Origin of the sequence: Methanobrevibacter millerae (assembly GCF_900103415.1) — an archaeon.
Classification (GTDB): Archaea; Methanobacteriota; Methanobacteria; order Methanobacteriales; family Methanobacteriaceae; genus Methanocatella; species Methanocatella millerae.
In genome coordinates, this window is the sequence record NZ_FMXB01000009.1 from 57,672 (window position 1) to 112,462 (window position 54,791).

The 54,791-nt window shown below is 36.5% G+C and carries 55 protein-coding genes and 1 riboswitch (1 of these 56 only partly in view); of the genes, 28 read left to right on the forward strand and 27 right to left on the reverse strand.

Annotation, left to right across the window (positions count from 1 at the left end; translation table 11 throughout):
• Nucleotides 1-291 carry the beginning of a C1 family peptidase gene (locus F3G70_RS06395; RefSeq protein WP_149731872.1) on the reverse strand. It extends 3,924 nt beyond the left edge of the window, so the window shows 291 of its 4,215 coding nt (coding positions 1-291); the start codon lies at nt 289-291; its stop codon lies beyond the left edge, outside the window.
• Between the two features lie 192 nt (nt 292-483).
• Between F3G70_RS06395 and F3G70_RS06400 the strand changes: the two genes are divergently transcribed.
• Both F3G70_RS06400 and F3G70_RS06405 read left to right on the forward strand, forming a co-directional pair.
• Nucleotides 484-1,464, forward strand: coding sequence for a putative glycoside hydrolase (locus F3G70_RS06400; protein WP_149731873.1), 981 nt, complete (start codon nt 484-486; stop codon nt 1,462-1,464).
• Between the two features lie 11 nt (nt 1,465-1,475).
• Nucleotides 1,476-2,978: a DUF2142 domain-containing protein gene (locus F3G70_RS06405; RefSeq protein ID WP_223166025.1), complete on the forward strand. Its 1,503-nt coding sequence runs from the start codon at nt 1,476-1,478 to the stop codon at nt 2,976-2,978.
• Here the strand turns inward: F3G70_RS06405 and F3G70_RS06410 are convergent.
• Nucleotides 2,975-4,504 (reverse strand): DUF2142 domain-containing protein, encoded by a 1,530-nt coding sequence (locus tag F3G70_RS06410; protein ID WP_149731875.1) that lies wholly within the window; start codon nt 4,502-4,504, stop codon nt 2,975-2,977. The genes F3G70_RS06405 and F3G70_RS06410 overlap by 4 nt on opposite strands.
• Nucleotides 4,505-4,623: 119 nt before the next feature.
• On the opposite strand from F3G70_RS06410, the gene F3G70_RS06415 reads away from it, so the two are divergent.
• The gene (locus F3G70_RS06415) at nt 4,624-5,529 is read left to right on the forward strand and encodes a glycosyltransferase family 2 protein (protein WP_149731876.1); all 906 of its coding nucleotides are present in this window, start codon (nt 4,624-4,626) and stop codon (nt 5,527-5,529) included.
• A 2-nt stretch (nt 5,530-5,531) separates the two neighbouring features.
• Here the strand turns inward: F3G70_RS06415 and F3G70_RS06420 are convergent, their stop codons facing one another.
• Entirely contained in the window at nt 5,532-6,455 is a 924-nt protein-coding gene (locus F3G70_RS06420; protein ID WP_149731877.1) for a glycosyltransferase family 2 protein, read from the reverse strand.
• A 99-nt stretch (nt 6,456-6,554) separates the two neighbouring features.
• On the opposite strand from F3G70_RS06420, the gene F3G70_RS06425 reads away from it, so the two are divergent.
• From F3G70_RS06425 to F3G70_RS06445, 5 genes are all read left to right on the forward strand, one after another.
• Nucleotides 6,555-8,060, forward strand: coding sequence for a DUF2142 domain-containing protein (locus F3G70_RS06425; protein ID WP_149731878.1), 1,506 nt, complete (start codon nt 6,555-6,557; stop codon nt 8,058-8,060).
• A gap of 19 nt (nt 8,061-8,079) precedes the next feature.
• Nucleotides 8,080-8,502: a GtrA family protein gene (locus tag F3G70_RS06430; protein ID WP_223166026.1), complete on the forward strand. Its 423-nt coding sequence runs from the start codon at nt 8,080-8,082 to the stop codon at nt 8,500-8,502.
• Nucleotides 8,503-8,598: 96 nt separating this feature from the next.
• Nucleotides 8,599-9,633 carry an acyltransferase gene (locus tag F3G70_RS06435; protein WP_149731879.1) on the forward strand — a complete coding sequence of 345 codons (1,035 nt, stop codon included), beginning with the start codon at nt 8,599-8,601 and terminating at the stop codon, nt 9,631-9,633.
• 81 nt (nt 9,634-9,714) lie between these two features.
• Complete coding sequence (gene purE / locus F3G70_RS06440; RefSeq protein WP_149731880.1) at nt 9,715-10,737, forward strand: 5-(carboxyamino)imidazole ribonucleotide mutase; 1,023 nt, start codon at nt 9,715-9,717, stop codon at nt 10,735-10,737.
• Nucleotides 10,738-10,745: 8 nt separating this feature from the next.
• Nucleotides 10,746-12,002, forward strand: coding sequence for a UbiD family decarboxylase (locus F3G70_RS06445; RefSeq protein WP_149731881.1), 1,257 nt, complete (start codon nt 10,746-10,748; stop codon nt 12,000-12,002).
• A 1-nt stretch (nt 12,003) separates the two neighbouring features.
• Here the strand turns inward: F3G70_RS06445 and amrS are convergent, their stop codons facing one another.
• From amrS to F3G70_RS06475, 6 genes are all read right to left on the reverse strand, one after another.
• On the reverse strand, nt 12,004-12,876 hold the full coding sequence (amrS, locus tag F3G70_RS06450) for an AmmeMemoRadiSam system radical SAM enzyme (RefSeq protein ID WP_149731882.1): 873 nt from the start codon (nt 12,874-12,876) through the stop codon (nt 12,004-12,006).
• Nucleotides 12,866-13,780 (reverse strand): thiamine-phosphate kinase, encoded by a 915-nt coding sequence (thiL, locus tag F3G70_RS06455; RefSeq protein WP_149731883.1) that lies wholly within the window; start codon nt 13,778-13,780, stop codon nt 12,866-12,868. Before thiL ends, amrS begins: the two co-directional genes overlap by 11 nt.
• Nucleotides 13,781-13,856: 76 nt before the next feature.
• Nucleotides 13,857-15,470 (reverse strand): adhesin, encoded by a 1,614-nt coding sequence (locus tag F3G70_RS06460; protein ID WP_149731884.1) that lies wholly within the window; start codon nt 15,468-15,470, stop codon nt 13,857-13,859.
• A 93-nt stretch (nt 15,471-15,563) separates the two neighbouring features.
• A complete protein-coding gene (gene cfbA / locus F3G70_RS06465) occupies nt 15,564-16,058 on the reverse strand; it encodes a sirohydrochlorin nickelochelatase (protein ID WP_149731885.1) in 495 nt (164 codons plus the stop codon).
• 88 nt (nt 16,059-16,146) lie between these two features.
• Complete coding sequence (gene cfbA / locus F3G70_RS06470; protein ID WP_149731886.1) at nt 16,147-17,061, reverse strand: sirohydrochlorin nickelochelatase; 915 nt, start codon at nt 17,059-17,061, stop codon at nt 16,147-16,149.
• A gap of 95 nt (nt 17,062-17,156) precedes the next feature.
• Nucleotides 17,157-17,555: a Zn-ribbon domain-containing OB-fold protein gene (locus F3G70_RS06475; RefSeq protein WP_149731887.1), complete on the reverse strand. Its 399-nt coding sequence runs from the start codon at nt 17,553-17,555 to the stop codon at nt 17,157-17,159.
• Between the two features lie 164 nt (nt 17,556-17,719).
• Here F3G70_RS06475 and F3G70_RS06480 point away from each other — a divergent pair, with 164 nt between their 5' ends.
• Nucleotides 17,720-18,670, forward strand: a complete 951-nt coding sequence (locus tag F3G70_RS06480) for a hypothetical protein (RefSeq protein WP_149731888.1) — start codon at nt 17,720-17,722, stop codon at nt 18,668-18,670.
• Nucleotides 18,654-19,526, forward strand: coding sequence for a hypothetical protein (locus F3G70_RS06485; RefSeq protein WP_149731889.1), 873 nt, complete (start codon nt 18,654-18,656; stop codon nt 19,524-19,526). Before F3G70_RS06480 ends, F3G70_RS06485 begins: the two co-directional genes overlap by 17 nt.
• Here the strand turns inward: F3G70_RS06485 and F3G70_RS06490 are convergent.
• The 4 genes from F3G70_RS06490 to F3G70_RS06505 form a co-directional block, all read right to left on the reverse strand.
• Nucleotides 19,523-20,752, reverse strand: a complete 1,230-nt coding sequence (locus tag F3G70_RS06490) for a magnesium transporter (protein ID WP_394349324.1) — start codon at nt 20,750-20,752, stop codon at nt 19,523-19,525. The genes F3G70_RS06485 and F3G70_RS06490 overlap by 4 nt on opposite strands.
• A 64-nt stretch (nt 20,753-20,816) precedes the next feature.
• Nucleotides 20,817-21,416 (reverse strand): potassium channel family protein, encoded by a 600-nt coding sequence (locus tag F3G70_RS06495; protein WP_149731890.1) that lies wholly within the window; start codon nt 21,414-21,416, stop codon nt 20,817-20,819.
• Between the two features lie 12 nt (nt 21,417-21,428).
• Nucleotides 21,429-22,502, reverse strand: a complete 1,074-nt coding sequence (gene cobJ / locus F3G70_RS06500; RefSeq protein ID WP_149731891.1) for a precorrin-3B C(17)-methyltransferase — start codon at nt 22,500-22,502, stop codon at nt 21,429-21,431.
• A 10-nt stretch (nt 22,503-22,512) separates the two neighbouring features.
• On the reverse strand, nt 22,513-23,007 hold the full coding sequence (locus F3G70_RS06505) for a hypothetical protein (RefSeq protein ID WP_149731892.1): 495 nt from the start codon (nt 23,005-23,007) through the stop codon (nt 22,513-22,515).
• 169 nt (nt 23,008-23,176) lie between these two features.
• Here F3G70_RS06505 and F3G70_RS06510 point away from each other — a divergent pair, with 169 nt between their 5' ends.
• Together F3G70_RS06510 and F3G70_RS06515 are read left to right on the forward strand one after the other, a co-directional pair.
• Nucleotides 23,177-24,763, forward strand: a complete 1,587-nt coding sequence (locus F3G70_RS06510) for a DNA-directed DNA polymerase II small subunit (protein ID WP_149731893.1) — start codon at nt 23,177-23,179, stop codon at nt 24,761-24,763.
• A 10-nt stretch (nt 24,764-24,773) separates the two neighbouring features.
• Complete coding sequence (locus F3G70_RS06515) at nt 24,774-25,349, forward strand: class II aldolase/adducin family protein (RefSeq protein WP_149731894.1); 576 nt, start codon at nt 24,774-24,776, stop codon at nt 25,347-25,349.
• A 5-nt stretch (nt 25,350-25,354) separates the two neighbouring features.
• Here the strand turns inward: F3G70_RS06515 and F3G70_RS06520 are convergent, their stop codons facing one another.
• The gene (locus F3G70_RS06520; protein WP_223166028.1) at nt 25,355-25,513 is read right to left on the reverse strand and encodes a Met repressor; all 159 of its coding nucleotides are present in this window, start codon (nt 25,511-25,513) and stop codon (nt 25,355-25,357) included.
• Between the two features lie 144 nt (nt 25,514-25,657).
• On the opposite strand from F3G70_RS06520, the gene F3G70_RS06525 reads away from it, so the two are divergent.
• On the forward strand, nt 25,658-25,906 hold the full coding sequence (locus F3G70_RS06525; RefSeq protein ID WP_149731896.1) for a UPF0147 family protein: 249 nt from the start codon (nt 25,658-25,660) through the stop codon (nt 25,904-25,906).
• On the opposite strand, the gene F3G70_RS06530 is transcribed toward F3G70_RS06525, so the two are convergent.
• Nucleotides 25,903-26,934 carry a cobalt-precorrin 5A hydrolase gene (locus tag F3G70_RS06530; RefSeq protein ID WP_149731897.1) on the reverse strand — a complete coding sequence of 344 codons (1,032 nt, stop codon included), beginning with the start codon at nt 26,932-26,934 and terminating at the stop codon, nt 25,903-25,905. The two genes, F3G70_RS06525 and F3G70_RS06530, sit on opposite strands and share 4 nt — an antisense overlap.
• A complete protein-coding gene (locus F3G70_RS06535; protein ID WP_149731898.1) occupies nt 26,931-27,905 on the reverse strand; it encodes a cobalamin biosynthesis protein in 975 nt (324 codons plus the stop codon). The genes F3G70_RS06530 and F3G70_RS06535 overlap by 4 nt, the downstream gene beginning before the upstream one ends.
• A gap of 67 nt (nt 27,906-27,972) precedes the next feature.
• Here F3G70_RS06535 and F3G70_RS06540 point away from each other — a divergent pair, with 67 nt between their 5' ends.
• Together F3G70_RS06540 and F3G70_RS06545 are read left to right on the forward strand one after the other, a co-directional pair.
• Complete coding sequence (locus F3G70_RS06540) at nt 27,973-28,467, forward strand: DUF2299 domain-containing protein (protein WP_149731899.1); 495 nt, start codon at nt 27,973-27,975, stop codon at nt 28,465-28,467.
• A 629-nt stretch (nt 28,468-29,096) separates the two neighbouring features.
• Nucleotides 29,097-30,272 (forward strand): Cdc6/Cdc18 family protein, encoded by a 1,176-nt coding sequence (locus tag F3G70_RS06545; protein WP_149731900.1) that lies wholly within the window; start codon nt 29,097-29,099, stop codon nt 30,270-30,272.
• Here F3G70_RS06545 and pyrB read toward each other — a convergent pair.
• From pyrB to hisG, 3 genes are read right to left on the reverse strand one after another with little or no spacing between them, the layout of a single operon-like run.
• Complete coding sequence (gene pyrB, locus F3G70_RS06550) at nt 30,265-31,200, reverse strand: aspartate carbamoyltransferase (protein WP_149731901.1); 936 nt, start codon at nt 31,198-31,200, stop codon at nt 30,265-30,267. The genes F3G70_RS06545 and pyrB overlap by 8 nt on opposite strands.
• Nucleotides 31,193-31,687 carry a flavodoxin domain-containing protein gene (locus F3G70_RS06555; RefSeq protein WP_149731902.1) on the reverse strand — a complete coding sequence of 165 codons (495 nt, stop codon included), beginning with the start codon at nt 31,685-31,687 and terminating at the stop codon, nt 31,193-31,195. Before F3G70_RS06555 ends, pyrB begins: the two co-directional genes overlap by 8 nt.
• A complete protein-coding gene (gene hisG, locus F3G70_RS06560) occupies nt 31,684-32,544 on the reverse strand; it encodes an ATP phosphoribosyltransferase (protein WP_149731903.1) in 861 nt (286 codons plus the stop codon). The genes F3G70_RS06555 and hisG overlap by 4 nt, the downstream gene beginning before the upstream one ends.
• Before the next feature lie 188 nt (nt 32,545-32,732).
• On the opposite strand from hisG, the gene F3G70_RS06565 reads away from it, so the two are divergent.
• Nucleotides 32,733-32,945: a histone family protein gene (locus F3G70_RS06565; RefSeq protein ID WP_149731904.1), complete on the forward strand. Its 213-nt coding sequence runs from the start codon at nt 32,733-32,735 to the stop codon at nt 32,943-32,945.
• A gap of 43 nt (nt 32,946-32,988) precedes the next feature.
• Nucleotides 32,989-34,293, forward strand: coding sequence for an amidohydrolase family protein (locus F3G70_RS06570; RefSeq protein WP_149731905.1), 1,305 nt, complete (start codon nt 32,989-32,991; stop codon nt 34,291-34,293).
• Here F3G70_RS06570 and tfrA read toward each other — a convergent pair.
• Complete coding sequence (gene tfrA, locus F3G70_RS06575) at nt 34,286-35,929, reverse strand: fumarate reductase (CoM/CoB) subunit TfrA (protein ID WP_149731906.1); 1,644 nt, start codon at nt 35,927-35,929, stop codon at nt 34,286-34,288. The two genes, F3G70_RS06570 and tfrA, sit on opposite strands and share 8 nt — an antisense overlap.
• A 90-nt stretch (nt 35,930-36,019) precedes the next feature.
• On the opposite strand from tfrA, the gene F3G70_RS06580 reads away from it, so the two are divergent.
• Complete coding sequence (locus tag F3G70_RS06580; protein WP_149731907.1) at nt 36,020-36,394, forward strand: DUF120 domain-containing protein; 375 nt, start codon at nt 36,020-36,022, stop codon at nt 36,392-36,394.
• A gap of 39 nt (nt 36,395-36,433) precedes the next feature.
• Nucleotides 36,434-36,567, forward strand: a riboswitch (FMN riboswitch).
• 45 nt (nt 36,568-36,612) lie between these two features.
• On the forward strand, nt 36,613-37,299 hold the full coding sequence (gene ribB, locus F3G70_RS06585) for a 3,4-dihydroxy-2-butanone-4-phosphate synthase (protein ID WP_149731908.1): 687 nt from the start codon (nt 36,613-36,615) through the stop codon (nt 37,297-37,299).
• On the opposite strand, the gene F3G70_RS06590 is transcribed toward ribB, so the two are convergent.
• The 3 genes from F3G70_RS06590 to gatA form a co-directional block, all read right to left on the reverse strand.
• A complete protein-coding gene (locus F3G70_RS06590; protein WP_149731909.1) occupies nt 37,296-37,721 on the reverse strand; it encodes a hypothetical protein in 426 nt (141 codons plus the stop codon). The genes ribB and F3G70_RS06590 overlap by 4 nt on opposite strands.
• On the reverse strand, nt 37,722-39,212 hold the full coding sequence (locus tag F3G70_RS06595; protein ID WP_149731910.1) for a nucleotide-binding protein: 1,491 nt from the start codon (nt 39,210-39,212) through the stop codon (nt 37,722-37,724).
• A gap of 261 nt (nt 39,213-39,473) precedes the next feature.
• Complete coding sequence (gene gatA, locus F3G70_RS06600; RefSeq protein ID WP_149731911.1) at nt 39,474-40,844, reverse strand: Asp-tRNA(Asn)/Glu-tRNA(Gln) amidotransferase subunit GatA; 1,371 nt, start codon at nt 40,842-40,844, stop codon at nt 39,474-39,476.
• Nucleotides 40,845-41,033: 189 nt separating this feature from the next.
• On the opposite strand from gatA, the gene F3G70_RS06605 reads away from it, so the two are divergent.
• Together F3G70_RS06605 and F3G70_RS06610 are read left to right on the forward strand one after the other, a co-directional pair.
• Entirely contained in the window at nt 41,034-41,834 is an 801-nt protein-coding gene (locus tag F3G70_RS06605) for a hypothetical protein (RefSeq protein WP_149731912.1), read from the forward strand.
• A 107-nt stretch (nt 41,835-41,941) separates the two neighbouring features.
• Nucleotides 41,942-42,736, forward strand: coding sequence for an HAD family hydrolase (locus F3G70_RS06610; RefSeq protein WP_149731913.1), 795 nt, complete (start codon nt 41,942-41,944; stop codon nt 42,734-42,736).
• A 149-nt stretch (nt 42,737-42,885) separates the two neighbouring features.
• Here the strand turns inward: F3G70_RS06610 and F3G70_RS06615 are convergent, their stop codons facing one another.
• Nucleotides 42,886-43,608: a sugar phosphate isomerase/epimerase family protein gene (locus F3G70_RS06615; RefSeq protein WP_149731914.1), complete on the reverse strand. Its 723-nt coding sequence runs from the start codon at nt 43,606-43,608 to the stop codon at nt 42,886-42,888.
• A gap of 201 nt (nt 43,609-43,809) precedes the next feature.
• Here F3G70_RS06615 and F3G70_RS06620 point away from each other — a divergent pair, with 201 nt between their 5' ends.
• Nucleotides 43,810-45,354 carry a 2-isopropylmalate synthase gene (locus tag F3G70_RS06620; protein ID WP_149731915.1) on the forward strand — a complete coding sequence of 515 codons (1,545 nt, stop codon included), beginning with the start codon at nt 43,810-43,812 and terminating at the stop codon, nt 45,352-45,354.
• A 31-nt stretch (nt 45,355-45,385) separates the two neighbouring features.
• The gene (albA, locus tag F3G70_RS06625) at nt 45,386-45,655 is read left to right on the forward strand and encodes a DNA-binding protein Alba (protein WP_149731916.1); all 270 of its coding nucleotides are present in this window, start codon (nt 45,386-45,388) and stop codon (nt 45,653-45,655) included.
• A 12-nt stretch (nt 45,656-45,667) separates the two neighbouring features.
• On the opposite strand, the gene F3G70_RS06630 is transcribed toward albA, so the two are convergent.
• Both F3G70_RS06630 and F3G70_RS06635 read right to left on the reverse strand, forming a co-directional pair.
• On the reverse strand, nt 45,668-46,324 hold the full coding sequence (locus F3G70_RS06630; protein WP_149731917.1) for a CehA/McbA family metallohydrolase: 657 nt from the start codon (nt 46,322-46,324) through the stop codon (nt 45,668-45,670).
• Entirely contained in the window at nt 46,317-47,354 is a 1,038-nt protein-coding gene (locus F3G70_RS06635) for a DUF1786 domain-containing protein (protein ID WP_149731918.1), read from the reverse strand. The genes F3G70_RS06630 and F3G70_RS06635 overlap by 8 nt, the downstream gene beginning before the upstream one ends.
• 93 nt (nt 47,355-47,447) lie before the next feature.
• Between F3G70_RS06635 and F3G70_RS06640 the strand changes: the two genes are divergently transcribed.
• From F3G70_RS06640 to F3G70_RS06650, 3 genes are all read left to right on the forward strand, one after another.
• Nucleotides 47,448-48,749 (forward strand): TrpB-like pyridoxal phosphate-dependent enzyme, encoded by a 1,302-nt coding sequence (locus F3G70_RS06640; RefSeq protein ID WP_149731919.1) that lies wholly within the window; start codon nt 47,448-47,450, stop codon nt 48,747-48,749.
• Between the two features lie 523 nt (nt 48,750-49,272).
• Nucleotides 49,273-50,049, forward strand: coding sequence for a ParA family protein (locus F3G70_RS06645; protein ID WP_149731920.1), 777 nt, complete (start codon nt 49,273-49,275; stop codon nt 50,047-50,049).
• A gap of 2 nt (nt 50,050-50,051) precedes the next feature.
• Nucleotides 50,052-50,630: an AAA family ATPase gene (locus F3G70_RS06650; RefSeq protein ID WP_149731921.1), complete on the forward strand. Its 579-nt coding sequence runs from the start codon at nt 50,052-50,054 to the stop codon at nt 50,628-50,630.
• 2 nt (nt 50,631-50,632) lie between these two features.
• On the opposite strand, the gene F3G70_RS06655 is transcribed toward F3G70_RS06650, so the two are convergent.
• Nucleotides 50,633-51,751 carry a radical SAM protein gene (locus F3G70_RS06655; protein ID WP_149731922.1) on the reverse strand — a complete coding sequence of 373 codons (1,119 nt, stop codon included), beginning with the start codon at nt 51,749-51,751 and terminating at the stop codon, nt 50,633-50,635.
• Between the two features lie 871 nt (nt 51,752-52,622).
• Here F3G70_RS06655 and F3G70_RS06660 point away from each other — a divergent pair.
• Nucleotides 52,623-53,477, forward strand: coding sequence for a hypothetical protein (locus F3G70_RS06660; RefSeq protein WP_149731923.1), 855 nt, complete (start codon nt 52,623-52,625; stop codon nt 53,475-53,477).
• A gap of 66 nt (nt 53,478-53,543) precedes the next feature.
• On the forward strand, nt 53,544-54,791 hold a 1,248-nt coding region (locus F3G70_RS06665; RefSeq protein ID WP_316502679.1), incomplete at its 3' end, for a hypothetical protein.

Below are 54,791 nucleotides of genomic sequence, written 5' to 3' on the forward strand. Positions count from 1 at the left end.
GTTTTGAACGGACTTTGAGCTGTCCAGAGTATACTCCCCATCAGCGAAATGAACAATGCTGTTGTCCTGAATTTTTGATGATGACAGATACTTGTATGGGCTTGACTGGCTTCCGTCCCCATCGCTTTCAACGGATGAATTGAAATAAATCTCCTTTAATGAGAAAACTTCATTATCAGCACTAATGGCTATATTATCGTCATTTAAAGTACTGTTGTCACTAGCAAAGCCGATAGGGATAATCAGCATTAATAATATAGTGAAAAATAGGATTTTACTAAATTTTTTCATCTTTATTCACCATAAGAAAACTATTTTAATATTAGGTATAATCCTCATTATTTATTAATTTATATTATAAAAAAAAGTTGCAAATATTCCATTAAATTGCCAAAAAAACAAAAAAGGTTATAAAAGATAACAAAAATAAGACTAATTAAGGAGAAAATAGGAGGACTATTTATTTATAAAAAACTGTTAATTTTGATATTAACACTATTCTTTATTTTTTCAATTTCAATCGTATCAGCAGATAACTTCAATTCAACAGACATTGCAGATGACAGCAATGCTGACAGTATTCATGAATCTTTTCAAAAGCTACTAATAAACTCCAATAATCTTTCACATGACAAGAAAAGCGTTTCAAAGGATTTCGACTTTTTCGGATTATTTGACTTCGGCCATGAAAAGAAATACGGATACTGGGTCTGGGCAAAGGACATGAATAATGTTGATTTCGATAAGCTTTCCAAAAATGGTGTTAACGTTGTATTTTTGAATTCCTTTGCATTTACCGAATACGGGCAAAGGGAAGTTCTGGACTGGATACATGAAGCAAGGGAACATGACATTGAAGTTCATGTCTGGATGCAGATATTCAATACGGGAAACTGGATTTCACCCCTTAAAAACGGAACCCCCGATACAAGATACTTCAATTACAAGATTGAAGAGGCAAGATACTATGCGGGACTGGATGAAGTCAGCGGAATACAGATCGACTATATAAGATTTGAAGGTAACGCCTACAGATACAACAACAGTACCGAAGCAATTAACATGTTCGTTAAGAACTTCAGCGATGAAATGAGAAAAATCAATCCCGACCTGACGCTTTCCGCAACGGTAATGCCCGAAACCGACAATGACGAATACTTCTACGGCCAGGACATAAAAACGATATGCAAATACGTGGATGTAATTGTCCCAATGATGTATAAGGGAAACTACAATGAAAACAGCAGCTGGATTGAAAACACCACAAGATGGTTTGTAGACAATTCCGGTGATGCTGAAGTATGGTGCGGTCTTCAAACCTACGATTCCGACTATAACGTTACAGCATTATCCGCAGACGAACTGATAAAGGATAAAGACTTATGCTTTAAGGGCGGAGCCGACGGAGTGTTCTACTTCAAATGGGGAATGAACAACGACCTGGAAAGCAGGAAAATTAATTAAAAGAGGATAATATGGAAATCAATATGAAAAACAAATGGCATATAATACTTTATTTGGCTATCCTATGCTTTTTCGCATTGAGCTTTTTCAAATATGAAAACTACATTGCTCCGGGATTTGAAATAGCAATGTTCATATGGGTTTTCATTATAGGATCTGTTTCTCTTTACTATTACACGAAAAACGAAGACAATCACCATAAGGTTGCATTAATAATAATACTGCTTTTTGGAATAACGTGCGTCTTTTTAACGCCAATCGATGACGTATCTGACGAACAGGAGCATTTTGTCAGATCAGAAATCGTATCGACCGGACAGGTGCTTACCGATTACGTTCCTATTCCGAATACAACAGTGAACGGATACAAGACAATAGAATCAGTTACATTGCTTGGCGAAAACGCCGGAAAGAACGTCTTCGCAACGGACGTGGACGATTCGAAGATAAGCTTTACGCCGTCTTATTTTAACTCAGCATTTTCACAGAACCCATTTTATTCCTATCTTCCTCAGGCGATTGGAATATTAATGGCTAAGCTTCTGGACTTGAATGCAATATGGCTTTTATGGCTTGGAAGAATCTTTAATCTGGCATTGTATGCAGGAATCGTAACCTTTGCCATTCGCAAAACCCCGATTATGAAGTTTCCTATGCTGATAGTGTCAATTTTACCTTTGGCCATATACCAGGCGGCATCACTGAGCGTTGACGGAATGTTTTCAGCCCTGGCAATACTGGCTTTTGCATACTTTTTATACTTCTACAAGACTCCTAAAATCAAATGGAGTGATTTAGGTATCTTTTATATAGCTATAATACTGTGCGGACTTCTAAAAACGCCGTTCCTGGCACTGTCATTGCTGCTCTTTCTGGTTCCGGGCGACCACTTTGAAAGCAAAAACCAGAACATAATATCAAAGGCTGCCATTCTGCTTGCGTTAATAATAGGTCTTGTATGGGGAGGCTATTCAACAAGCGTTTTAGGCAATTCCTGGAGAGGAGAGTTCTTTGCAAGCCATCATGTTAATGCAACAGAACAGATGACATATCTCTTAAGCCATCCGAGCTTTGCGGTCGAAAGGTTTTTCAACGTCTTCAGCCAGTTTCCAACGATTGCAGAAAGGTTCTTTTACTTCTCAAATGATGTTCGCAATTATTCATCCCTGCTCATGGCAATCCTGTACCTGCTCTTCTTTGTAATATTCAGTCTGGTTTATCCTCTTGATGAAAAGTTTGAAATTAAAACTAGAGCTAAAGGACTGTTGATAGGATTTCTAATTTATGTTGGTGTTATAGGCGTTCAATATCTCACTTGGGCTAGCGTCGGTGCTGAAAGCGTTATTAATGGTGTGTTCGGCCGTTACTTCATGCCGCTTCTCATATTCGTGCCGCTTGTCATTAACACTGACTTTTTTGAATACGACAGGGAAACATTGTCACTGCTCTTCTTAACGATAGCTGTAAGTTTCATTTCAGGAATGATACTGCTTACGGTTTCAGTTAAATACTAATAGAACCTGCAGACGGTCAGAATTGCAAATGATGATAATAAGACAACACTCGTTAAAACTATCATCTTATCTATTTTTTCATCTTCAGCAGAGTTATTGTTCAATCCGAAAATTAACGGAAGCAGAGCCAAAAGAGGAATGAAGTATCTTGGCTGAATGTCAACGCTATACACTATACCCACAGGACTCCAGTTTAAAAGCTGTATCGTGAAAGTGCCGAAAAATATGATTAATGCTGTTATCAGCGCACCTACTCTTGTTATGGTTGACAGCTCGACCTTATTGGGATACAGAAATATTACCGCTCCCATAAATAAAAGACCCAATATGGTCATCAATTTTGATTCATAGGCCCAATCTGCCATTCCAAAATAAAACAGCCCAGAGAATATATGCTCGAGATAATTGAAGGCATTTCCATATGCAACAGCAGCCTTAAGTAAATGACTGGATAAATAGCCAATCTGGCCGGACATGCTGACATTGTTCTCGGTAAAATAAGCTGCCCTAAAGGAGAACATGTAGTTAGGTGTTGCATAAAATTTAGCCCACAGTATTCCCAATGCCGCAACAGCTAAAAATGCAATGATATTATAATAGAATGGAGTCTTGAACTTGTCCTTAGGAATCACGAAGAGTAAAAATATCAGTGCGAGATACGGAAGCTTGCATAATCCGCACAAAAGAACTAAAATCGAGAATATGCCCAAATCCTTCAAATCAATGGAAGAATCCTCAGATTTAAGCATATATAAAAAGTATCCGATAATGAGAAAAGCCAATCCGTTTATCGTGACGTCAATGCTTAATGATGCGGCCTGGAAAAGGGCTAATGGTATGCATGCCATTGCCATTAATGGAATCTTAAAGACTGAGGCTTTTTTTACCGCCCTTGAAATAAGGAATGCATATAAAACTAAATTTCCAATGCGGCCGAGCCATAAAATCCAAATCATGTTTAAGTCAAGGAGTTTGGCAAAAAATATGCCGATTCCCTGAGCGAGATAGCCGAAAAATGGATTCTGCATAAAGGCCGAAGAATAGATAACCGGAGTATAATCGATTTTAAGATTGTCAATGTCGCTTGTAAAAACCGTGTTTCCTATTTGACTGGTAAAATCAACGGCACTTTTGATTGTATTGAATCCTGTAAAGCTATTGTTTGTGAATTGAGGTTCTGGTATCAATACGCCGCTTGAAGTTAACTCTGATCTGACCAGATGCTCATTTTCATCCGGAACAACACACATTGGAGTTAAAAATGCACATATCAATCCGAATAATATTATTACAATAAATGCAACCTTATAAAGCTCGCTGTCATGCAAATCATAATAAATGATTGAAAATACACCAAAAATAATTGTTAAAACAAAAACACCCAATTCCATGACTGGATGAGCGTAATTGTCGACTGACGCTATGGACAGGGTCAAAACTAAAACAAGTAAAAAGTAAATCAATAGATATTTCCTGTTTTCAATCGCTGATTTGTAATACTTTTCAAAATTAACTTCAAATTCCATTATAATAATATTGAGCGGATATGATATTTAAATAATATTAAAAATATAATAATTGATATTAATGTTTAAGGTGAATGAATTTAAAAGCAATTCGAATGAGGATAATTTAGGTACTTAATATGAATTTAGAAATCGTAGTTCCATGCTATAATGAAGAAAGAAACATTCTCAGGTTTTATATCGAAATAGACAATGTCTTAAATGATGACATCGACTGGCAAATCATCTTTGTTAACGACGGTTCAGATGATGATACATTAGCTGAAATCAAAAAGCTTGAAAACGCGAAATACATCTCATTTTCAAGGAACTTCGGAAAGGAAGCTGCAATCTATGCGGGACTGAAGAAAACGACTGCAGAATATGTAATATTAATGGATGCTGACCTGCAGGATCCTCCGTCATTAATACCTGAAATGCTTACATACATCGACGACTATGACATTGTCGCCACAAGGCGCGTCACAAGAACCGGCGAGCCGAAAATAAGATCATTTTTCGCAAGAAGATTCTACAGCATAATGAACAGGATGAGTGATATCGAGCTTGTTGACGGCGCCCGTGACTTCAGACTGATGAAAAGAAACGTTGTGGATTCCGTTCTTGAATTGAATGAAATTAACCGTTTTTCAAAAGGAATATTTCAGTGGGTCGGATTTGACACCAAATGGATTGAATACGAAAACATAGAAAGGGCTGAAGGCGAAACGAGCTGGTCATTCTGGCAGCTGTTTAAATATTCGATTGAGGGAATCGTGTCATTTACCGTTGCTCCGCTTTACATTTCAACGATTATCGGAATCATATTTTCAATAATATCATTCTTTTCAATTCTTTTCATCGTTATAAGAACGCTGATTTTCGGAGACCCAGTAAGCGGTTGGCCATCTACAATAAGCATTATCTTACTTATTGGAGGTATACAGCTCTTTTCAATAGGAGTTTTAGGTCAGTACCTTGCAAAAACATATATTGAAACTAAAAACAGACCTAAATATATCATAAAAGAAGATAATTTTAATTAGATTTATTTTTTATTTACTTTTAAGCCTGTCAGGAATTGTTCAAATGACTCGTCATGCTGCTTTTTAATTACGTGAAGGATTACGCCTGTGAAAAATATTATCGTGGCAACTACAACAACAATTGAAACGATAATTAATGTAGGGATTTTTTCCACGTATCCGGTCTGTAAAAAAGAGAGTAAAACCGGAATGAAATAAATCAAAGCTATAAACAATAAAATTAAAGTAACAATTGAAAAGAACACGAATGGCCTTGTATCCCTAAAGAATGAAAACATTAACCTGACTACCTTTAATCCATCGCTGTAAGTATTTAATTTTGATTCACTGCCTTCAATACGGTCCTTATATTCAACTTGAATTTCCTCTATTGAGAAATTATGGTTTAGGGCAAATATCGTCATTTCGGTTTCGATTTCAAATTCCTTTGAAGAAACCGGAAACGATTTGACAAATTCCCAACTGAAGCCTCTCAAACCGGTCATAATATCTGATATGTCGCTTCCATAAACAGTATTGATGAATTTTCGGACAAACTTGTTTCCAGATCCGTGGAATCTGCGCTTGTTCTCCTCAAAATAAGTGCTTGAAAGCCTGTCTCCAATTACCATGTCCGCCTTTCCGGAAAAAATAAGCTCTTCGATTTGAGGGCCCACATCAGCCGGATAGGTATCGTCGGCATCGACCATTATGTAGCAGTCGGCATCGATGTCGCGAAACATTGACCTTACAACATTACCTTTTCCTTGCTTGAATTCCCTTTTAACAATAGCTCCGGTGTTTTTGGCGATTTCATAACTGTTATCGGTGGAATTATTGTCATAAACGTAAATATCAGCCTCAGGCATATGCTCTTTAAAGTCGAGGATGACCTTTTCTATAGTCATTTCTTCATTGTAGCATGGAATTAGAATAGCAGTTTTCATTTTAAAAATCCTTTTCTTTTATTATAAGTTTATTTTTTAAATAATAAAATACTTTCTAATTATAAAACTTAAATATATTAAAAAAACAAATTAGAATACATGAATAGATTGATGGAGGATTTTGCAGATAAGCAGAACAGAAATTATTTTCTGGCATTTATAATCCTGACTATTTTTGCCACATTATGCCTGTTTACTCAGGACAACTATGCTTCTCCATTAAAGGAAATCATAATCCTATTTGTAACATTGATTTTTGGAATAATTTCAATAGCCAGCTACGTTAAGGAAAGAAAGATTCATAAGACTGCCGTTATCATAATTATCCTTTTCGGAATGATGTGTGTTTTCCTATCACCAATCTGCAGCGTTTCAGATGAATTGGAGCATTTTACAAGATCCGAAATAACCACACAGGGCGTTTTGTTTCCTGAATACATTACGCAGGACAACATTTCAGGATTTAAGACAATTGAATCCACAAGCAACACTGAACCGAGAGACCATACAATTTTCGAAACGGACTGGGATACTCAAAAGATTAATTTCACCGAAGTCCTTTCGAATTCGGCATTTCAGCAGAATCCATTTTACGTCTACATTGCTCAGGCGATAGGAATTGAGCTTGCAAAGATTTTAAACATAAATAACATTTCCCTTTTGTGGTTTGCAAGAATCTGCAACCTTCTTCTGTATGCGGGACTGTGCGGTATTGCAATCAAGCAAACACCAATGCTTAAGATGCCTATGGCCGTGATAGCCTGTTTCCCGTTAAGCATAATTCAGGCGGCATCATGCAGCAGCGATGCATTCATATTCAGTTTCACGCTGGTGGTAATCGCCTATCTGGCCCACATGTACAAATCAAAAGATGCAAGCCTAACCAAAAAGCATATTTTAATCTATACGGTAATGGTTGTGGTTTTAGGATTGACCAAAGTAACCTTAGGAGCATTAATTCTTTTATTAGTGATAATTCCTAAAAGCAAGTTCAAAACCCCTAGCGATTATTATTCTATACTGATTTCAATTGTAATTGTCCTTTTGTCCTTACTGGCATGGTCCAAATTTTACGCAGTCGATGGCATAACCCATTCATGGAGAAGAGAACTTTTCAAAATAAAACATGTCAATTCAACAGAGCAGATTTCCTATTTAATGTCAAATCCTCAGGCAATAGTTACCTTTGCGCGGATTGGAGACCAGCTGCCTACACAGATTTATGCACTTACAAGGTTCTATTCAGAATATCCAACATCTGCATTATTAAACTACGTTTACTTCATCTTCGCGATGCTTTTTGCACTATTCTATCCTATAAAGGAAAATTTAAGCAAAAACAAAAGGTTAATAATTGGTTTTATTATAGCTATAATAATCTTAGGGACTTATATTGTCCAATACCTGACTTGGGCTCCCGTCGGATCAATTAACCTTCTGGATGCCGGCGTAGTTCCAAGATATTTCCTGCCAGTGCTGGTTCTGATTCCCCTGATATTCAATGTCAACAATAAAAACTTTAAAAATCAAGAACTTACAATAATAACATGTATAACAATATTTTTATCAAGTGCAATCATGTTCATTGCAACGATGCTATATTAAGGTGATTAAAATTAAGGATTTGACAAGAAAGCTATTTGTAGATAAAACCGATAACATTTTCCTTCAGTTTTTCAGATTCATATTCGTTGGAGGAACCGCATTTATAATCGATTTTAGCATATATTTCGCACTGGTACAGTTCTTTGGCGTCAATTATCTGATATCAGCGGCCATTGCATTTTTCATATCAGTACTTGCAAACTATTATCTTTCAACGTCATGGGTATTCAATCAAAGCCAAATCGAAAACAGGGCTATCGAATTCAACCTCTTTTTAGCGATAAGCTTTGTAGGCTTAATATTTACTGAAATACTGCTTTATATCTTTACTGACATGTGTTCAATAAACTATCTATGGTCAAAGATATTAGCATCTATCCTGGTACTCTTCTGGAACTTTTCAGCACGTCGTGTGATGTTTTACGGTAAAAAAATTAGTTGAAAAAGCAAACATTATCAATCGGAACTTCTAAAATGGTACTAAGAATTTGATAACCCACCATATAATTTTAATATCACTTTCAATAATAAAATAAATATGCAAAATAAAGAAAGAATTTATTACATAGATATTTTAAAATCAATATCAATTTTTAGTGTTATTGTTATACATATATTTGCTTTAGGTAATTCCGCGAAAGTGATGAATATAACAATATCTTATTTTGCTGAAATATTTAAATTTGCTGTTCCCGTTTTTTTAATGATAACTGGATCATTATTATTAAATAGAAATTATCAATCAAATTATTCATTTTTAAAAAAAAGAATAAAAAGAATAACTATTCCATATTTATTTTGGATAATCCTTATAATTCTAGCTTTGATAATTCCTAATGGGATGACATCACAACCTGAAATAACAGAATGTATATATACAACATTTTTTAATTTTCCGCTTTCATGGTACTTCTGGCTTATGATTGGCGTGTATTTTACGATTCCTATAATAAATGAATTTATTAAAACTGATAAATTAAATTCAACTAAATATCTAGTAATAATGTTTGTTATTTCATCAATATTATATCAATTATTATCCTTTTTTAAAGCATATACGTATATTGATTTAACATTTTTCATATTACCAATTGGTTATTTGAGTTTAGGATATTTCTTATCAGGACTTGAATTTAAAAATAAAAGAAATGTCTTAATTATTTCAATTATAATATTTATAATTACATCTATTATTGAAGTCTTATTCAATCAAGACTATAATTTAAATCTTATTTTTGCTAATTTTCCAGCAGGTTTTACATCATTATTAGATGTTAGCATTATTAGAATTATTCAAGCAACTGCTGTCTTCTTATTTATAAAAAATCTTCCATTAAAAAAGTTTAAAATGAAAAAATTCTTCACTTCAATATCTAAATCATGTTATGGTATTTATTTAGTCCATATATTCATATATTTAATTGTTTTTCACTATGTTCCTGTTAAAGGTACGGGTAGTGAAATTATGTTATTGTTTTTATCAAGTAGTGTCTTTATATTTTTAATATCTTGGATTATAGTTTTAATAATGTCAAAAATTCCAGTTTTATCGAAATTTTCGGGATATGCTTAGTAAAATGTAGGAAATTTTATTAAAATATTAATATAATAAAAATCTTATTATTATCTATCAAATTTTAGAAGGTATTTTAAAATGGTTCCGAAGGTAATGATTATTTTAGGAAGTGGTTCTGACATTGCCATCGCTGAGAAATGTATGGATATTTTTGAAAAATTGGAAATCCCTTACAGTTTAAAAATTGCCTCAGCCCACAGAACACCCAAACTTGTCCGTGAAATTGTAAAACAAGCAACTGATGCTGGAATTGAAGTGTTTATAGGAATTGCGGGTCTTGCCGCCCACTTACCCGGCGCAATAGCGGCTTATACTCCAAGACCTGTTATTGGAGTTCCTGTTGACGTTAAAACCGGCGGCATTGATGCTCTGGACTCATGTGTTCAAATGCCTTATCCTTCACCTATCGCTACGGTCGGAATCGACAGGGGAGACAACGGAGCAATACTTGCCGCGCAATTCATGGCCATTCACGATGATGAAATTCGCCAGAAGGTCATTAAGCTGAGAAAGGAATATGAACGCAAGGTATATGACAGCAATAAAATCGTTGACGAACTTGAAGACAAGAAATACCTTGTAAAGGACTTCCTAAGCGTTGAAAATATGGAAATCAGCGATGACGAATTCGTTGAAATCGATGATAGACTAATCAAAAAGGACGCAGACGTCGCAATAATAGCCGGAAGGCATTCAGACCTGATAACTGCTAAAAAAGTAGCCGCTACCCTGGACAGGCTTAAAATCAGCTATAACATGAAAGTGGTATGTCCGATAAGATCCAACCAGAAATTCAAAAGCTACGTCAAGTCCGTTGAAAACTCAAAGATATTTATCGGAATCAGCTCAAACTCATCACAAGTTACCGGAGCGCTGGTGGGCCTTACAGACAGGCCGGTCATCGGAGTTCCATGCGAAAACGAGCTTGGAAGGGAACATATGCTTACCACCGTTAACATGCCGCCTGGAGTGCCTGTAGCAACCGTGGGAATTAACAACGGAAGAAATGCGGGAGTCCTTACCGGTGAAATACTTTCAATTAAAGATACCAATATTATTGAACTTTTAACAAAATTAAAGGATAAAAAAATCAATTTGTAGGGATTTAAATGGATATTAACGATGAAAACATTATTGAAATAACTGAAGAGTTATCTTGTGAATTTGAAGTTGCACGTGCATTGAGGGATTATCCCAAAGATACCGTAGTAATTGAAAACGTAAAGGGCTTTGACATTCCTGTCGTTTCCGGAATCTGCAACACCCGTGAAAAGATAGCAAAGTCAATAAATTGCGAAGTATCTGAGATTACAGAAAAGATTATTGAAGCAAGCGACAATCCCATTAAAGTTGACAAATTCACCGATTTAAGTGAATACAACACCTTGGAAATAGATTTGGATAAAATACCTATATTAACCCATTATAAAAGGGACGGCGGCAAATACATTACCGCAGGCGTTGTCTTTGCACGTGACCCGGAAACCGGCATTCAGAACGCTTCAATCCACAGGATGATGGTCTTGGATAATAAAAGGCTCGTCATCAGAATCGTTCCGAGAAATCTCTATACCTATTTCCAGAAAGCTCAAAAGCTAGGCGAGGATTTGGAAATCGCAATAGCTATCGGAATGGATCCGGCAATCCTGCTTGCAAGCACGACCTCAATACCTATCGACTACAACGAAATGGAGGTTGCAAACGCATTTAAGGACGGCGAATTAACGTTAATTAAAATCGGCGATTTGGAAGTTCCTCAGGCCGACATTATCCTGGAAGGTAAGATTTCAGTAACCGAAACCGTTAGCGAAGGACCATTCGTTGACTTAACCGACACTTATGACATAATCCGTGACCAGCCGGTCATTAACCTGGAAAAGATGCACATCAAGAAGGATAATCCTCATTATCATGCAATAATTCCTGCCGGATTTGAACATAAGCTATTGCAGGGTCTTCCTCAGGAGCCTAGAATATTCAAGTCCGTAAAGAATGCAGTTCCTACAGTTGAAAACGTTGTATTGACTGAAGGAGGCTGCTGCTGGCTTCATGCTGTTGTTTCCATTAACAAACAAACCGAAGGGGACGGCAAAAACGCCATAATGGCTGCATTATCAGCTCATCCTTCCCTTAAGCATTGCGTTGTTGTAGACACCGACGTTAACGTGTTTGATGCTGAAGACGTTGAATATGCAATATCCACACGTGTAAAAGGAGACAGGGACATCATGATTGTTCCTAACGTAAGAGGCTCATCACTTGATCCCGTAGCCGAAAGTGACGGTACCACAACAAAAATCGGTGTGGATGCAACAAAATCATTGAAAACATTAGAAAAATTCGAAAGAGTAAGTTTTGGGGAATAAATCAGATATTTCCCAAATAAACATTTTTTATTCCTTTTTTTAGCGCGATTTCTCGAGCCTTATAAAGAGTTTCAGCATTTGTAGGCGTTATGTCAGTCATCTTATAGTATGGAAACGCCCTTGAAAAGTGAACTGGCACATCGGCCGACAGTTCATCAACCACAAAATCGCAAAACTCAGTTATTTCTTCTTCCGAATCATTGTAATCGTTAATTATTAAATTAGTCAGTTCAACGTGCTTTCCGGCCATGTAAATCTGTCTTACATTGTCCAAAACGACATCCAAGTCTGCGCCGCAGACCTTTTTATAGAAATCCTCGGACATTGACTTCACGTCTATATTGAATGCGTCGACAAAAGTCAAAACCTCCTCAAGTGACTGGCCTGACATGTAGCCGTTGGTGACATATATCACCTTCAAGTTTTTTGACCTTGCAAGAAGAGAGGTTTTTTTGCTGAAAGGTAAGTGTATCGTAGGTTCATTATAGGTCCAAGCAATTGACCGACAACCATAATTAAGTGCATTTTCCACAATCGTTTCTGGTAGTATTTTAATCCCCCTTCTTAAATTTTCATATTCATGTGAAATAGTATAGTTCTGACAGTGCAAACATGTCATGTTACACCCAAAACCGCCTATCGAATAGGTGAAAGTGCCCGGCAGAAAATGATTGAGAGGCTTTTTTTCAACTGGATCTGGACTTAGGGATGATACGATTCCATAGCTTAAGTCAAAAAGCTGGCCGTTAACGTTTCTATGCTGTCTGCATATTCCAACTTTGCCCTCGGCTATTTTGCAGTAATTCGCACAGATTTCACATCTGACCTTCTGCGTTTTTGAACTTCTCTTGTATAAATTCTGACTAACTAACATAGTGATTATATCCTCTTTTTTCAATCTCTCTTACTTCACCGTCGATTAGTGTGATTTCGATTTTATCGGTTGAATTGACCTCGCCTATAACAGAGTAATTAATGTCCAAATCATTGTCTTTTGAAATGGTAAATACAAGTTCAAAGTCCTCTCCGACATGTAAAGCCAAATCCAAATAATTCAAGCCCAAATCAGAGCATATTTTTTTGTATTCATCTGATATTTCAAGCTTTTCCTCATATATCATGAAGCCCAGTGAATCCGGTTTCATTTCATACAGCTCAGATGCAAGTCCGTCGGTGATGTCGGTTGCGCTTGTGGCTCCGGCGTTATTAATGGCTTTGCCTTCATTAATGGGGGCTAAAGGCCTGAGTGCATGTTCGGTGTAAACGTTTTCACCCTCAAGATTAAAACCTAGGGCGGCAAGGCCTATATCGCCGGTTAAACAGATTAAATCTCCTTCATTGGCTGTGTCCTTCATTAATGGAGCATCACATAAGCCTAAAGCGGTTCCTGAAATTATTATTTCATCCGCTTCATTTGTATCCCCGCCTATTAACGGGATATTATAGAAACTGCAGGCCTCAACAACGCCATTAATGATTTGCCTGAAATTATCAACTTCCAAATCCTTGGGAAGGGCAATTGCCAGGAGAAATCCTAAAGGCTCTGATCCCATTGCAGCCAAATCGCTGACATTAACCGTCACTGCCTTGAAGCCCATTTGAAAATAAGACATTCCTTTGGGAAAATGCTTTGACTCGATAAGCATGTCGCAGGTTGAAATCAAATTAGTGTCATTCAATTCAGTTATAGCCGTATCATCCGGGACAATATCCTTAGATTTGGATAAAATATAGCTAATTAATTCTTTTTCACCAATATCAGAGACTTTTAAAGTCATGTATATTAGTATAGTTTTTAAAATTAATAAATCTTAATAAAAAAAAGTAAAAGAGTAATGTGAAAAATCACATTATCTATTCAGTAATTTTAACAGTATTTCCGTTTAAGTAGAATGAATACCAGCCGTCATCAATCATACCTTCATAGGTTAAATAATTTCCAGGTGGGAAATTAAGGGTGAATGAAACGAGTCCGCTTCCGTCAGGGTATGATCCCCAGGTGGTACCGTTGAAGTAGAAAATACCGAAGTGGTTACCGGTAATTGGATTTCCAGTATTCTTTTCAGTTAAGTAGAATTGGAAAAGACCGCCGGACTTAACTGTGGTACTTACGATTTTAATGCTTGGAGTTACCCTTACTTTTAAGAGGTTTGAAAGTGTACAATCGTTAGCGTAAGTGGTAATAACGTAATCTCCAGGGAGTAAGTTAATAGTTATTGAAGCAGTACCGTTTTCATCGGTGACCCTGTTGTATAAAACACCGTGAATGTTAAAGGTTAAATTAACATTAGAAGCTATGGTACCGTTGTTATAACGGACAACAACAGTGTATTTTGCACCGGTATTGTACTCAATTGAGATATTTCCTCCGCTTTGTGAGTTTTTGGTGGAAATAAGGTTGAGCACTTCAACAGTATTGGAAGCCTGTTCTCCGGTAACAGGATTGATAGCTGTTAAGGTGTATTTACCAGGCTCTAAATTAATGTTTAATCTTGCAGTACCGTTTTCATTGGTTTCACGTTCATACATTACACCGTTGATGTTGAATTTAACTTTGGTTTTGCTTAAAGGATTACCTTGGAAATCAACAAAGGTTGCATAGTACTGGGTATCGTTTTTATAATACTTTTTAATGTTGTTACCGGAAATTGTAGGCAAAACAGTAATCTTATTTGAAATGGTTTCATTATTAATGCTGTTTTGAGCTGTAACAACATAACTACCTGAATTCAAGTTAATGTTCAATCTTGCAGTACCGTTTGGATTTGTAACTCTGGTATAGAAAACACCATTGATGTTAAAGGTAACATTGGTGTTTGCTGCAGGATTGCCCTGACCGTCCAATATCGTAACGTAGTATTGGGTTCCGTTTTTATAGTATTTGGTAACGTTAGTTCCGTTCATTGTAGTTAAAACAGTAACGTTATTAATAACGGATTCATTTGTTACAGGATTGGTGGTTGTAAGCTTATATTGACCAGGATTTAAGTTTATTGAGAATTTAACCATACCGCTTGCATTGGTGGTTCTGTTGTAGTTACCTCCGTTGATGCTGAGGAAAACAGTCTGGTTTACTAATAAATTACCTTCGGAATCAAAGAAAGTTGCAATAAACTGGGTGTCGTTTTTGTAATATTTGACTAAATCGCTGGATACGATAGACTTTGTAACATTATCTGTTCCGTTATCGGTTCCATTTCCGTCAGTTCCATTGCCTGTTCCGTTACCATCGCCATCACCGGTTCCGTTACCATCACCAGTGCCGTTTGCTAAAATTTCGTCATTTATAATATCAACATAACTTGATTGAATAATAGAATCTTCATCTATACTCAATGCAACCTCATCATCGTCCACATCTGAACTTATGAGAGTATCATCACTAGCTACATCCTCTGCGCTTACAGCAGCAATTGAGAAAATAGCTAAGAGTATAATTGTAATTAAAAAAATATTTTTAAATTTCATGTATATCACTAAAAAAATTTCGGTGTAATATAATTTATACTATCATAGTATATAAATGTTTAGCAAAAAAAGAAAAAAATTTATCAGAACATCCTATAAATGTTCTGAAATTCTGTCCTTGATGATTTCATATAATCTTGTGTCCACACCAAGGGGATCGGTTAGGATAATTTCACCGTCAAATTCGAATTCCTCGTCATCATCATCGTGATGGTGGTGATGATGATGTCCGTGGCCATGTCCGTGACCGTGATCATGTCCGTGGTCATGGTCGTGATGATGTCCGTGGGCGTCCTCTTCGGAAAAGTCGCTTTCAATGCCCAATAATCCCGGAATGTCCCTTTTTGTGTGAAGTCCGTGTGCAACGAATACGGGAACAACAATGATTTTTTCCAAATCGTTTTCTGCAGTCAACTTGTTAATGGTTTCAGCAATTCCAGGTTTTCTTATTTCCATAAAGCCGTATTCAACAGCAGCACCAGGGAATTCCTCTCTATACATATCAGTATAAGCTTTAATTACTTCTTCACCGTCATCTAATCTACTTCCATGACTTAAAAGTAGAATACCAGTCTTTTCGTCAATCATAATAACATCTCAAATTTTATTACTAATATAATTTATAATTAAAAATATTTAAATCTTAGTTAAAAAAATGAAATGAAAAAAAGTTAATCTAAAGTGCTTCATTAACTTTTTTAATCAAAATGTCTATTAGGATGTCATCGGCCTTAATCGGTTCCGGGTATAGGATTTCACCGTCAAAGTCAATGGCTGTCAAATCATGGTGATGATGATGTTCGTGGCCATGCTCATGGTCGTGATCGTGGTCATGATGGTGGTGATGATGATGCTCATCAGGCTCCTTAAGGCCTAAAATGGTTGGAATGTCGTTGGTTGTGTGAACTCCAGGAGCAATGAAAACGGGAACAACAATCAGTCTTTCAATCTCATTATCTTCAAGCAAGGAGTCAATGGCTGTAGGAATATCAGGCTCTTCCAATTCCATAAATCCGAAGTTGCACGGATAATCTGTGGTCTTTTCAAACTTATCGAAGAGTGCGGATATGAATTCCTTATTATATTTCAGCCTGCTTCCGTGTGAAACAAGTAAAACACCGGTTGCCGCATCGTCATTTAATTCTGATTCGCTTAAGGCTTCATCAATTCTCTTGTCGATGAACTTAAGCAGGTCATCATCCGGTCCGATAGCCGGCAATAACTCGATTTCACCGTCGAATTCAACGTCGTCAGCTATGGATAAGTAATGTTCATCAGGATAATTGCCGTCAGGGCATCTAGGATCTGTTTCCAAAGGCTCAAGGCCCAAAAGTATAGGAATATCAATGTTGGTATGAATTCCCGGAGCCAGAAAGACAGGCATTGCAATAATCTTGTTTAAATCATCAACTTCATTTTTTAATATCTCAACTGCACCTGCAATACTCGGCTGTGAAACCTTCATATAACCTACTTCGGTTGCAAATCCAGTTTTTTTGATAAATTTATCTTTAATTTCATTAAAAGTAACTTCACCATAAGGTAAACTGCTACCATGGCTAATAAGTAAAATTCCATTATTATTTGACATAATAATATTTCTTAAAAATGTATTATTTAAAAGTATTTATTAAAAAAAGTGGAAAATTTTTAAGGGAAGTATTACATTCCCGAAAAAAAGCAAAATTATTTAACTAATTTGAATTTGAACCCGTAAGAGATTACTCCATCAGGGCCATCTTCGGAAATTCTTCTGAATACCATTTCAACAGGATCTCCGATTTCAATGTCGTCAACATCACAGTCAACAATTTGTGAAGTCAGTTTTGCACCTTCTTCAAGCTCGATTACTGCAACGGCATAAGGTGCCATTTTCTTGAAATCATCAGGTGGTGATCTGATAATTGAAAAAGTATAAATCTTTCCTTTTCCTGAAAATTGGAACGGTTCCAGTTTCCCTTTTCTTCTGCAGTTTGGACAAACTACACGAGACGGGAAAAATACATCGCCACATTCATTACATTTTGAACCGAGAAGATTATATCTTTGCTGTATATGACGCCACATTCTAACGGTATCTGACATATTAATCCTCCATAAATCTTTTAATTAATTACTATATTATATTCATTTAATATAAAAAATTAACCTTTAAACTGACTTTTGAAAAAATCATATATAAAGGATGTGAAAAATCACACAGTCGCACTTCAAAAAGTAATATTAAAAATATCATTCTAATTTTATGCATGAATTCGATAGACAACAGAGGAAATATAATTACAGGAACAACAGCTATATTGGTTGTATCCCTCATTCTGATTGTAATATTTGTTGTAAACAGTTTAAATTATATTGAAAGCGAAAACATCGATTCCATTGCAAGCGATAACTTCAAATACATTATCGATGACTACAACAAGAATTTGGAGCAGCTAGGAAGGGATTCAATAGCTGAAGAAACGGACAAACTATATCACGCACACAAGGTAAAGGACAGCAGAAAGGAAATAGCAAAGATTCTAAACGGCAAGCTAAAAGACGTCAATGCCGAATACAGGGAAAAATACGGAATAGACATACGCTCCGAGGTCGTATCGGTTGAAAGCACGGACACTCCATGGAAGGTATTGTTTAAGGTTCGGGTGAAGGCGGATAAGGACTCACAGCAGTTCGATGGCGTTTTAGAAAGCAACTCATCGATTGAGGGATTAAACGATCCGCTTCCATATGCCATGATAACAGCCTACAACAACATAAACCATGACGACAAGACGATATACTACTTCGAATCGCTGGCACAGTACCTGCTTAAGCACAACGCCAAGTCCTATGAGTCCTACATTCTGGCGTCGTCGCCGATGATTATTAAAAAGTGCCCCTATGACCCATATGTTCATCACGGCGACGGGAATACACTTAAGGAGTGTCTTAAAAACGGATATTTCCATGAAAGCAGGGACGGAAGTTGCTATCTGTGCAGGCTTGAGGGAAAGGGAACGTGTCCCCATTACGGAATGGAAGTCTTCATTCACCCCCACACCCTTATTACAAACGAAACTGTCTCATGCGTGGACCACGTCATCTTTCATGACAGGTACAACGGAAAGAAACTGGATGAAAACGACATCAACAGCCTGATTCTCGATGAGTCACACTGCAAAAAATACGGGTTGGTTTACAATGGACAACAGGGGTAACTTTACACTTGAAATACTTGTGGTGGCAATTGTCATCATACTGATTTTGGGTATTATCACACTTGCCACAGAGATATCATCCGAGAAAATTTCAAAGGGCATAGAAACGGACAACATTGAAAAGACAATCAACGAGGTATGTGACAGTCTTATAAACGACCCAGGAGTTCCTCAGAACTGGGAAGACTTCAAGGCCAAAAGGGTTGGACTTGCCATAGTCAACGAATACGAAAATGTCATTCCAAACAGTGTATCGTACTTTAAAATCCTAGAACTCGGCAGGGACTACGACAATCTTGTCACCAAAAAGATCTTCGACAATAAATTTCACTCCTCCATGGAGCTGATACCACATGAGACATCAATTTCAAGTGTAAAAATAGGTGATGATGAAAGTTCCGCAAACGCCTACAGCGTCAACAGAATCGTGAAATGCGACTTTTATAAAAAGTATGTTATTAAGGACTTTACGGTTGACGGCAAATGCAACCACAACCACAGGCAGAGTGAATACAGCTGCAACTATTTCAAGCTCTTTGAAAAAAACCTGAGAAGCTCGGATTATTATCTGCTGATTGACGAAAGCGAAAAAAACAGCCTCAGCTACTCAATCGACACGACACATTTCAAGGACTACGAGGGAAAGCTTGCAAGCAAAACATCAATTTATTTGAATAATGAATTAAGCTCACTTTTTGAAGTCAATGACACAAGCTCGGTGGTATTCATTCACCTTGACAAAAATGATGCAAAAGCCGTTTTAGTGGCCGTTCCAAAGAATTTCGATAAGGGCAATCTCAAATACGACTACTTTACAACCCAGGCGTGCGATTTCGTGCTGAAGGCATGGAGCTAGATTAATGCGCCTAAAATAAAGAGTGATACTGAAATCAATATCAGACTTGAAATTGCATCGGTTACACTGGTTGAAATAGGGATTACGATATTGTCCGGGTCAATATCCCTGTTGTATGATGTGATTGAAATGTAGTATACTACAAAAATCATCACTGAAATCAGAATCAGGCCGGAAATCAGCGAAATCAGTATTATATTAAGGTAGCCGACTCCCGCTGAGCCGAGGATGTTGGTTGAGTTTTCGGCTATAAAACCGATGAGCGGAAACATCACAATAGCCAGAACGTAACAAATCATGAAATTGTGCAGACTTTCGCCTTCAGGCTTTCTTAAAGGCTCAATAAGACCATAGTGAAGACCTGAGGACAGCCTTGCACTCAATATGCTTACAAGACTTCCGCTTTCGCCTGAGAAGAGCGGCATCAAGGTAAGCAGGCTCGGATTGGTAAGCAGGGTTTCAATGGAGCTGTTGAATATTCCTCCGGCTGAAACTCCCAAAATTGATGATACGAGTAAAACAGGAGTGGACTGGGTAATTATTTTTTTTGACTCGCTTGACATTCTGAACACGTAAACAAAAGCTGAAATGACGAATACCGTTAATATTAACGTGAATATTTCCTTAATCAATAAGCTGGTATTCAGATAATTCAGAACGTAAAGTGAAGCCACTATTGCCGGTAAGGTAAACAGATCCCCGATAGCTGCAATTAACGGCGTCGTGATGTTGTCGGGATCCCATCCGTGGTTGAAGCTCTTGAATGAAATAAACATGGTTACAGGAAGCATTATAATGGTGGAAATGATTCCCGCAATGACGCTTATCAGTATAAAGTCAATCAGTGCGATGGACTCGAAATGGAATATAATACAGAATATCTTAGCTATTATTGCCAAAAAGAGTGACAGAATAAGTGTCAGTACGAATGAAGAAAGAATGTTATTGTTCAATTGCTCTGACAGCTCGAACTTTGGAGATATCATACCGATGTGCAGGTTTGTAGAGATTCTTGAGGCAAATGAACCGAAAATGTTTCCTCTCATTCCGATAGCACCCGGAATAATAACAAGCAGTCCAGGGAATGTTTCAAGGAAAAAGGTCATTTTTCCAAGTAAAATTCCTGCAAACAAATCTCCCAAAGCACAGATTAAAAGAGCTATGAAGCTTTCCTTAATTACTGAATCGTGTTCTGAAAAGAAGTCCTGGATAGAAGACAGTGAAATGCGATTCTTCTTCTTGTTTGCTTTCAAGCATATCACTCCCTCTAATCATTTTAATCACTTCTTTTTAATCTTCATCTTCTAATTCTTCTGGAATGTCTTCAAATGAACATGCTGCGCTTGCAAGCTTTCTTAAAAGCTCTGCGCCTTCATCTGTTCCTTTTAAAAGTAAAATGTCATTAGGAAGAATCATTGTGTTTTTATCAGGTCCGTAAATCCAGGATTCTCCACGTCTAATCGCAATAACTCTCATTCCTGTACGGTTAGCTAAAAACAATTCTCCCAATGTCTTATTAGTTAAGTCTGATTCTTCAACAACGCTGATTCTTGCAATCATCTTATCGGATTCTTCCATAACCATCTTGAATACAGGGTGCGGTTTAATCCCTTTAATTACAAGGTCAGCCAAATCCTTTGCTGCATTTGCCATACTTTCAGCAGCTTCAGCAATCTCAAGCAGTGCAGTCAGCTTTTCTGCATCCTCATATGATCTTGCTGCGACCAAGGATTCCTTTTTGATTTCATAATTCATGGCGTTGACTCTATTTTCCAAAGTCAACACTTCTTCAGCAGCATCTATGCTGTTGAACAGAACAGCCGAGTAAGCCAAATCAACCATCAGCTCCGACATGTTTTTCATTTCAATTAAAAGATTTTTAATCGACATTTTTATCCCTCTTTATAAATCCCTCGGATTATTATTCAATAAGCATGCTCTTCTTAATTTCAATAATGTTTTCTTTTTAGATTTTAAATCATCAACTTCTTCTATGATTTCTTCTATAGGACCTCTAAGGCACTTTACAGCCTCTTCGGTGTGAGGCCAATGACATTCCTTGCAGTTCCATACGTTCTTGCCCTTTATCCACTCGCCGCCTGTTGAGGAATCTCCGCACGGATAAAAAGGACAATAGCAGAAATCGCAGAATTGGCCGTCCCAGTGGCACGGATAGAATTCACACTCCCTGTTCGGGCCGTGGGGAATTTCACCGTTGATGAATTTTTCGTAATGATTTCTTGAAAGCTCGTGAATCGGGCTTCTTATTACATATCCCCTAGGGGTTACTAGCTTTCCATCCTGAACGTAGGTCAGGTCGTTTCCCACTATAAGCGTGCAGGACATGTTGACGATGTCTTCGGTCAAGTCCTTTACCTTGACGACCGTTTCCTTTGCCGGTTCATATGTGCTGTCAACGATACCTATTAATGCATCTTCTCCCTTAATTTCCAAAACACATTTTTTAAATCTTCTGAAGGGTTCCTTACGTGTTTTACTAATAGGGTTATAGATTGCTACAATCAGATTGGCCTCAAGAGCGTATTTCAGCTTCTTTTCAATTTCAGAAAGCGGAGTTAAAATGTTGCTTAGGCTTATGGCCGCAAAGTCATTCAGGGGAGCTCCCAATTTGGAGGAAGCGTAATTAAGTGCGGAAACGCCGGGATAAACCTTGACTTCCACATCGTCGTACTTTGAAAGAATCTGATACAGTACGTTAGCCATTCCAAATACGCCAGGGTCTCCTGAACTTATCAATGAAACAGTTTTTCCTTCCTTGCTCTTTTGAATTGCGACTTCGGCTCTTGCTATCTCATCGCCCATTCCCTTTTTTAGAATTTCCTTATCAGCTATCAAGTCCTCTATCTGGTTTATGTACTTTTTATAGCCGATAATAATGTCAGACTCTTCAATAGCTTTTACAGCTCCTAAAGTCATGTTCTCTCTATTTTGACCAATTCCAATAACGTTAATCATAATATTTCCCTTAATATAATTTTAAAACAGAATTGACAGCCAGCGAGCTCGTGTCAACCATTAGTTCACCGCTCTTAAACGAAGCGACACCTGTGACTATCACCTTATATGCCGGATCCTGGCTAATGATGATTTGTCCTGAAGTTGAATTCGGGGAAGCGTATCCCAAAGCCTCAATGGTCACGTTAATTTTATCGTTGTCCAAATCGTCATAGGTTGACACGTTCATTGATTCAACATTGACGCCGTCAACCTGAGACAGCTCTTCCATCTGAAGCGCCACCTCTTTTTCGTTTGATATGTTAATGTAGGTCGGATCCTTGATTAACACATCATTGACGTTTTGAGGATTGAAAAAGCCAGTTATCTTTGTTACCTGCATGTCAATCAATCCCTTAACATCCGGAACTTCAGCTGTGACAATTGTATATGAACTGAATAGTCCTATTTCAAAAAATATTATAAATAATACAATGATTAATAATATTCTAAGTACTTTCGCCATTTTATCACATCTTACTATTTAAATAACATATAATATTCTAAGTTTATTTTTAATAGATAATAAATATAACTAAAATTTACCTGCAATTTGAATATTACCTGGCGGGAGCAATATTACAAATTGAAATTCTCAAAGTTTATAAATATTGAAAATAAAAATTTTAACTAATATGACAAATAAGATTTTACTTAAATTTGCAAAAAAAGGAATTAATTTATCACCTGATGCCTATAATAAGGTAATGGCAGCAGATAATCCTACAAATTTCGCTTCAGACATTATAGTAAAGTTAAAAAGCGGTGATTTTAAGCCTGCAGATTTGATTTCAGTCAATGCAAAAACGATAGATGAGATAATGGGCGGGAAAATAGAAGAGCCTGCCGAGGATGAAAAAGGTGATGAAAGTCCTTCACCAGCTCCTGAAATCGCTGAAACAAAAGAAGAATCATCAGATGATAATGAAGTTAATGTTTCCGACAGCGGTGAAAAGGTAGTCGATGCAAAAATAAAGTTTAAAAGAAATCTGGAAAAATCAAAGGTTCAATACGACTTCAAGATTATACAGGACAGTTCAAACAAGTCATACACAAGCGGTGAAATCGGCGATCTAATCAGCTATTTCCAGTCCAGGTATGAGAAGCTGTCCAAAATCCTAAAGCAAAGGCCTGACTTGAAGATGACCACAAAAGTTGCTGACATTGAGGACGGCCAAACTACAGTCAATTTAATATTAATGGTTAAGGAAATCCGCTCCACGAAAAACGGACACCGATTCGTTGAGTTCGAAGACGATACCGGTTCCATATCAATTCTGTTCTCCAATAAAAATGAAGAGCTCTTTGCAGAGGCTGAAAAGCTTGTAAGGGATGAGGTTGTCGGCGTCATCGCAAACAGGGACGGCGACTTTACCATAGCCAACCAATTAATATATCCCGGAGTTACCAGAATCCAGGAAAAGGAAATGGATTTCGGGGTTGTTTTCCTTTCAGACGTTCACATCGGAAGCCTGACATTCCTTGAGGGCGCATTTCAGAAATTCATTGACTGGATTAACTGCGAATACGGTACTGAAGAGCAGAGAAGGATTGCCGAAGACATCAAGTACCTGATTATTGCCGGAGATATCGTGGACGGCATCGGAGTATATCCTAACCAGGACAAGGAACTTTCCATCAAGGATATCCGCCTGCAGTACGATGAGGCCGCAAGGTTTTTGGGAAACGTGAGAAGCGACATCAAGATAATCATAGCTCCCGGAAACCACGACGCTTCAAGACTGGCCGAGCCGCAGCCTGCTGTTCCTGAAGAATACGCCAAGTCATTGTATGAACTTGACAACGTTGAATTTGTAAGTAATCCGGCCGTAATATCTCTTGACGGTATTAACGTCTTGATTTATCACGGTGAAAGTTTCAATGAACTTCCTATGGCCATTAAAGGTCTTTCTTATGAAAAAAATGAAATGATGATGGAAGAGCTTTTAAGAAAAAGACACTTGGCCCCTATTTATGGTGAAAGAACACCTTTGGCTTCAGAACTTGAAGACTACCTGGTTATAGAGCATGTTCCGGACATTTTCCACACAGGACACATTCACATCAATTCATATAAAAAGTATAACGGAATTCATATGATTAATTCAGGGACTTTCCAGACTCAGACTGACTATCAAAAGATTAAAAACATCGAGCCTACACCTGCTCAGGTTCCAATTATACACAAGGGGCAGTACAAACTATTCAAATTCATAGACTGATGGTGATTTAATGAAAGATGACGTTTCCAAATTAATTGAGGTATGCAGGAATATCTACGAGAGACAGCTGGTTTCAGGCAAATCAGGCAATGTAAGCGCAAGGCTTTCAAAAGACTACATTGCAATCACTCCAACCCTGAAATCACTTGGTGACTTAGAACAGAAAGACATCGTTCTTATAGACATGAACGGAGAAGCATTGACCAGGGGAAAGCCTTCCTCAGAAGCAGGAATGCATCTGGAAATCTATAAAAAAAGGCCGGACGTTAATGCGATTGTCCATACCCATTCACCTCACGTCACAGGATTTTCATTCTCATCCGATGAAATGAAAAGGCTTGAGGGATTTGGAGAAATAAAAAATCCTTACATAGCTTTAATCGACTATGAAGTGCCGGGATCAGTCGAACTTGCCAAAAGCGCATCCGACAACATTGGAACAGAAGACGTTCTGATATTGAAAAATCATGGTGTGGTATGTTTAGGAAAATCACTAGAAGAATCAGAATCCCTTGCTGTATTTATTGAAGAATCTGCTAAAACTCAGTTTATTTCTAAAATGTTGAATTCAGCGAAAGATATTTAGAAATATCATTCAGCTGAATCTTTTTTTAATCTTGCTTCGTAACCTTCATTAATCATTTTTAAAATTAACCCAGATAATGAAGTGTCTTCACGAATAGCCATAATTTTAAGTTCTTTTTTCAAATCACTTGGTAAATTTATTGTAGTTTTACTTACGTCTGACATATTAATAAATTTGCCTTTTATTTAAATATAAATTTTTCTATAAAAAATATTTGTATCACTACAAACAATTAAATATTAGATTTAACATAATTAATTTATATTATTTTGAAAACTTATTTTTAATTTAAATTTGGAGGAGAGATTATGAGTAATCAAAATATCGACGAAGTTTGTGAAATACTGGAATACATCACAAATGAAAACAGTGTTCCACGTAACATTAGAGAAGCTGCTAATGAATCCAATAAACTCTTAAAGGATGAAGAAGTAGATCAATCCGTAAGAATAAGTACAGTTTTAGGAAAATTAGACGAAATCAGCAATGACCCAAATATACCAGTTCATGCAAGAACCTTAATTTGGGAAGTATTATCAAAATTAGAAGCAATCTAATTTTTTAATATTTTTTTATTTGAAAGCGCAACCGAAACCGTAACGCCATCAAAAGCCGTTTTTTTATATATTAATTCTGAATCATAGCCTGCCGTAATCAGCGCTGAAGGCTCGCACACACCAGCAATGCCGAATTTTGACCTTACGAATTCTGATTCCTGAATATCATCTGATTTGAATAATGCCAGCTTATCCAGTTCAACGAAATTAACGGGAATGTTAAACTCCTCAGACAAATCCAAAATGCCCTTTTCGTCCTTTTTAATCTCTGCAGATGAAAACATTGTAATCCTTGATTTGTCCATGTTCAAGTCAGTTAATACCTTATTTACGGCCTCATTAATTTCATCCTTGCTTTTTCCGCGCCTGCATCCGATTCCAAAGACAACCCTGCGGGGAATTAACATTATTTTGTGATTGTCGCACACGACCTCTATTTCACCATCATTAATCCTGCTTGAAAAATAAATCGACACATCCATTTCAAGTGTATTTTCATTTAAATAATTGAATAGATAATCATAATTTCCATTGCTGTTTACCGTAAAGGCAACTTCTTTACCTTCAAGAATTGATTTGTTGAAATGAAGAATCTCATGCGTATCATCGATTGACAGATACAGATCCCGGGCCAAAACGTCAATGCCTAATTTCTTATTGACGTCAGTGGAAGTCGTTATGACCGGAGTTGCATCAATTAACTCCGCTATTTTATTTGTTAATCTGTTGGCTCCGCCGAGATGGCCTGAAAGCATGCTGATTACAAAATTACCGTTGTCGTCAATGTTTAAGACTGCCGGATCAGTTGTCTTTGATACTATCAAATCGGAAATGCTTCTTATCAAAATGCCTGAAGCCATAATGGCTATTATTGAGTCGTATTCATTGAAAATCAGATTAAAATTATTTTTTACATCCTTGTGATAGATATCACATCTTATTATCGTTGAATCATCACCGAGGAGTTTTTTTATCTTCAATGACAGGTCATAACCCTTTTTGGAAACAGATAGAATAGCTATTTTCATATTATCAAATAAAATATGGTCATTATAATTAATATAAATATTGTAAATAATCCGATTGTAAGAGACGTTAACTTTATCGCTTTTGAAATGTCGGAGACATTGATTTCATGTGTATTGTCGCCGAGAATGTAGGTGTCCTTTTTCACCAGCTGAATGTCCAGGGCTCCTGCCGTAGGCGCCATCGTATATCCTGAGTTTGGGCTTGGACATTTCCTTGCATCCCTTCTCATGATTCTGTAGGCATTTTTACCGTTGTACCTTAAAATATATGCAGATAAAACAACAAACAATCCTGAAACTCTTGAAGGAACATAATTTAAAACATCATCAAGCTTTGCCGGAAAATAGCCGATGTTAATCAGCTCATCCGTCTTGTAGCCAAGCATTGCATCTAACGTATTTGATATTCTATAGATGAATGGAATAAACAGTAATATAATAAAATAATTAATATCAAATATAATAAATAACACTGCTGCTATCGTGAAATAAAAAATGGGAGCGATATATGAATCAGTTATGTTTTCAGTCATGCTTTCTATCGTTGCAGACACGATAAAGCTTTCCGTTAACTCATCAGTGTCACGGCTGACAAGGTATGAAACTGACTTTCTTGCAATCTCAATGTCTTCAGTTAAATCGTTTTCGATGTTTTTTGCTGTTGATAACAGCATCTTGATTGAATAGGTCGATGAAAGCATTATTGAATAAACAATAATAAACAGATAATCGTTAATTGATGATATTAACATTATTATAAGTAAAATAAGGCATGAAACGATTATGGTAAATGTCGTTGTCAGAAATCCTGAGAGCCTGTTTTTCATTGCGATAAACATTGACTTGAATTTTTCAATTATCTTTCCGATGATGACGACGGGATGGATTTTCGTTGGAAGTTCTCCGAAGATTAAATCAATTGCAAGGCTTACAATTAATGTAACAACAATAAACAAGAAAACTTCAAACATAATAAATATTATTTATAATAAAAAAATAAATATTTTATTATTTATATAAAAAAATTAAAGTGATATTATGACAATTGATGAAGAAACAGTAAAAAACTGGATTGTAGATGAAGGAATTTTCAGAGAAAAAAAAGTAGATGATAATTCTGACTATCATTTTATCGTAGAATTTCCAAAGGATAACATAATGGATGTTGTTAAACCAAAAGGAAAAGATTTCATTGTTGTTGCATGCGCTACTCAGGTATCTCCACAGCACCTGGAATTAATGGCCAATACCGATGCTAAGGAAAGAACCAAATTCCTCCTTAAAACAAATATGGAAATCAACAGGTTCCTTGTAGACTGTCAGCTTGCAGTGGATCAGTCAACCAACCTATTGCAGCAGTATGTTATTACCTATCAGATTTTCAATGACGGATTAACTAAAAACAGTTTATATGACGCTTTAAAAAGGGTATTTAAGGCTAAAATCCAGTGTGTATGGTTAATCGAAAAGACTTTCGGTACAGTAAATACCCCTACAACTGAAGCTTCCAATGAAAACTCCATGTTCATCTAAGAGAGAGGGACATGTGTTTCAAGTGAAACGCTAACGAAGGTATATTAAGAACGAAGAGGTATATTTCAAGTGAAAAATACACTTGAAATCGACCTATATTTTTTTTGCTCAAAATCAAGATTCAAGACCTTATATTACTTATTTTTTAATTTAAACATCATTTTGAAAAAATCATTTTTTCTTTACAGTTGAAACCCATGTCTCGATTTCACTCCGCCGGAAAATATGGGTTACACTTGAAATGTACCCCCCTCTATTAATGACAAATCGTGATAGATTACATGAAAATTTTTTCCGTTTTCCAAAACGGCAATGATTTGTCATTATTATGGCGAGATTTTACATTTGAAATACTACTCTTTTAATTGAAATGGTACTTCGAAATTGTTAAAAATTTAAATTAATTTTATTCATTTTCATTTAAAATAAATTATGCTTATCATTTTTTAAGTTAAATTATAAGTTTTAAATAATAATTTACAAAATCAAAGGATTTTAAGTAATTTTAAGATTTTTCGTTTTCACTATTACAATGAAAAAGTTTATTTAAGACCTTGTTTATATATTAACACTGGAAATTGTACTTATGTAATTTTTCTATTTTTTTCATAATATTTTATGGTGGGAATATGGCAAACATTTTTGAAAGAGACAATATTTTCGAAGGGATACAACAAGAAAATGTAATATTTAAGGACAAAAGGCCTTTGGATCATAGGTTTTTACCTGAAAAATTATTACACAGGGAAGATCAAGTAACACAGATTGCCAGATATTGGGTTGATGCGCTGAATGACGTAACTCCAACCAACATCACAATCTACGGCAAAACGGGAACAGGTAAAACAGCTACCGCCAAATTTGCACGTTCACAGCTTTTGGAGTACTCAGCCGATCAGGACGTATTCATCAAGATTGAATATATCAGATGTACCGATTACACTACCGAATACCAGGTCCTGGCACAATTGTGTAAGAAGCTTGGTCGTGACGTTCCTCACAGGGGATGGACAAAGGCTGAAGTCGTAAACACATTCCGTGACATTTTCAGGACAAACGCATTCGGCAAGAAACTTATTTTAATCGTTATTTTGGACGAAATTGATATTTTGCTTAACAAGGACGGTGACGGTATTTTATACACCTTGACCAGAACAGATAACGTTTCAATCTTATCAATCAGTAATTTCCTTGATTTCAAGGGATTAATCAAGTCAAGGGTAACAAGCAGTCTCAACGACAAGGAGATTGTCTTTCCGCCATACAACGCCAGTCAGTTGACCGATATCCTAAACGAAAGGGCTAAACTTGCCTTCAATGAAGGCGTTGTTGAAAGCGACGTCATTCCTTTATGTTCAGCAATGGCTGCAAAGGAAGAGGGTGATGCAAGATTCGCTTTGGATTTATTGAAGACTTCAGGTTTCATTGCCGGTGAAGAGGCATCAGAAACCATCAAAAGCGAACATGTAAAAATGGCTAAGGACAGGATAGAACATGATAAATTCGTTGATGTCGTTAAGACACTTCCAACCCAGCAGCAAAGGGTTTTGGAAGCTGTTTTGAATTTGACTAATGAAAACGAGGAAATCACTTCCGGTAAATTGTATGATGCCTATAAGGAAGTGTCAAAAAAGGATGCAGTAACCTACAGAAGGATTTTTGACTTTATCAATGAGCTTGAGATGCTTGGTATAATCTCTACAAATACCATTTCCCGTGGACGTGGAAAGGGAAGAACAAACATAATCAAGCTTCAGTGCGATGAGGACCTGCTTGAATCAAGCCTCTACGACCCGACTATTTAGGGTTGTTCTTTATTAATGTCTTTAAAATTGCCATTCTCACAGGCACTGCGTTTGCCGCCTGCTTGAAATACTTGTTGTATTTCGTATCGTCAACATCACCATCTATCTCATCTATTCTAGGCAAAGGATGCATGACTATCAAATCCTTGCCTTCAAGCATCTTTTTGTTAATTATATAGGCTCCTTTTATCTTTAAATAATCGTCAATGTCACCGAAGCGTTCCTTTTGAATTCTGGTGACGTATAGGACGTTAACCTTGTCTATTATTTCATTTATGTTTGAAACTTCGGTGTAGGACATGTTCATCTTGTCCAAATCGTGAAGGATTTCCTGAGGCATCTTCAGTTCAGGTGGTGATACGAAATAAAGCTCCACGTTGTCATAAAGGCACAGTGCGTTTGCAAGAGAGTGAACCGTACGTCCGAACTTTAAATCTCCGATAAGAGCAATCTTTAAGTTGTCTATTGAGCCTATTTCCTGTTTTATGGTGTATAGGTCAAGCAATGTCTGAGTTGGGTGCTGTCCCGCTCCGTCTCCCGCATTAATGACAGGCACGTCAACCACGTCTGATATGAATTTTGACACTCCTTCAAGTTCGTGCCTTATTACCAGGGCGTCGCAGTAGCCTTCAAACATTTTTGCAGTATCTGCAATGCTTTCACCTTTTGACACGCTTGAAGAGCCGCTGCTTTCAAAGCCTATGCATTCTCCGCTCAGGCGTTTCATTGCGGTTTCAAAAGACATTCTTGTCCTTGTGGAAGGTTCAAAAAACATCACTCCCAGGAGTTTTCCCTTTAGCTCTTCGGATATTTCCCTTGACTGGGCGATGTCTTCCAGTTTGGATGCTTCGTCAAGCAGGTAGTCGATATCTGATCTTTTCATGTCCTTTATTGATATTATGTTTTTCAAATCAAAAATTTTAACCAACCCTTTTTTCTATTATATCGTTAATCCTATTAGCGTAATTTTCAATTTCCTCTTTGTTCAAAGAAGGTATTTCACCACTTTTTTCGATAAGTTTTTTGGATTTTCTCCTTTCGAGGAAGTTTCCTCTATCCGTATTGATATTGTAACCGAAGTTTCCGCATGCGAATGAAGATTCTATAAGTTCCGGTGTAAATGCTTTGTTCAAATTGTACAAGATGTCTAAATTTTCATCTCCATTTACATATAACGCATGAGGTTTTCCAAGCAGCGTCTTGATGTTTCTTGAAATGAATATCTTGAATGAGTTTTGAACCCTGCCGTTGTAGGCTGAGGCTCCCAGGACTATGAAGTTGTACTTCAGTATGCATTCATCCTTGGCTCTCTCAATTGGAATAAGCACTACTTCCGCATTAATTAAATTCTTTAAGATTTCAGCGGACTCTTTGGTATCTTCAATCAACGTTGAATAAAATATTACAATTTTCATATAATCCTTTCAATAGGCACTACCAGAATGTCTTTAGCGCCTGCGTTTCTCAAGTCATTTACAAGTTCGAATACCTGGTCTTCATCGATAACGGCCTGAATTGCAACCGTCTTTTCCTTTGCTAAAACCTCTGATACTGTTGGTCCTTCCATTGAAGGCATCAGCTTTCTAACCTCTTCCAAATCCCTGCTTTTGACGTTCATCATGATGAGCTTTTTGCCGAAAGCGTCAATCACTCCCTTGATGCTTCTGTTTACGGCCTCTATCAGTGTCTTTTTTTCGTTCAGGGATTCCTCGTTTGTAATTAATACGATAGTGCTTTCAAGAATCGTGTCTATAATCTTTAAATGATTCATCTTCAATGTGGTTCCGGTACTTGTCAGGTCAGTAATCAGGTCTGCAACGCCGATGAATGGAGCTATTTCGGTTGATCCGCTAAGTTTCACGATTTTACATTCCAGCTTATGGCTTTCAAGGTAATTTTTAGTTAATGTGGGAAATTCCGTAGCTATTGTCATTTCCGAAGTCAAATCATCAATCGAATTTATCTGTGAGTCTTCAGGGGATGCCAGAACAAGCTTTGTCTGTCCGAAATTCAGGTCCAGAAGTTCAATCACTTCGCTTTCGCTTTCCTTTATCAGGTCAACGCCAGTTATTCCCATGTCAACGATTCCGTCAGATACAAATTCCGCAATGTCTGATGCTCTGGCAAACATAATGTCAATATTCTTGTTATGAGTTTTTGAGATTAATTGTCGGTTATTATTATCCTTTAAGCCCAATCCGGCCTTTTCTAAAATGTCTATTGACGGATTGCTTATTCTTCCCTTAGATGGAACGGCTATTTTCAATTTCATCCAAACACCTAATATTTCATTTGTATATTAATTTATCTGTTTTCTTTTTAATACTTATTTGAAATTATTTTTAGGTAATCCTTAATTTATCAAAATATTTAAATATGATTAAAATAAAAGAATATTTAACTTATGATGTAAAATTTCAGTCATAAGTCAGTAATCGATATTTTAGTGAGGTGAAAAACATGTCTGAAATTCCAAAAGCTCCAATCGCTAGAATCATTAAAGATACTGGTGCTGAAAGAGTCAGTGAAGATGCAAAAGTTGAATTAGCTGAAGCATTAGATGAAATCGCACGTAACATTGCTATTAAAGCTAACGAAGCTGCAAAATTAGCAAAACGTAAAACTATTAAAGCTGAAGATATTAAATTCGCAGTAAATGAATTAGGCTTATAGATATAAGTCTTTTACTTTTTTTATTTTTTTTAAAGGTGTTATTATGGCAGATAATACAATTTTAATTAAAAACGCATTGATTTTAAATCCTGAAAACAATATTGAAGGAAAGAAGGATTTGTTAATTAAAAATGATTTAATCGATGAAATAGCAGATGAAATCCCAGAAGATAAGGCTGATAAAATCATCGACGCAACAGATAAGATATTGCTTCCGGGTTTAGTCAATACCCACACCCATTTGTCAATGACTCTATTCAGAGGATTGGCCGATGATTTGGCTCTTGATGAATGGCTTAATGAAAACATATGGCCTGTTGAAGCAAACCTTAATGGATATTATTGTTATATAGGCGCTCTATTGGGTGCTGTCGAATTAATCAAATCAGGAACTACAACGTTTTCCGACATGTACTTCTATATGGAAGACGTTGCAAAGGCAGTGGATGAATCCGGATTGAGGGCTGTATTGTCATACGGCATGATTGATTTCGGCGATGAGGAAAAAAGAAAGGCCGAAATCGAAGAAAACATGAATCTCTTTAAAAACTGCAACGATACTGCAGACGGAAGAATCAAGGTATTTTTCGGACCTCACTCACCATACACGGCTTCAGAGGAATTATTGAAGGAAGTAAGAAGGCTTGCTGATGAAACAGGCATCGGAATTCACATACACGTTAGCGAAACCCAAAAGGAAATCGATGACGTATCAGCAGAAAAGGGCTTAAGGCCTTTCGAATACCTGGATTCAATCGGACTATTGGGACCTGACGTCGTCTGTGCTCACAGCGTATGGCTGAGCGACAGGGAAATCGAAATCATTAAAGAGAAAGATGTTAAGATTTCACACAATCCTTGCAGCAACATGAAACTGGCTTCAGGAATAGCTCCGGTATCCAAACTGCTTGAAAACGATATCTGTGTAGCTATCGGTACTGACGGAGCCTCATCAAACAATAATCTTGATTTGATTGAAGAGCTTAAAACAGCCAGTCTGCTTCAAAAGGTTGCTACTTTAGATCCTAAGGTATTGACTTCAGATGAAGCTGTTGCAATGGGAACCATTAACGGTGCCCGTGCATTGGGATTGGATGATGAAATAGGAACAGTTGAAGTCGGTAAAAAAGCAGATTTGATTTTAATTGATACCAACTGTGCAAATATGGTTCCGGACAGTTCCAATTTAAGTTCCAACATTATTTATGCTGCCAACGGTTCCAATGTAGACACCACTATCTGTAACGGTCAGATATTAATGGAAAACAAGGAATTGACTACATTGGATGAGCAGGAAATTTATCAAAAAGCAAGAGAAGCTATAGATCAGCTTAAAAAAGCTATCTAGCTTCAAATTTTATTTTATTTTTATTCATAACGATACTTCTTTTCCAGGCGTCATTGCTTTCAGGAAAATCGCTTCTGAAGTGAGCTCCACGGCTTTCACGACGAAGTATAGCTGATTTTACAACCAATATGCAGATTTCAACCATGTTAATTACTTCAAGAGCTGTCAGAAGCTCCGTATTGTACTGGCTTTTATCTGATACTTCCAAATTAACAAGCTCTTTCTGCATGGCCTGCAGCTCTCGCAAGGCATCGTTTAATGTTTTCTCTTCTCGAACGATAGCTACCTTTTCCCACATCAGCTTCTTGATGTTTTCCTTGAATTCGGATGCCTTGATGGAACCCGGCTTTATTAATCCTTCAAGTCTGGACTTTTCTTCTTCAACCATCTCTAAGTTACTTTTAAGTTCAGTTTCTTTAGCTGTTTTTGAAGCTGATTCACCTGCAATCTTTCCGAACACCTGAGTGTCTGCAAGGGCGTTTCCTCCTAAACGGTTGGCTCCGTGAACTCCTCCGCAGACTTCTCCGCAGGCAAATAAATTAGGAAGTGAAGTTGATGCGTCCGTATTTATCTTGATTCCGCCCATGAAGTGGTGTGCTGTAGGTGCAACTTCGATAGGCTCATGCTTAATGTCAACACCGACGTTTTCAAACTGCAAAACCATGGTTTCGAGCTTTTCATCGATTAAATCATCGTCGAGATGTGAAATGTCAAGGTAAACCCCGCCGTTTTCACTGCCTCTTCCTTCTATGATTTCCTGATAGATTGACCTTGCGACAACGTCACGGGTTGCAAGCTCCATTTTTTCAGGTGAATATTTGCTCATGAAGCGCTCGCTGTCTTTATTAAGCAAAATGCCTCCTTCGGCCCTCACGGCTTCAGTCACCAGCACTCCCTTTTTGGATTCGGGAGTTACCATTCCTGTAGGGTGGAATTGGATTTGTTCCATGTCTATGAGATTTGCTCCTGCCCTGTAGGCTATTGCAAAGCCGTCTCCATTTTTTTGAAAGGTATTGGAAGTTACGGGGTACAGCTGGCCGGCTCCGCCACTGGCAAATATCACGCACTTTGCCTTAAAGTATATTAAACTGGAATCTTTCAAGTCAAATCCGGTTGCTCCAATTACTTGAAGGCCATCTTGTACGAGGGAAGTTATCATCACTTCCTCTATACATTCAATGTCTCTTTTAATAATTTCTTCCTTTAGAGCGTTCAACAATTCAGCTCCAGTTCTGTCTCCCTGGAAACAGGTTCTTCTATAGCTTTGTCCGCCAAATGGCCTTTGTGCGATTTTACCGTTTTCCTGCCTGTCAAATAATGCTCCATAGTTTTCCAAATCAATTAATCTTTTAGGTGATTCGTTTACTAAAATATCAACTAATTTTTCATCGTTTAAATAACTACCACCTTTTAAGGTATCCTTTTTATGAGCATCTATGGAGTCTTCTATATCGACAGCCTTAAAAACAGCATTGTATCCGCCTTCTGCCATTCCAGTACAACCGGATCTAAAAGAAAGTCCTTTTGACACGATTGTAGCTTTAAGACCAGCATTGTCAACTTCAATTGCTGCCCTTGAACCGGCTCCGCCTGATCCGACAATCAATACATCTGTTGTGATTTCCTTAACTTCCATTTTAATACCTTTCAAAATTATTAATACTATTTTGTTTTTTATATTTAATATAAATATGTAAATTGACATAATCATATTAGAGGTTATTGAATGAGACTTAATGGAGAAGTAACGACGGGTTTGGGAAAGGCTGCCTTTTTCCTTTCACAGGATTTTTATGTTGAAAACTTTATCGCAAACTGCGGTTTCAAGCCGTTTCCGGGCACCTTGAATGTCATAGTCGATGACAAATACTTAAAAGAGATTAATGAAGTTAAGGATAATTGTGAAAATATAATAGAACCTGATGAAGGTTTTGGTGCAGTAAAATACATCAAGGCGGTTTTAAACGATGAAATAAATGGAGCCATTGTATTTCCAGCCAAAACCCAGCATACTGAAAATTATCTGGAATTTATCGCCGAGGCGAAGCTGAGGGATGAGCTGAATCTGGAAGACGGCGATACTGTAACTATCGAATTTTGAAATCAAAAGTATTTTATATCATAATTGATAAATTTTTTTATACGTTCTCAGGGGCAGGGTGAAATTCCCCACCGGTGGTGATTTTTTAAAAAATAAGTCCACGAGCACGAAACAGTGTTGATTTGGTGAGATTCCAAAACCGACGGTTACAGTCCGGATGGAAGAGAATAAGTAGATTATTTTTTAACCCTGGTTCTAGTACACATGGAGACTTTACTATGAATCAAGAAACAAATTTAGATAAGGCTTTAGAAGCTATTAGAAATGGTGAATTCGTTCTGGTTTTTGACGACGATGATAGGGAAGGCGAAGTTGATATGATTATCGCTTCCGAGTTTGTAACCCCTAAATCAATTGCTACTATGAGAAACGATGCAGGCGGCTTAATCTGCAACTGTTTACACGCAGATTTCTGTGAAGCAATTCATTTGCCTTTCATGGTTGACATCATGAAAGCTGCAACCGAAACCTATCCTGAACTGGCAAAGCTTGCGCCTACAGACATTCCGTATGATGAGAGATCTTCATTTTCCATATGGACAAATCATAGAAAATCATTTACCGGCGTTACAGACCACGACAGAGCAATGACCATTAGCGAAATGGCCATAATGATGAAAGAAGAAAGATTTGATGAATTTGGTGCAACATTCCGTTCACCAGGTCACGTTTGCCTTTTAAGGGGAGCTGACGGACTTGTAAAAAACAGAAGGGGACATACTGAAATAGGTCTTGCGCTATGTGAGATGGCAGGTGTCACTCCGGTCTGTGTCGTCTGTGAAATGATGGACGGCGAAACAGGTCAGGCAACTTCCGTTGCTGATGCCCGCAAATATGGTGAGGAAAACGGACTTGTCTTGCTTAGAGGCGAAGACATCATTAATAAATATTTAGAAGAATACTAACTGTACATGTTAGTATTATCCATTCTTTTATTTTGAATATAGTTGATTATGAATTGGGTAATCTGCTGTATCTTGTATGAGTTGTAAATGCTGAATGCAATGTATTTGCCGTCATACATTCCTATTTTTAACCCGTCCCTCACTTCCTTTGTAGGCTCTACCAGAGATATCTTATCCCATGGAACCCTGAGGGTTTTGCTTTTAAGAGCATTTTCTATATGAATTCCATCGTCCATGATTTTAACTATTTTAACGACACGGCGGTTGTTTGGAGAACCTATCTGAATGTCTCCGTTTTCATCAAAAACGTAATCAGGAATCAGACAGTTAGCTTTCCATCCCTGTTTTATTTTTCTTGCAACCTGATACCTGTCCTTTTTAGTTAGTTTAACTCCCTGTTCAGGGCTTAAATTAAGTGCCATTTATATCACCTTATCCTTTATTTCTTCAAATGGTATTATACGATTAAATTTAACTTCTGATGCCATATCAGCTATTTTATCAATATCAAGGGATTCTTCAACAAGATCCATTGCCGCTTTTGTGAACAAATCATACCTGATTTCGATTTCAGGAGTGAAGCCCCTTGTTTTCAGTTTGAGCTTGCCGACGCTGAAAATATTTTCTACTGTAGAATTTTTTTGAATATACGGAACCACGTTATCGAATATATCTTCATTATATACCTTGTTCAACACGATTCCTTTCACGTTAACGCCGAATTTTTCAAGCATATTGGCATGTGCCACCAGATCGATGGCCGCAGTTTCGATTCCTCCCTTATTTACCCCTGACATTAAAAGCATTGGGATATTTGATGACATTGCGATTTCAGCTGCCGAGAATGGAACCTTTTCGTTTAGAAGTCCCGTAAACACGCTCATGACGCCTTCAATCAGAACTATGTCATAGTCTGATGAGTTCAGTTTTGCTATTGTAGATTCTATGTCACTCCAGCCCAGGTGTCCTATCTTGATGGAGCTGAATTCGTTCATGCGATCCTTGGTCAAGTATAATCCGGGAATGATGTCACGTACGTCGGGGCCGACTTTAAGGAGCGCTACCTTGTATCCCCTTTTTCTCAGTGCCCCTGCCAATCCCGTCAATATGAACGTTTTTCCGGAATCGGAGCCGTTGCTTCCAATCATTAAAAATTTCGGTTTTTCATTAATTTTTCTTTGAGGTATCTTTATGCCAGAGCCGATTCCGACTTCGCTTTGAATATGCTTTTTGACTTCCAGGTTTCTATTGTATATTTCTTCAAGGTTTTTTGCGTCTATTTGATTAAGCAAATTTTCTACAATAATCGGGTTTTCATCAAGGATATTGTGAATCATCGTTCCGATAACGTTTCCGTCATCGTTGCATGCGCCTGAAAATATGTTATAATCTCCGGCTTCATTTGTATCGCCGTAATTCATTCTCTGGACTTTTGAATAGAATAAGGGCTTTGCGTCACCGACCACCTTTCCGTAGGTATGCGTGTGAAAACCGTTTACGTCTTCGGTCTGGTTTTTGGTTAAAAATGAGTTGTCAAAGACCTTGGCCTTTACCCTGTCGCTTGTAATTAACGGGGAAAATTCAACGTCAATAAGGCCTAAACCTTCCTTTACGATAGGCACTTCGGATTTTCTTCCGATATCAATCTGGTTTGACATCAGCTGAAAGCCTGCACATATTCCAATCAACGGCTTTCCCATTTTAGCCATCTTAAGGATTTCCTTGTTCAACTCCATGTTAATGTCGTTTGATTCAATCAGCGTTCCGCCGGGTATGATTAATGCATCAAGCTCTTCGCTTGCCCTGTTACCATTAACCAAACCGTTTTCCTTAACGATATCTGTTGGTAAATTTCCAAAATCCTCAAATCCCGGAACTGCACCCTTTATGTAAGCAAGTCCAATCCTTGTCATAAAATAACCTCAAATAATTCTATGATTTTCATAATTTTTATATGTTATTTAGACATAGATTTCAAGTGTAAAATTATATTATTTGGATTAGTTTTACACCTTCTTTTCTTGTACAAGCCATATTTTTATCGTTTGATTTTATATAAAAAATCATGTTTTTTTGTTACTTTAGTATTTTAACGGTTTTTACTTTAGTATTTTTACTTATTCAATGGTTAATTAATTAAAAAAATAAATGGTTAGGGTTAATATAACCCTTATTTATTGAACGTTTTCAAATACACTCATAGCTTTAATGATTTTTTCATCATCCAAAGGTTTTGCCTGTATTTGAAGACCTACAGGAATGTCATTAACTGTTCCTGCCGGAATGCTTCCTGCCGGAATGCCCGCAAGGTTTGCAATAACGGTTAATACGTCGTAGGCATACATTTCCATAGGATCCAGCTCATCGCCGATTTCGTGAGGAAGCTTAGGAACGGTAGGACCTACAATCAGGTCTACGTTTTCAAGCATAGCATTGATTTCATCACGGATAAGTGACCTTGCCTTCAATGCCTTTTTATAGTATTTTCCACTGAATTCGGCCTGTGCAATGTGGGAACCGATTTTGATTCTTCTTAATACCTCATCTCCGCAGACCTCTTCAATCCTGTATCCGTAATCCCTTCCGTCATATTTTCTTGTAGCTGAGAAGAACTCAACATAGTTAATCAAGTAATATGTAGGTAAACATAAGTCAATGTGGTCAAATGACACTTCAACAAGTTCAGCTCCGGCATCGACCAGTTTGTTAATGGCCATGTTGATTGTCTTGTTGATTTCCTCATCGGTGACTTCAATAAAGTCGTTACAGATAGCTATTTTCATTCCTTCAAGGGATTTTTCTTCCAAATCTTTGGTGAAATCAGGTTTTTCCCAGTTCAGGGTTGTACATTCGGTTTCATCGTAATCGACAATGGTATTCAATGCAAGAGCAATACCGCTCATGTCTTCTGCGAACGGTCCGATTTGGTCAAGACTCATTGAAAGGTCTAAAAGACCCTGCCTTGAAACTGCACCGTATGTTGGCTTGAATCCGATAACACCACAGTGTGATGCAGGGTTTCTGATGGATCCGCCCGTATCTGAACCGAGTGAAATATCACACATTTTAGCTGCAACGGCTGCAGCGCTTCCTCCTGATGAACCTCCAGGAATCCTGCCCATAGCCTTAGGGTTTTGGGTCGGTCCGTAATAGGAAGTTTCAGTTGAACTGCCTGCTGCAAATTCATCCATATTTGTAATTCCGATAATTATTCCATCTTCTGCCAATACTCTATCCACTACTGTTGCATTATAACTTCCATAGTAATTTTCCAAGGTTTTTGAAGCTGCAGATATGATTAAGTCTTCAACGTTAATGTTTGCCTTGATACCGAATACAAGACCTGCAAGGCTTCCCACTTCTTCTCCATTAGCTATTTTAGCGTCAATAGCTTCAGCTTGCTTAAGTGCATTTTCTTCATTCAATTCAATAAATGCGTTAATGGAGTCATTATTTTCTTTAATAACTTTAAGGAAGTTTTCAACATTTTCCTTAGCGGTTAATTCTCCACTTTTGATGGAATTTAATTTTTCAATAACATTCATTAAAACACCTTGATAAATATAATGAATATAGATTTATTTTTCAACGTTTATATAACTTAGTTTTTTCAGCACATCATTTATGGCAAAAATATAGTAAACTTTATATGTCATTATGTCATAAATAATTAACATACACTGTTAAGTGGGGGTGAAAATATTAAGAAAATAACAAGCATATTAGCAATTGTTTTGGTCATTTGTTTCATATCAGGCGGTTATGCATTATATTTAAATGAAACTGGAGTAAATGTTGTTGATGATAGTGCTTCTCCTCAAGCTACTTCTCCTCAGGCTGATCTTGCGCCGCATGGAAATAATCCTGCAGCCGGTGATGTTGCAAAAGTGGTTAGTTTAAGTGATGTTCAAACATTCTTTGAAAATGTAAATACATATTCCCCAAACACTTATTCTGCGAAAGTTGCACCTACTCATCCGATTTTTGTACAACCAGGGTTCAATGATACAGATTATCACGTTTATAATGGAGATTATAGTTCATATTATGTACATAATAGTTTAAATACTGCTGATAAATATGTACAATGTGCTGAATGTGGTAAATATTCCCCTATTGGTGACGTTACTAAAAAATTAGATGATAATTTAATCTGTAAAGGACATAATGACAGTTGCGGATCCAATATTGATGATGATTATTTCGCATTAACTTATGATGAAGTACTGTTCATTGTTGATCATAACGGATACTTGCCTGAAAGTGCATATACCCGTACTGCTGAACACTTAGGAATAACAATACCTTATTCAGATTATATCGCACCATATTATGGTATGACTCCTGATGAAGAAGTTTTCACTGAACTTGTTACAGAACCAGTTACTGGTATAGAACATTATTCTCCAAATGATGATTCCTTACCTGTAATTGCATTTGATGAAGATTTTGATTCTAATCAGGATTCTCCTTGTGATGATGTAAATCCTCAATACGAACCTGTTTATGCAATTGATACAATTAATTGCTATTAACTTTTAACTTTTTTATTATTTTTTTTAATTTTGTCACTTATAACTTATAACTTACAACTTATAACTATTAAAAAATTTTATATAAAATTAACCTCAAATTATTTAATATGAAAAAAGCTATTGTATTTGATAACTCAGGAACGTTAATTGAGCGTTATAGGGTTATTAAGGACGTAATGTCTGGCAATATCTTCACAGATATCAATTCACTCGATTTAATTGACCAGTCCGACTCCCTTGCATTGGTAGTGCTTCAATACAATACAAACAAATTGCTGGATTTGGATTCCAACACATTGATTTCCGATGTAATAAGGGAATATGACATTGATTTTGACGTGAGCTTCACCCGATTTGAAACCACCAAAGAAGATGTTAGGGAAATTCTGCTTAATGAAAAGTCAGCCGTTGTAAAAGACATCACCGACGGGTTTCCAATCCTCAAAAAGCTTGTTCCCCACATGGAACTGTGCAACGGATCAGCTGTCATTCTGGATATGGACATCGGAATCATTGCCTATACGATAACTTCTTCAGGCAAACTCTTTGACGGCGTTGTGGATACAATAGATAATTTGAAGTCCCAGGGCTATGAAATCGTTCTGGCATCAGGCGACAGAAAGGGAGCTATTAATAGACTGGCCGACATGCTTGGAGTCAATAAGGACAATGCACACGGCAGCGTTTCCACCAGGGGAAAATGTGAAGTTGTAAAGTCCCTTCAGGATGAAGGATACAAGGTAATGATGGTCGGTGACGGACTAAATGACGTTCTGGCATTCAACAGGGCTGATGTCAGCGTATTGACTGTCGAGCAGCAGGAAGAGGTCTCACCCAAACTGATGGATAAGACTGACTACATTATCGAAAGCATCCGCGAAGTAAAGGACATCGATTTTTAATTGCCAATCTACATATCCTTACTGTTTTTTAAGCCAATATATTATAGAGTTTATTATATTATTTTTCCAATTAATTAAATCATATTTTATAATAGATTATAGCATTTTAATCAACTGATTATTCAATTAAACACAGCCTTCAAAGTGTTCTACAAATTGTCTTCAATGACCTTTTTGCTTTTGAGGATATTGTTGAAGTTGTTCAGCTCAATGATTCCCTTGTCGATTCTTTTTAAAAGACTTAAATCAAGGGTTCCATCGCCCAGTGCAATGTGCTGGTCCTTGACGCCGTCGTTGTCATTCAGATGGCAGTAGGTAATGTCTTTTAACTCAAGCAGTTCCTCATTGTTCCCGGTTGTGTTTCCATGACCCACATCAATGGTTATATTACATCCACATTCGCTTTTAAATAATTCAAGCTCTTCTATCTTGTTTCCAAGAAAAGCCTGTCTTACAGGCAGGTTTTCAACTGAAATTATAACGTTTTCAGCATAGTCAACCAATTCAGATATGCTTTCACATGCTAATTCAAGGGCCATATTTCTTAATGGGGGGTCGTTCCTGCCAATTTTACCTGCATGAACGGTTACTGCATGTGCATTAATGCTTTCGGCATAATCTATACATTCCTTCATTTGTTTTAAGCTTTCAGCTCTTATTCCTTCATTTAAACTGGCTATGTTAATGTCCACTGTCGGAGCATGTATTGATACCTCTAATCCACAGTCTTTAAAAGCCATAGTGTTTTCCTTTTTAAAAAATGGTGATTCTCCAAGTATTTCTATCATCTCAAAGTTGTGTTCATGAGCTTTTTTTATTATTTCCAGATTATCGTCCATAAACATGGATAGAGTTGTAAAACCGATTTTCATATACCCTTATTTGTTTTTTTCATTTATTATAGTTTTTTTAGAAATCGTATTCAGTCCTATTACCTAATGCCTTAACATGACCAATAATTGTGCTTTTTTACTTTAATATTTCATTAATGTTTATTTTTTACCCTTAATTAATACAAAAGTTTATAATAAAATAAAAATCAATTATTAATTATACCAAATGGAGATTATTTTATGTATGATAAAACTATCGAAACCTTAAAGAAAGAGGATATGAATCTTGCAGATGAGATTTATATTTTCGATACCACTCTCAGGGATGGCGAACAGACTCCTGGAGTTGCTTTAACGGTTGACGAAAAAATTCAAATCGCTTTAAAACTGGATCAGCTGGGCGTTGATAAGATTGAAGTGGGTTTTCCAGCCGCTTCAAAAGGAGAGCTTCAAGCCTCAAAAGAAATCAGGGCCCTTGATTTGAATTCAACTGTCGTAGGTTTGGCTCGAAGCGTCAAGGATGACATAGATGCAGTTTTGGATGCCGATTTGGAATATATCCATACTTTTATAGGTACTTCTCCATTGCATAGAGACTATAAATTAAAAATGTCTAAAGAAACTATCATTTCTACTGCGGTAGAAGCTGTAGAATACGCCAAGGATCACGGATTGACGGTGGAGTTTTCCGCCGAAGACGCTACCAGAACCGAAAGGGATTTCCTCTTTGACTTCTACAATGAAGTTGTATCTGCCGGTGCCGATTTTATAGACGTTCCCGATACTGTCGGAATCCTCACGCCGATTCTTACAAGGGAGCTCATGACCGACATCAAGGAAAACTTTAAAATCCCTGTAAGCGTTCATTTCCACAATGACTTTGGTCTTGCTACGGCTAATACCTTAACAGCCATTGAATGCGGTGCCAATCAGGCTCACGTTACTGTTAATGGAATGGGAGAGCGTACTGGTAACACTTCTCTTGAAGAAATTGTTGTTGCTCTTTATTCCGCATATGGGATTAAATTAAATATCGATACTTCGCAATTATATAGTCTATCAGATTTTGTAGGTAGATTAACTGGTGTAAAGATGCCGGTAAACAAGCCAATTGTTGGTGATAATGCATTTGCCCACGAATCAGGTATTCATGTTCATGGTATTTTAAATAATTCTTCTACATATGAACCTATATCACCCGAACTTGTAGGTCATTCTAGAAAAATTGTTTTAGGTAAACACACAGGCGCCAATGCTTTAAAGTCCAAATTAAAAGATTACCACATCGAATTAAATGATGAACAATTTGAAAAAGTTTTTAATCAAATTAAGGCATTGGGTGACAGAGGAAAATGTGTAACAGATGATGACTTAAAGGCTATAGCTTTAACCGAGCTCAGTTCAGCCCGTGAAACCCCAATCAAATTGAAAGGCTTGGGATTGTTATGTGGAGCTATCGTTTCTCCAACCGCAACCGTCAAGCTTGAAATAGACGGAGTTGAAAAGGAAACATCAAACACCGGTGTCGGACCTGTGGACGCTGCTTTAAATGCTATACGTGACTTGATTCAAGATACGATGGATATTGAACTTGAAGAATATAATCTGGAAGCTATCAATGGTGGGACAGATGCTTTAGCTGACGTTTTTGTTATTTCTTCAGACAATGAAGGCAACAAATCCACCGGAAGAGCTATTAATGAAGACATTGTTATGGCAAGTATTTTAGCAGTTTTAGATTCTATAAATAAGCTATTATTAATCAAACGTACTCAAGAAATTTAAAACTAAAAATTCTTTAATCAGGGGGTAAAACATGGAAGAAAATACCATATTTATTGGTAACAAACCAGTAATGAATTACGTATTGGCTGTTGTAACGCAATTCAACGAATATGACTCAGTAACTTTAAGGGCTAGAGGCAAAGCCATTAGCCGTGCTGTTGACACTGCAGAAATCGTTAGAAACAGTTTCGTTCAGGATTGTGATGTTTCAGACATTCAGATTTCTACCGAAGAAGTTGAAAATTACAATGGTGAAACAACCAACGTATCTATTATCCAAATTAGACTAGAAAAATACTAAAAAAACTCTTTACTAAATTTTCTTTAATATTCTATAGTCAAAGAGATATTTAGACAGTTTTATGTTTGAAGTTCCCTTTCCAAGGGCTTCAGTTTTTCCTTTTTTTATTGCTTTTAATATACTGTCAATATCCTTTTCGCAATCTATTGTAGAATAGCAGTCACCTACAAACTTATAGTAGTGGGCATCGCTTGCTCCAAGACCCGGCAAGTTTTCTTTTTCGGATAATTTCTTAGCCTTGCCGTTGCAGTAGCCTACAATGAATCGTGCGTTTTTTGTTTCTATGGCGTCAACTTTTAAATCCTCATAGTCTGCCTTGCAAAAAAGGCCGTGGCGGTAAAAGCAGTATGGGTGAGGTATTATTGCCAGCGCTGCCTGGTCATGTATCAAATCTATTGTTTCCGCTGCCGGCAGATCCCTTTTTATGTTTTCGCTGCAGCCGAATCCTAAAATGTGGCCTTCAAGGGATGATATTTCAATTGAAGGCATTACAAACAAATCATCATCCTTTGTCATCTTCTGGGCAACCTGTGAGCCCTCCACGGTATTGTGGTCGCTTATGGCTATTATATCAAGGTCTCTGCTTTTGGCTACCCTGAAGATATCTTCCAACTTTGATTTTGAATCCGGCGAATATACGCTGTGAATATGTGAATCCATCCTATACATCATAGGCCTCTAAAGTTTTAATTAATCCTATTGTTCCGGTCATCATCACGTCACCTCCAGGGCAGGCGTGATGCCAGTCGAGATTGGTTTTTTCAATTAATTCGCGTTTGGGACCTGTTACAATTACCTTTTCGATTTTTGAAATCCGATTGATGACGTGAGCCCCATGGCCGTGGTCATTGTAGACCTCTTCGTTGGTTATTACTCCATCTGCCAGGCGTTTCAGGTAGTTTTCAAGGCTTTCGGGTGTTAATGATGAGGTGTGATGCTCGAAAATTCCCTGGATTTTCCCGTCTTCTATTGATGCTGCCGTCGTGTGTCCGTTTCCGATGTCTATTGCAATGAAGCTGTTTAATTTCAATGCTGTTTCATCCCAGCACATTCCTGCTATTGATGCGAATTTGGTGTCCATCATTAAAGGCTCCAGTTCAATTCCTTCATTTTTTATAATCCTTTCAACGGCTTTCATTCTTGTGTAGTAGTCAGGAGTGTTTCCCTTGAATGCAAAATCTTCCGGCCTGATAGGTTGCGAAAGCTTTTCCCTGATTTTTTCAAACCTGAAATCCCTGTCTCCCATGTTCTCATTGTTTCCATGATCTTGGACTGCAATGGCTATTTCATCAAAATCGAACTCCAAATCATATCCCAGTAAGAATTCTGATAGCTTTGTGATGTTGATATCTCCCAACGTTAATTTGGTGTAATCCTTATAATCCTTATCCTTTGAAGCTATTTCAATTCCAATCGCTTCAACCTGTTCTAACTTATCCCTGATTGTTTTTGCCGGAGTCTCTTCCATTACCACTTTATATCCTTTTTCCATATGTTCAAGCAATGTTTTCTTAAGCTTTCCTCCGCCCATTATCTCTCCTTTGAAATAGATGTCGTTTTCAATTTCCCTTACCTGCTGGGAGATGTATAGGTGAGGGGAAGGAAGCACCAGCTTTATCGAATTTTCCAATTCCTTTTCATCATCGTAAATCATAATGTCCTGAGTTCCGGTTCCTACATCAATAGCTAAAGTTCTCATAATAATTTTTTTAGATTTCATTTTATTAATATATTGATTGCACAATTTTGTACAACAAAGTTTTAAATAGTACATTAATATAAAATAATTAACATGAATTATAAAGTTACATTAGATTCCGATGAAGTGCCTAAAAAATGGTATAACATTCTTGCTGATTTACCTTCTCCACTTCCGGAACCGATAAACAGTGAAGGAAAAGATCAAATTTCAGACTTACAAAAGGCTTTTACCAAAGCTGCTTTAGCTCAAGAATTTTCACCTGACAGATATGTGGATATTCCAAATGAAGTCAGAGAGCTTTACATGCAGATTGGAAGACCTTCTCCTTTATTTAGAGCAACTAGACTAGAGAAATTTTTAAACACTCCCGCTAAAATCTATTATAAGCGTGAGGATACCTCTCCTACCGGTTCACATAAGTTGAATTCAGCTATTCCTCAGGCATACTTCGCCAAAAAGGAAGGCGTTGAAAGGTTGACTACAGAAACCGGTGCTGGTCAATGGGGTACTGCATTATCTTTGGCATGTAACATGCTTGACTTGGACTGTACCGTCTATATGGTTAAGGTATCATTCAACCAGAAACCTGACCGTAAAAACATAATGCACATTTACGACAGCCAGGTATTCGCTTCCCCAAGTGAAAACACCAAGGTCGGCCGTCAAATCCTTGCCGAAAATCCGGACCATCCTGGTTCTTTGGGTGTGGCAATTTCAGAAGCTATGGAAGAGGCTTTACTTAATGATGAGGTCAAATACTCTTTAGGCAGTGTTTTAAACCATGTAATGCTTCATCAAACAATCATCGGTCAGGAATTGAAGCTTCAGCTTGAAAAGCTTGAAACCGAACCAGACATAATGATTGCCTGTGCAGGCGGTGGAAGTAATTTGGCCGGATCTTTCTTCCCGTTGCTTAAGGATAAGATTGCCGGAAATTCCGAAACCGAGTTCATAGCAGTTGAGCCTAGCGCATGTCCTACATTAACTGAAGGAAGCTATGAATATGACTTCGGTGATACAAACGGATTTACTCCAATGCTTAAGATGTTCACTTTAGGACATGACTTTGTAGCTCCAACCGTACACGCAGGAGGTTTAAGATATCACGGAATGTCTCCAATTGTTTCACTTTTAGCTAAAGAAGGATACATTTCACCTAGGTCAGTCCATCAAAAAGATGTCTTTGAAGCCGGAATTACCTTTGCACGTAATGAAGGAATCGTTCCTGCACCTGAAACTACTCATGCAATCAAGGCAACCATTGACGAAGCATTGAAATGCAAGGAGACTGGCGAGGAAAAAACTATTGTCATGAATTTCTCAGGCCATGGAATGCTTGATTTGAAAGGATATGCCTCTTACTTTGAAGGCACTATGCAAAACGCAAAATAGAGTGTTTATTCACTCTTTTATTTTTTTAATTTTTTCTTGTTATAACTTATCACTTATCACTTATAAGTTATATTTTTACTTATAACTTTTCACTTATAACTAATAACTTATTTGTGAAAACAAATACTTTATAAGGTTGAAGTTATAAAATATAACTTAACAGTTAAAAGTTAAATCTTTTAACTTATTCATAATAACTTAAATGTTAAAAGTTATTTCTTTTAACTTATTCATGTTAACTTAAAATTTATCACTTTTAAGTTAGACGGTTTAACTTATAAAAAATAAGTTATTCCTTCTACCTTAGAAGTTTTAAGGTATAATGTGGATGTTTGAAGGTATTTCTTTTAACTTATTCATGTTAACTTATAATTTATCTCATTTAAGTTGGAGGGTTTAGCATTTCTAAACCTTTTAACTTAAAGTTTCACGTTAACTTATAATTTATCTCATTTAAGTTGGAAGGTGTAGTTCTCTATACCTTTTAACTTAAAGGTATCATTTTAATTAGGAGAATTATTCAATGAGCGAAGTCATAGCCGTAATGAATCAAAAAGGAGGTTGTGGAAAGACCACTACAGTCGTAAATACTGCAACTTCTCTAGCTGTAATGGGAAAATCCGTTTTGGTAGTAGACATGGATCCTCAGGCCAATGCTACAACTAGTTTTGGAATAAATAAAAACGAGCTTCAGAATACCATTTATGATGCAATCATAGGGGATATAAATGTCAAGAAAGCCACGATTCCCACGTTTATTAAAAACCTTTTCATTATTCCCAGCAACATATCATTGAGTGGAGCAGGTGTTGAATTAAGTCAGAAGGATGATTATCATATCATTCTGAAAAATACACTTGAAGATGTTGTTCCTTTGTTTGACTATATTTTCATTGATTTGCCTCCTTCATTAGGTGTTTTAACCGTAAATGCATTAGTCGCCTCAGATAGCGTATTGATACCGATTCAAGCGGAATATTACGCACTTGAAGGTGTTGCCGATTTGATAAATACCATTAAACTTGTTGAAAAAAGGCTTAGGAGCCCTACCCCAATTAAAGGAATCCTGCTTACTTTATATGATAAGAGGACCAGATTGAGCAGGGATGTTCACAAAGAGTTGAAGAATTATTTTGGCGGTACCAATCTGCTTCTAAAAACAATTATTCCAAGGAACATTAGATTGGCTGAAGCTCCAAGTTTTGGAAAACCATGTTTAATATATGATCCGGAAAGTACTGGAACCAAGGCTTATCTAAAATTGGCAAAAGAAATATTAGAAAGAGATGGAAGTGATTAAAAATGGATCGTGGGCTTGGTAAGGGATTGGATTCTTTAATACCAAATTACTATGATGAAGACTTTGACAGCAATAACGCCTTATCGTTAGATGACATGCTAAAGGAAAACGAGGAAAAATCTAGCGAATCTAATGATGAAGATATTGTAGATGATGAAATTAATACAGAAGATATTCAGGAATCTAGTGAAGATAATATAGATGACGATGAATCTAATGTAGATAATGACGATAATATTCAAGAATCTATTAAACAAGGAGATGTAGAAGATGGTACTCAAGACAGCGATAGAAGTAGTGAAATTAGCGAAACGTCCGAAGACGTACGTAGCCTACAAGGTACTGAAGACAGCCTACAAGATACACAAGAACTCAAAAAACAAGAGAATGTAGCTGAAGTCTTGGATATTGTGGATAAGAATCCAAGAATTACTTTATGGTCTTCAAGATCAGCTGCAGTATTTAGATACTTAAGAAAAACCGAGCCAGAATTCAGTATAAGCAGAGAAGCTTCCATATTGATTGATGAAGCGGTTTCTAAAAAATATCCACACATATGGAAATTGTTTGAAGATATTTAAGCTTATTCGAAGTTTTCCAATAGACTTTGATAAGCTCCATCTATTTTTATATACTTTTCAGCCCTGTCTACAACCACACCTAACCTTTTCAATTCGTTTTTGTTTTTGAAAGGCATTTTTTTTCTGATAGAAATTATTTTTCTAGCGGACTTTATACCGATACCAGGTACGCGAATCAGTTCAACGAATGGTGCAGAATTGATTTCTACGGGGAATATATCCATGTTCTCTGCAGCAAGAATCTTCGGATCCTGAGTTAATGACAGTTGGTTGTTTTCATCAAATACTAGTTCTTTAAGTTTGAAATGATAATCGTTAAGCAGACTGTCTGCGTTATAGAGTTTTGCGGTTCTGTCGGTACTGCAGGCTTCCTTATTCTGAAATTCTGTCTCTTCAATTGGTGAGAATGCGGAGAAATATGTACGTTTCAGCTTGGTTTTATTGTAAATTTTTTCCATTCTGTGTAGAATTTCCCTGTCACTTTCGTCATTTGCACCGATAATGAGCTGTGTGGTATGGGTAGAATTAGGATATGTTGTACTTTTTCCATGTAAATTATCTATCCAATGCAGCCTTTTCAGTATATCCTTATTATAATCTTTAGTTGATGAGAGCTCAGCAAGGCCTGATGCGGTTGCGGCCTCTATATTAATGCTTACTCTATTGGCAAGAGCCATTGCTCTTTTAATTGAATCTTTTGAAGCTCCAGGAACGATTTTCAAATGGATGTAATCGTCATAGCCATAGTCCTTTCTCAGGATTCTTATGGTTTCTATTGTCTTTTCCATTGTAAGATCTTCATCCTTATCAACGCCTGAACTTAGGAATAATCCGTTGACAAGGCCTCTATTGTAATAGTTCAGAAAGGTGCTGGCCAGTTCTTCGGGAGCAAGTTCCAGCCTTGTAAAATTCCTTTTGGACTGGTTAATGCAGTACTTGCAGTCATTTTTGCATTTATTGGTAAGAAGAGTTTTGAAAAGTGGAATCTGACAGCCGTTATGTCCGGTTGCATGATAAATTCCCGGCAAATTAACTTGAGAGCTTTTGTTGTGATTTACGTAATCGCATAAATCATATTGTGCCGAATCGGTTAATATTTTCATCTTCTCCAATGTTGTCATAGTAATAATATTGTATTTTTGTTATATTTAATCATATTTATTGTATAATTAATATATAGGAGTAATTTTTCCGGTATAAACTATTCGATAAAGTGTTGAATTTATGATTTAATCATTAGGATTCTTGAAATATACAGTCTGCATATATATTTTATATATTGGATAAATCCTTTAATTTATATTATAATTAATGAATAATATAATAATATGAGAAGCATTATTTACATATATTTATAAATTTACTTGTTTTTCATGAGATTGCTTTATAAATTATATATTAATCGTTTATTGTAAAAGGATTGTGAAATTTTAACAGAGTTATATCTTGATATTGATTAAATTGATTTAAACAATTAATAATTAATAATATCAATGAATATTATGTTAATTTAATATAATAGCTATAATTAACTTTAATTAATATAATTAATTAATTTATACTCTTGAATAAATTAACATAATTATTTGAGACATTTAATTTTTTTTGAAAAATCCTCTTAAAAACGCTTCTTTCGTTTTTTTTGGTTTTAGTTTTTTTGGCCTTTTCGGATGCGGTTTTTTCCATTTACAATAGATTTTTTCAATCTATTTTTTAGTATCCTTTCCACCTTAACATTGTTATATTTGAACCGTGTCAGTATAACTTTGTTATAATTGGATATTGTCAATATTTTTTAAAATTACTATACAGTACGATAAAATTGTATCTAATAGATATCAAACTGGATATTTTTTGCAATTTTTCATGTAAAACTGTATAGTTTATATATGATGACTGACAATGTAATTAATACTATGATTTATTGGCACTTTTTGTACATTCAATAATGAATAGCATGAGGGAAAAACGATTTTGTAAAATGTGATTATTATGAAGACTTCAAAAAACGGAATTACTAAATTCTTAATGCTTTTGGCAATATTATTGCTTTCACTTTCGACAGTGTCAGCTGGAGAAGCAGTTTCAGTTGATGAAGCAGTTTCAGTTAATGAAGTTGTTATCGTCGAAGATGTCAGCGATGCCTATGTCGGCATGGATCAGCAATCCGGTGAAGTCGAAATAAATCATGTTTTTGAAGAAGTACCTACACATGAAGACATTCAAATCGATGAAAGTAGCATTGTTTTTCAGGATAATTATAATGAAGATGAAGCTGTAATCGAGTATTTCGAGCCTTCCTGCGACCTCCCGCAGGCAAATTATAATAATGCTGAATATTCAAATCATGTGGATGAAGGTATTTTGGAAAAATCTTTGATCTGTATTTTAAATGAAACGTATAGTGAAGATATAATTTTGGATTCAACTTCAAATGATACGGCTGTCGGCAATAATTTTTCATATATCTATAATTTTGATGCTTTCCTTTTAATGGACATTATGATGGAACATAATGTTGTTGAACCTGTTGATTTCAGCGACAATGTTTTCAAATTTGTAGAATTTAAGGATTTGCACTTGCTGAATCACGGTATTTTAATTTTCACTCCTAATGAGCATTTATATCATGAAATAAGTGAAAAAATTATCATTTGTAGTAATAAAACTAACGGTAATTACGCTTACTGTATTGATAATTCAATTGTAGGAAGCGATTTAACCATTATTTTTATCCCAAAATCTTTTTTTATAACTTCTTATTCAATTTCCATCCAATTTATCAATATTCATCAAGCTTTTTTTCCCAATTATTTTCAATTTAATTCAATGAGAGGTAAAATCTAAAAATCAAAAAATTTCACATATCAGGTGATATATTGTTGAGGGGATTTTAATTAAAAAGGTGTAATTATGAAAGGCAAATCGATTTTATACATATTATTATTGCTGGTATTTTTATCAGCTACTTTAGGAGTAGTTAGCGCCAGCGGAAATATTTCCGAATCAACATTTGATTCATCTTTCGATGTTTTAGGTGTTGGGGAGAATATTATTTTTGAAGACGAAGTTTTAAGCATATCGATGCAAGAAAATGAAGAGTTGAATGATGAAGTTCTTTCAGCTGCTGCTGAAAATGATGATGTTCTTTCAGCTGGAGAGGGATCATTTAACGAATTACAATTATTGATTAATAGTGGATCTGGAACAATAAATCTAGATAAAAATTATAGATATCAGCCTGGAGATGTTAAGACAGGTATAGTTATTTCAAAATCAATTATTATTAATGGTAACAATTATACAATTGATGGTATGAACCAAGCAAAAATTTTTAAAATTAGTTCAAATGGCGTTACATTAAAAGATTTGAATATCGTTAATGGATATTCAGAAAATGATGCGTATGGTGGTGCTGTAACTTGGGCAGGCCATAACGGAATTATAGAAAATTCCAGATTCATATCCAATAAAGTTAATGACTACGGTGGAGGAGCCGTTAATTGGATAGGAAAAAACGGTATTATCAGAAATACTACATTTATTAATAATACCGCTGCATATGGTGGTGCTTTATTTGTCCATCAAATGCAACCTAATACAAATTTCCATGGTTATAATTTAACTTTCATTAACAACACTGCTTATATTGGTGGTGGTGCTGTTATTTCAGGCTCAGGCAGTAAAATTTCAAAATCAACTTTCATCAATAACCTTGCATATTATGGTGGTGGAGCTATTGTAGAGCAGGCTATGGATGGTACCACTTCAATCGATAATTGTATTATCGTTAATAACACTGCTTATGGATATGGTGGTGGAGCAAATATAAACTATGGTTCCATTTCAAATTCTATTGTAGAAAATAACTCTGCTACATATGGTGGAGGTATATATGTAATGCAAGGATCAGTTACTAATGTTAAAAGTATTAATAATATTGCTGTATATGGCCCTAACATGGCTGTTATTAGCAGTTTAAATATTGTTCAATCATATATTACCCAAATTTACTATTTTAATGCAATACAATATGTTAAAATAAATTCTGGAAGTGGTAATGGAAATACATTTAATACTGTTGTAGGGACTGTTTATTGTGATGAAAAGTATTCAATCAATCCTCAAGGAGGATATGTAACCCAGTCTGTTGACATGGTT

Coding starts and splice junctions, on each gene's coding strand:
- F3G70_RS06595 (WP_149731910.1), bottom strand. CDS start 39,212: ATGACAAGGATTGGACTTGCTTACATAAAGGGTGCAGTTCCGGGATTT.
- F3G70_RS06615 (WP_149731914.1), bottom strand. CDS start 43,608: ATGAAAATCGGTTTTACAACTCTATCCATGTTTATGGACGATAATCTG.
- F3G70_RS06525 (WP_149731896.1), top strand. CDS start 25,658: ATGAGTAATCAAAATATCGACGAAGTTTGTGAAATACTGGAATACATC.
- F3G70_RS06420 (WP_149731877.1), bottom strand. CDS start 6,455: ATGAAAACTGCTATTCTAATTCCATGCTACAATGAAGAAATGACTATA.
- gatA (WP_149731911.1), bottom strand. CDS start 40,844: ATGAATGTTATTGAAAAATTAAATTCCATCAAAAGTGGAGAATTAACC.
- thiL (WP_149731883.1), bottom strand. CDS start 13,780: ATGACTTTAAAAGTCTCTGATATTGGTGAAAAAGAATTAATTAGCTAT.
- F3G70_RS06535 (WP_149731898.1), bottom strand. CDS start 27,905: ATGTTTGAAGTTTTCTTGTTTATTGTTGTTACATTAATTGTAAGCCTT.
- F3G70_RS06475 (WP_149731887.1), bottom strand. CDS start 17,555: ATGTCAGATACCGTTAGAATGTGGCGTCATATACAGCAAAGATATAAT.
- F3G70_RS06415 (WP_149731876.1), top strand. CDS start 4,624: ATGAATTTAGAAATCGTAGTTCCATGCTATAATGAAGAAAGAAACATT.
- F3G70_RS06540 (WP_149731899.1), top strand. CDS start 27,973: ATGACAATTGATGAAGAAACAGTAAAAAACTGGATTGTAGATGAAGGA.
- F3G70_RS06565 (WP_149731904.1), top strand. CDS start 32,733: ATGTCTGAAATTCCAAAAGCTCCAATCGCTAGAATCATTAAAGATACT.
- F3G70_RS06545 (WP_149731900.1), top strand. CDS start 29,097: ATGGCAAACATTTTTGAAAGAGACAATATTTTCGAAGGGATACAACAA.
- cfbA (WP_149731886.1), bottom strand. CDS start 17,061: ATGTCAAATAATAATGGAATTTTACTTATTAGCCATGGTAGCAGTTTA.
- F3G70_RS06580 (WP_149731907.1), top strand. CDS start 36,020: ATGAGACTTAATGGAGAAGTAACGACGGGTTTGGGAAAGGCTGCCTTT.
- F3G70_RS06410 (WP_149731875.1), bottom strand. CDS start 4,504: ATGGAATTTGAAGTTAATTTTGAAAAGTATTACAAATCAGCGATTGAA.
- F3G70_RS06660 (WP_149731923.1), top strand. CDS start 52,623: ATGAAGACTTCAAAAAACGGAATTACTAAATTCTTAATGCTTTTGGCA.
- F3G70_RS06530 (WP_149731897.1), bottom strand. CDS start 26,934: ATGAAAATAGCTATTCTATCTGTTTCCAAAAAGGGTTATGACCTGTCA.
- albA (WP_149731916.1), top strand. CDS start 45,386: ATGGAAGAAAATACCATATTTATTGGTAACAAACCAGTAATGAATTAC.
- F3G70_RS06590 (WP_149731909.1), bottom strand. CDS start 37,721: ATGGCACTTAATTTAAGCCCTGAACAGGGAGTTAAACTAACTAAAAAG.
- F3G70_RS06480 (WP_149731888.1), top strand. CDS start 17,720: ATGAATTCGATAGACAACAGAGGAAATATAATTACAGGAACAACAGCT.
- amrS (WP_149731882.1), bottom strand. CDS start 12,876: ATGTTAGTTAGTCAGAATTTATACAAGAGAAGTTCAAAAACGCAGAAG.
- ribB (WP_149731908.1), top strand. CDS start 36,613: ATGAATCAAGAAACAAATTTAGATAAGGCTTTAGAAGCTATTAGAAAT.
- F3G70_RS06620 (WP_149731915.1), top strand. CDS start 43,810: ATGTATGATAAAACTATCGAAACCTTAAAGAAAGAGGATATGAATCTT.
- F3G70_RS06425 (WP_149731878.1), top strand. CDS start 6,555: ATGAATAGATTGATGGAGGATTTTGCAGATAAGCAGAACAGAAATTAT.
- F3G70_RS06570 (WP_149731905.1), top strand. CDS start 32,989: ATGGCAGATAATACAATTTTAATTAAAAACGCATTGATTTTAAATCCT.
- F3G70_RS06515 (WP_149731894.1), top strand. CDS start 24,774: ATGAAAGATGACGTTTCCAAATTAATTGAGGTATGCAGGAATATCTAC.
- F3G70_RS06640 (WP_149731919.1), top strand. CDS start 47,448: ATGAATTATAAAGTTACATTAGATTCCGATGAAGTGCCTAAAAAATGG.
- F3G70_RS06610 (WP_149731913.1), top strand. CDS start 41,942: ATGAAAAAAGCTATTGTATTTGATAACTCAGGAACGTTAATTGAGCGT.
- F3G70_RS06655 (WP_149731922.1), bottom strand. CDS start 51,751: ATGACAACATTGGAGAAGATGAAAATATTAACCGATTCGGCACAATAT.
- F3G70_RS06485 (WP_149731889.1), top strand. CDS start 18,654: ATGGACAACAGGGGTAACTTTACACTTGAAATACTTGTGGTGGCAATT.
- hisG (WP_149731903.1), bottom strand. CDS start 32,544: ATGAAATTGAAAATAGCCGTTCCATCTAAGGGAAGAATAAGCAATCCG.
- F3G70_RS06405 (WP_223166025.1), top strand. CDS start 1,476: ATGGAAATCAATATGAAAAACAAATGGCATATAATACTTTATTTGGCT.
- cfbA (WP_149731885.1), bottom strand. CDS start 16,058: ATGATTGACGAAAAGACTGGTATTCTACTTTTAAGTCATGGAAGTAGA.
- F3G70_RS06555 (WP_149731902.1), bottom strand. CDS start 31,687: ATGAAAATTGTAATATTTTATTCAACGTTGATTGAAGATACCAAAGAG.
- F3G70_RS06460 (WP_149731884.1), bottom strand. CDS start 15,470: ATGAAATTTAAAAATATTTTTTTAATTACAATTATACTCTTAGCTATT.
- purE (WP_149731880.1), top strand. CDS start 9,715: ATGGTTCCGAAGGTAATGATTATTTTAGGAAGTGGTTCTGACATTGCC.
- F3G70_RS06520 (WP_223166028.1), bottom strand. CDS start 25,513: ATGTCAGACGTAAGTAAAACTACAATAAATTTACCAAGTGATTTGAAA.
- F3G70_RS06505 (WP_149731892.1), bottom strand. CDS start 23,007: ATGGCGAAAGTACTTAGAATATTATTAATCATTGTATTATTTATAATA.
- F3G70_RS06635 (WP_149731918.1), bottom strand. CDS start 47,354: ATGAGAACTTTAGCTATTGATGTAGGAACCGGAACTCAGGACATTATG.
- F3G70_RS06435 (WP_149731879.1), top strand. CDS start 8,599: ATGCAAAATAAAGAAAGAATTTATTACATAGATATTTTAAAATCAATA.
- F3G70_RS06495 (WP_149731890.1), bottom strand. CDS start 21,416: ATGTCGATTAAAAATCTTTTAATTGAAATGAAAAACATGTCGGAGCTG.
- F3G70_RS06650 (WP_149731921.1), top strand. CDS start 50,052: ATGGATCGTGGGCTTGGTAAGGGATTGGATTCTTTAATACCAAATTAC.
- tfrA (WP_149731906.1), bottom strand. CDS start 35,929: ATGGAAGTTAAGGAAATCACAACAGATGTATTGATTGTCGGATCAGGC.
- F3G70_RS06645 (WP_149731920.1), top strand. CDS start 49,273: ATGAGCGAAGTCATAGCCGTAATGAATCAAAAAGGAGGTTGTGGAAAG.
- F3G70_RS06510 (WP_149731893.1), top strand. CDS start 23,177: ATGACAAATAAGATTTTACTTAAATTTGCAAAAAAAGGAATTAATTTA.
- F3G70_RS06445 (WP_149731881.1), top strand. CDS start 10,746: ATGGATATTAACGATGAAAACATTATTGAAATAACTGAAGAGTTATCT.
- F3G70_RS06630 (WP_149731917.1), bottom strand. CDS start 46,324: ATGTATAGGATGGATTCACATATTCACAGCGTATATTCGCCGGATTCA.
- cobJ (WP_149731891.1), bottom strand. CDS start 22,502: ATGATTAACGTTATTGGAATTGGTCAAAATAGAGAGAACATGACTTTA.